Below are 57,671 nucleotides of genomic sequence, written 5' to 3'. Positions count from 1 at the left end.
CTGCTTCGTATACCACGTGGGCATCAAACAGTTTTTGATAAAGGGTTTTTGCCATTTTTGTGTCCTGTAGGGTGGGGAAATCCACCATTAATTAAACTGTGAATAGAAAGATTATTAGTAGGACGCCGAGCATGGCGTCTCTACTATCATTTCAAATATTGATTGTAGGGTATCAACTTTACGCTTAAATTGCATTTGCAATTAAGGTGCCCATTTCTGCGGTTGAAATCGGTTGGGTTTCGTCCGCCAAATCTGCGGTGCGATGCCCTTGTGCCAAGACTTTTTTCACTGCATGTTCAATGGCATTGGCGGCGTCATTTAAGTCAAAACTATGACGTAACATCATTGCCGCTGATAAAATTTGCGCAATAGGGTTGGCAATGCCTTTGCCTGCGATATCCGGCGCCGAGCCGCCGGCAGGTTCGTATAAACCAAATCCGTTTTCATTTAAACTGGCTGATGGCAGCATGCCCATCGAGCCTGTAATCATTGCGCATTCATCAGAAACAATGTCGCCAAAAATATTGGAACAAAGTAATACGTCAAAAAATTCCGGTTGTTTGATTAATTGCATAGTCGCGTTATCAATATAAATGTGATCCAATTTTACTTCCGGATAGTTTTTCGCCACATCCGTTACCACGTCGCGCCATAAAGTTGAGCTGATTAACACATTGGCTTTGTCTACGGAGGTAACGTGTTTATTGCGTTTCATTGCGGTTTCAAACGCTACTTTAGCAATACGTTCGATTTCATAACGATGATACACTTCTGTATCATAGGCTTTTTCGTTCGCCCCCTCGCCCTCACGCCCTTTCGGCTGACCGAAATAAATCCCGCCGGTTAATTCACGTACCGTCACCATATCAAAGCCTTTCGCCGCAATATCCGCACGCAACGGGCAAAATTTTTCCAAGCCTTGATACAAGGTCGCCGGACGCAAATTACAAAATAGCGCAAAATGTTTACGCAAGGGTAATAATGCGCCGCGTTCCGGTTGTTGATTTGGCGGCAAATGTTCCCATTTCGGACCGCCGACGGAACCAAATAAAATCGCGTCACTTTCCTCACAACCTTTGATTGTTTCTGCCGGCAGGGGAGTTCCGTGATTGTCAATGGCAATGCCGCCGACATCAAAAGTGCGGTAATTTAATTTAAAATTATATTTTTGTTGCACTGCGTCCAATACTTTGATGGCTTCCGCCATGATTTCCGGACCAATTCCGTCTCCGCTTAATATTGCTACGTTGTATGTTGTCATTTTGGGGTTTCCTATTTTATTTTAAAAATTTTGTAAAATCCGACCGCGCTTGTAGGAACATACGCAGTGGGTTTACCACATCATATACGGTTTATCACGGATACACGCGCTGTGTTCGTACTGATTAATGTTTTAAATCCTTAGTCAAATCAGCGACTTTATGCGCGCGATAAATTGCATTGATGGCGTGAATCAATGCACGTGCGGAGGATTCCACAATATCCGTCGCTAAGCCGACGCCATGGAAACGACGTCCGTTATGTTCTACAACAATGTCCACTTGCCCCAAGGCTTCCGCGCCCTCGCCTTTCGCGGTCAAGTTATAGCTTAACATTTTTAAGTCAATTTTCGTAATTTTTAAAATCGCATTAAACACCGCATCTACCGGTCCATTACCGCCGCTGGATACTTCGCTGTATTTTTCGCCATCCAATTCCACCTGTACAAAGGCGGAGGCCGGTAAATGGCTGATCATTTGTGAGGTGATCACATCTAATGTCAAGCGATCTTCGTCGCCTTGTTGCATATCGATAAAAGCAAGCGCTTCCAAATCGTAATCAAATACTTGTCCTTTTTTATCAGCAAGTTTTAAGAAAGCATCATATAATTTATCCAAATCATATTCGTTTTCCTGATACCCCATGGCGTCCATGTGGTTTTTCACTGCGGCACGACCGGAACGCGCGGTTAAATTTAATTTTTCTTTCTTTAAGCCAATAGTTTCCGGCGACATAATTTCGTAGGTATTTTTATTTTTCACCATCCCATCTTGGTGGATACCGGAAGAATGAGCAAAGGCATTGGAACCGACAATGGCTTTGTTCGGCTGAATCGGCATATTACAAAGTTGGCTGACCATTTGGCTGACGCGGTGAATTTCCTGCGTGCTAATGCGCGTGTCCAATCCGTTAAACATATCCTGACGGGTTTTTATCGCCATGACCGCTTCTTCCAACGCGGTATTTCCCGCACGCTCGCCGATTCCGTTGATGGTACATTCAATTTGGCGCGCGCCCATTTGCACCGCGGTCAAAGAGTTTGCAGTTGCCATGCCTAAATCGTTGTGGCAATGTACGGAAATCACTGCTTTATCCACATTCGGTACGCGATTCATCACGTTATGAATAATCTCGCCAAATTGCATTGGTAACGTATAACCTACCGTATCGGGAATATTGATCGTTGTCGCGCCAGCGTTAATCGCCGCTTCCACGATCCGACAAATATTATCGATACCGGTACGTCCCGCATCTTCACAAGAAAATTCCACATCATCCGTATAACGACGCGCACGCTTGACCGCGTTAATTGCCATTTCCACCACATCATCAAAGGTGCGACGTAATTTGGCTTCTACGTGCAACGCGGAGGTGGCGATAAAGGTATGAATACGAAAGGCTTCTGCCACTTTCAAGGCTTCCGCTGCCACATCAATATCCTTATCCACCGCTCGGGATAAGGCACAAACACGACTGTTTTTGATATGTTGCGCAATGGTTCTGACCGACTCAAAATCGCCCGCAGAAGATACCGGAAAACCGACTTCCATGACATCCACACCCAAACGCTCCAAGGCTAAGGCGATTTGCAATTTCTCTTTCACGGTTAAACTGGCTTTTAACGCTTGTTCGCCATCACGTAATGTCGTATCAAAAATAATTACATTATTTGTCATTTTGTCGTCCTTTTTTGCTCTGTTGCACACCAAGTGCGGTCATTTTTTCAAAAATTTTGCTATAAAAAAAACCCGCCTCTACGTGCGGGTCTAACATTCTGGTTTTCACATTTACTGTTTTTTATCCATAACCTAGCCGCACAAAGTATGTGTGAGCAGGAGGTTGAGAGATAAAACAACGGAAGTAAACATAAAAATAAATCCTCTGATTGAAACCTAATCAATCTTACCCGATAAAAATCTTCTGTCAAATTATTTTTTAGCATTTTATCGCTATCAACAGCAATCCTCAGCAATCCGATAAGCATAAAAAACTAAATTTTTTAAAATATAAAAAATCAAATGCTAACATCATTTTACTTTTCCCCGTTTTTTATCTAGTATTTCCGTCTTTCAACTCATATAAAAATGTTGCTTTTTCAGACCGCCCTTTGGCTGATAGCAATTTGCCTTTTTGATAACTTTTTGTTATGGTAAAAAAGATAGTGCGTCTATTTCGTCATCAAATTTGATATTTAAAGACGTATCATCAACCCCAAATACTCATTAAAAACCTTATTTTTTTTTTTTTTTTAAAAATTCTCACTTAGTTTTCTGGCAAAAAACTCTACCGCGCTTTAGTGTGCTGATAATTTGCTATGACTTATAGGAGAATTTGCGGATGAATTTATCGTCGATAATTCATAAAAACTCATCATTTAATCCCCTTGTTATCGGAACCACTTTATTATTGGTTGTGTTATTAGTCCTTGCGACACTTGTTTTTCCAAACTTCACGCAACAAATGCTCGATTGGGCAAAAGCCGCGATTTTTTCGCATTTTAGCTGGTTCTATATTTTATCTTTTTCTATTTTTTTGTTTTTTCTTATCGCCCTATCGGTCAGCAGCCTCGGCAATATTAAATTAGGCAGTAATGAAGAAGAACCGGAATTTGCCTTTCATTCTTGGCTTGCCATGCTGTTTGCCGCTGGCATGGGGGTGGGATTAATGTTTTTCGGCGTCGCCGAACCGCTCACCCATTATTTTTCCTCAATTACCACCGGAAATTTTGAACATAAACAACAAGAAGCCATGTTGCACACTTTTTTCCATTGGGGCGTGCATGCTTGGGCGGTTTATGCGGTGATCGCCCTTGCGCTTGCTTATTTCGGTTTCCGTTACAAGCTCCCGCTTGCCTTGCGTTCTTGTTTCTATCCGTTACTTAAAGATCGCATTAATGGCAAATGGGGGGATTTAATTGATATTATGGCGCTCATTGCGACCCTGTTCGGGATTATCACCACCCTCGGCTTTGGGGCATCACAAATCGGCGCTGGGTTGACGCAATTAGGTTGGATCAATGAAAACAGTTTCGGCTTGCAAGTTGGCGTGACTGTTGTGGTCATGAGTTTAGCGGTTTTCTCTGCGATTTCCGGCGTCGGCAAAGGGGTGAAAATCCTAAGTGAGCTTAACTTGAGCTTAGCTTTTTTATTGATGATTTTTGTGCTGGTTTGCGGACCGACTCTCTATTTACTTAGCACCTTTAGCGACAATCTTGGTACTTATTTAAGCAACCTTATCGGCTTAAGTTTCAAAACCTATGCGTATGAATCCGATAATACCTCATGGTTTACCAACTGGACGGTATTATATTGGGCGTGGTGGTGTTCTTGGGCGCCCTTTGTGGGCTTGTTTATCGCCCGAATTTCACGTGGTCGCACCATTCGCGAATTTATTTTCGGTGTATTAGCAGTGCCGAGTTTATTTTGTGTCATCTGGTTTACTGTATTTGGCAATAGCGCCATTTGGGTTGATCTCAATGTTGCTGGCGGCAGCTTGCATGAACTGGTTTCTGCGCCGGAAAAATTGCTGTTCCACTTTTTGCATTATCTACCGCTGCCTACTGTCACCGGTATGGTTGCGTTGATCATTATCGCCTTGTTTTTCATTACCTCGGCAGATTCCGGCATTTATGTTCTCAACAATATCGCCTCGCGCGATAAAAGCCTCGTATCACCACGCTGGCAAGCGATCATGTGGGGTGTGTTGATGTCGCTTGTTGCTATCGTTTTATTAAAATCCGGCGGTTTAGGCACCTTGCAAACCATGACACTTATCGTCGCGTTGCCTTTTGCCATGCTTATGTTGGTGATGTGCGTCAGTTTATGGAAGGGATTAAAAAACGACAAACGTTATTTTGATGCCAAATTGACGCCGAGCAGCGTGTTCTGGAATGGGGAGCAATGGAAAGCGCGCTTGGAGCAAATGCTGAACCAAACGCAAGAGCAAGATATTCAACAATTCTTACGCAAAGTGGCATTGCCGGCAATGCGCGAATTACGTCGCGAATTAACAGATGTGCATAATCTTAACGTTGAAATTATCTCCCATATTCATGATCAGGATCCGTCGCTGGAATTTATCATCAAAAAAGAATCCTTGCGCGATTTTATGTACGGGATCAAATCCGTGAAGCGGGAAATTTCCGAACAATTGATTGAAGACGATCATTTGCCGCATATTCAGCATGACACCACCTATCAACCGTTAAATTATTTCTTTGATGGGCGTACTGGTTATGATGTGCAATATATGACCAAAAACGAATTGATTACGGATATTTTGAAACATTATGAACGTTATCTTTCTTTGTTGGAAGATGTTGGACAAGAGTTGATGGCGCATGAACAAACAGAATTAGCGGAATAATCTACTCCAATTCATACCATAAAGTGCGGTCATTTTTTCTGATATTTTAAAAATCATGCCAAAATCGACCGCACTTTTGTTTTCTCTATTATGTTCACTATCCGGCACGCGCCGGATTTCTCTCCTGCCTTAAATTAAACGCGTAGTTTTTAATCAATTCTATTGTCTGATTTTTTGTTTTAAATCAAAAGATCATAGCAGTTACGCCTAAAGAGGTAGGGATTTTCGTCCTTTCATTACTACGTCTCTGTTTAATCCTATGATAGAATGCGTTTTTCAAAATGGGAAAAATAATTTGTGATGTCAACGCTAAACCAATTACAACTCATCCGAGTGGCTTGCCAACGCGGAGATAAACGTCTTTTTGACCATCTCTCGTTCACGTGGCAATCCGGCGATTTTGTGCAAATTGAAGGACATAACGGGATTGGAAAAACCAGTTTATTGCGCATTCTGGTCGGGCTGGCACGCCAAGCGGAGGGCGAAGTGCGTTGGAATGGCGTCAATATCCATAAAAATCGCGAGGAATACCACGCCGATTTGCTCTACTTAGGGCATCACGCCGGTATCAAACCCGAGCTAACCGCCTGGGAAAATCTCAAGTTTTATCAACAAATCAGCCAAAGCCGGCAAGGTGATGAGATTTTATGGGATGTGTTGCAGAAAGTGGGATTATTGGGGCAAGAAGATATTGCGGCTGCTCAACTTTCCGCCGGGCAACAAAAACGCATTGCCTTAGCCAGATTATGGCTTTCGCGCGCGCCATTGTGGATTTTGGATGAGCCTTTTACTGCCATTGATAAAAATGGCGTGCAAATTTTGACCGCACTTTTTGAACAACAGGTGAAAAATAACGGTATCGTGATTTTAACCAGTCACCAAGAAGTGCCGAGTGCGTGCCTACAAAAAGTGCGGTTAGAAAATTACCGGTTTCGGGATAGTGAATAATGGTATTTATTGAGATTATTAAGCGGGAACTAAAAATTGCCTTTCGCAAAAAAGCGGAAATTTTCAATCCGCTTTGGTTCTTTTTGATCGTGCTTACCCTTTTCCCATTGGTTATCGGTCCCGATCCGAAATTACTGGCGAAAATTGCGCCGGGCATTGCTTGGGTGGCAGCGTTACTGTCCGCATTATTATCCTTTGAGCGTTTATTTCGGGATGATTTTATCGACGGTTCCTTGGAACAATTGATGCTCAGCGCGCAACCCTTGGTGGTCGTCTGTTTAGCAAAGGTCTTAGCCCATTGGCTATTAACCGGACTGCCCTTGATTTTATTATCCCCTATCGCTGCTTTATTACTCGCTTTAGAGATTAAAATTTGGTGGGCATTGGTATTTACCCTGTTATTAGGTACACCGATTTTAAGTTGCATTGGCGCAATAGGCGTGGCGTTAACCGTTGGATTACGCAAGGGCGGCGTATTATTAAGTTTGCTTATCGTGCCTTTGTTTATTCCGGTATTAATTTTTGCCGCGGCGGTATTGGATGCGGCAGCCTTGAATTTATCTTATAACGGGCAATTAGCCATTTTAGGCGCAATGTTAGTTGCCGCGATAACGCTTACGCCCTTTGCAGTGGCTGCCGCATTGCGGGTAAGTTTGGATCAGTAAAAAATAAAAAGGAAAGAGCATGTGGAAGTGGTTACATCCTTACGCTAAATCAGAAACGCAATATCGTTTATGCGGAAAATTTATTCCGTTTTTTATGGTATTAACCTTGTTATTGTTAGGCGTCGGCGTGGTTTGGGGCTTGGCTTACGCGCCGGCGGATTATCAACAAGGCAACAGTTTCCGTATTATGTACATACATGTGCCGACGGCGATTTGGTCTATGAGTATTTATGTGTCCATGGCAATCGCCGGTATTATCGGGCTGGTGTGGCAAATCCGCCAAGCGCATTTATCCATTCTTGCTATGGCGCCTATTGGTATGGTGTTTACGTTCCTTGCATTGGTCACCGGTGCCGTTTGGGGAAAACCAATGTGGGGAACTTGGTGGGTTTGGGATGCGCGTTTGACCTCATCTTTAATTTTATTTTTCCTCTATTTGGGCGTGATTGCGCTATATTCCGCTTTCCAAGATCGCGCTACCGGCATGAAAGCCGCCGCGATTTTGTCTATTGTCGGCGTGATCAATATTCCGATTATTCATTTCTCCGTGGAATGGTGGAATACATTGCATCAAGGCGCCAGCATTACCAAATTTGAAAAACCCTCCATTGCGACGCCAATGCTAATTCCGTTGATTTTATGCATTTTCGGCTTTATGGCGTTAACGATTTGGTTTACGTTAGTGCGCTATCGCGTGGAGTTATTGCGTGATGACAGCAAACGTCCTTGGGTAAAACATTTAGTCAAATAAAAGGGGCAACATTATGTATTTCCAAACTTGGAGTGATTTTTTTTATATGGGCGGTTACGGGTTTTACGTGTGGCTGTCCTACGGAATTTGTTTGATTGCTATTGTGTTATTGGGTTTGCAAAGTAAATTCGGTCGCCAAGCAATTTTTCGTGAAATTAAACGTGAACAGCAACGCCTTGCGCGTCAACAAGCGACAAAAACAGGTAACACATTATGAATCCAAGACGTAAATCCAGATTAACCCTTGTCTTATTTGTTTTATTGGGCGTCGCGGTTGCGTCCGCGCTCGTATTATATGCCCTACGCCAAAATATCGACTTGTTCTATACGCCATCCGAAGTGGTGTATGGCAAACATAATGATCCGGATAGCAAACCTGAAGTCGGACAACGGATCCGTATCGGCGGAATGGTGGTCACAGGTAGCGTACAACGCGATCCACAAAGTTTAAAAGTCAAATTTGCCTTAAATGATATCGGTCCTTCCGTTGATGTGGAATATGAGGGTATTTTGCCGGATTTATTCCGCGAAGGACAAGGAATTGTGGCGCAAGGTGTGTTAATTGCGCCAACGGTCTTGCAGGCGTCTGAAGTGTTGGCGAAACATGATGAGAATTATGTGCCGCCGGAATTGGATGCGCAAATGCAAAAAGCACATAAACCCATGGGAATTTCCGATCAAGATTTGAAAGGCGAAAGCGAACGCGATCGTCAACAACAAACATTACAACAAGGTAAACCGCAATGATTGCAGAATTAGGAAATTACACGTTAGCATTAAGCCTCGCTATTTCCATTTTATTAGGCATTATTCCGTTGTGGGCGTCGAGTAAGGGGCATCAGCAACTGATGGGGCTTGCTCGTCCGATGACTTACGGTTTATTTTTTAGTTTAACGGTTTCCTTTATTGCGCTGTTTTATTTATTTGCGATAAACGATTTCAGCGTACAATACGTAGTCAATAATTCCAACTCCAACCTTCCTTTGCAATATCGCCTATCGGCAGTCTGGGGATCTCACGAAGGCTCTTTGTTGCTATGGATTTGGTTATTAACCTTGTGGGGTGCCGCGGTCGCATTATTCAGTAAACAATTACCACAAGAAGCAGTAGCGCGTGTGCTTGGTATTATGGGATTGATCAGTATCGGCTTTCTGATTTTTATCCTATTTGCTTCCAATCCGTTTCATCGCACGTTCCCCGATTTTCCGGTAGACGGAAAAGAATTAAACCCGTTATTACAAGATGTCGGTCTAATTTTCCATCCACCATTATTGTACATGGGATACGTCGGTTTTTCTGTTGCCTTTGCCTTTTCCATTGCTTCACTCATGAGTGGCAAACTCGATACCGCATGGGCAAGATGGTCGAGACCTTGGACCCTTGCCGCTTGGGTCTTTTTAACCTTAGGTATCGTGCTTGGTTCTTGGTGGGCGTATTATGAATTAGGCTGGGGCGGCTGGTGGTTCTGGGATCCGGTGGAAAATGCTTCCTTGATGCCTTGGCTTGCCGGTACTGCATTAATCCACTCGCTTGCGGTCACAGAAAAGCGCGGTTCATTTAAAGCTTGGACAGTCTTGCTGGCAATTTTAGCCTTTTCACTTTGCCTGCTCGGTACCTTTTTAGTACGCTCAGGTATTTTAGTTTCCGTTCACGCCTTTGCCTCCGATCCGACCCGCGGATTATATATTTTAGCGTATTTAGTGGCGGTAATCGGCGGTTCTCTGACACTCTACGCCTACAAAGGCAATCAAATTCGCTCCCGAGATAATGCCGAACGTTACTCGCGCGAAACCTTGTTGCTCGCCAATAATGTGTTATTAATGACCGCACTTGCGGTAGTTTTATTAGGTACTCTACTCCCCTTGGTACACAAACAGTTAGGCTTAGGCACCATTTCTATCGGCGCCCCGTTTTTTGATCAAATGTTCCTAATTATCATGACACCATTTGCTTTCTTATTGGGCGTCGGACCTTTGGTGAAATGGCGTCGCGATCAATTTTCCGCCATCAGAACGCCGGTGGCGATTAGCGTTATTCTCATGGCAATCTGCGGTTTTGCATTACCTTATATATTACAAGATAGACTTACGGTAAGCGCCGTTTTGGGAACCATGATGACGGTAATTATCCTATTGCTTAGTTTATATGAAATACACCAACGAGCGACTCACCGCCATGGGTTTTATCGTGGCATAACCAAATTTTCCCGCTCGCACTGGGGAATGATTTTAGCTCATGTGGGTGTTGCCATGACCGTGTGGGGCATTGCTTTTAGCCAAAACTACAGTATCGAACGCGACGTACGCATGAACGTGGGCGACAGCGTAGAAATTGCCGGTTATCAATTTAAATTTAACGGTGTACATGAAAACCGAGGTCCAAACTATATCGGCGGAGCCGCTACCGTAGACATCACTCGCAATGGTAAAAGGGAAGCCACACTATTAGCAGAAAAACGTTTTTACACCGTCAGTCGCATGAGCATGACCGAAGCGGCGATTGATTGGGGCTTTAGCCGCGATCTTTATGTTGCCCTTGGCGAACAGTTGCAAGACGGCGCTTGGGCATTGCGCCTATATTACAAACCGTTTATTCGCTGGATTTGGTTTGGCGGCATCTTCATGGCACTCGGCGGATTACTCTGTATGTTTGACCGGCGTTACCGTTTTGCTAACCTGTTAAACGAATATCGCGGCAATCGAGCAAAATAGGAGCTGATAATGAATAAAAAACGGTATATTCCACTGATTGTTTTCCTTGTTTTAGCGGTGACGTTTTTGGTGCAATTACAACGAAATGCACAAGGTGACGATCCCAAAGCACTGGAAAGCGCCTTGATTGGCAAACCGGCGCCGGCAAAAACCTTGCACGATTTATTCAATGACCAAAGTTACGAGCAGGCGCAACTGTTTCAGCAAGGCAAACCAATTTTGTTAAACGTATGGGCGACCTGGTGTCCCACTTGTTACGCGGAACATCAGTATTTAAACAAACTCGCTAAACAAGGGGTGACTATTGTCGGTTTGGACTATAAAGACGACGGCGCCAAAGCGGTAAAATGGTTGAAAGATTTGGGAAATCCGTATCAAGTCGTGTTGAAAGATGAAAAAGGTGCCTTTGGATTAGATCTTGGGGTTTATGGCGCGCCGGAAACCTTTATTGTGGATGGCAAAGGCGTTATTCATTATCGTCATGCCGGCGATATCAATGAAAGTGTTTGGCGAAATAAATTACAGCCGATTTATAACAAATTGCTTGAGGAAAAATAATGAAAAAATTGACCGCACTTTTGCTATTGTGTTGGAGTTTTTCCGTTGCCGCGGCAATTGATGCCCTTGATTTCAGCTCTGCACAACAAGAAAAAGATTACCATACGCTAACGCAAGAATTGCGCTGCCCGCAGTGCCAAAATAATAATATCGCCGATTCCAACGCCTCTATTGCGGTGGATATGCGGGCAAAAGTGTTTGAATTGTTGCAAGAAGGCAAATCAAAACAAGATATAGTTAATTATATGATTGAGCGTTACGGTAATTTTGTCACCTATAATCCGCCGCTAACACCGGCAACCGTTTTATTGTGGGCATTGCCGGCATTGTTATTGATTTTGGGTTTCATCTTTCTTTGGCGACGCAAACCGCTTGCCGATAAATCCGCGTCATCCAATGCCGCAACGACAAATGAATTAGCGCCGGAACAGCAACAACGTTTAGCAAAATTATTACAAGATAAGGAATAAAGCATGAATTTCTGGCTCATTGCAATCGGGTTCACCTTACTGGCAACGCTTATTTGCTTCTCCCCGTTATTGTCCAAAAAACACAAAAATGAAAAACAAGCGCAATTAAAACGAGATAACTTAAACAAAGCCTTTTATTTTGACCGCCTCAAAGAATTGGAACAAGATGAGCAACAAGGCTTGCTGGAAAACAGCCGCCAATTAAAAACGGAATTACAACAAACCTTATTGGAAGATATTCCACAACAAGAAAGCGCACCGGTCCTCCATGGCAAATTCTATGGAAAAATTTGGTTTATTTCTGCCTTTATCAGCTTAATTATTTTAAGCACATTGGCATATATGAACGTCGGTTTTTGGCAGATGGAAGCTATGTTGGAAAAAAGTTATGAAAAACTACCGCACTTTTACGCACGTTTAAATGATGAAAAAAATCCATTATCCGACAGTGAATTACAACAATTTTTGACCGCGCTTCGTCTGGAAGCGCAAAAATCACCGAAAAAGGCGGAAAATTGGGGCAACCTTGCACGCGTTGCTATTGCTGTGGATAATATTGATTTGGCATTTGAAAGCTATAAAAAAGCTCATGAATTAGATCGTAATAGTACGGAATATGCCCTAGGTTATGCAAAAATTTTGATTTTTTCCGATAACCCGCTAGAACAACAAAGCGGTGAGCAAATTTTAAAAGTGATTTTAGCCAAAGATCATACCAATTTTGATGCGTTAAGTGCATTAGCATTTAGTTTTTTCCAAAAGGAAAATTATACAATGGCAATTTCTACTTGGTCATTTATGCAGAAGCTTTTACCGGCAGAGGATCCTCGTATCGCCTTGTTGGAAAAAAGTATCAATGCGGCAAGAAATGCCCAATTATTGCAATCTGAAGAAGAAAAAAAACCACCTATTTTCCAGAAAAATTAGGGTAATTGAATAAAAACGCTCATCTCCATTTCCATTTGGTTATTTTTGACTATTTTGCTATAGTATAAAAACAACACCTTGAAAGGCATTCTACAGTTGCGTCATTTATACCGAGAGAATGATATGGAATTGTTTATCAAAGGATTTCATCATGTTGCATTAATTGTCTCCGACTATGAACGATCCAAACATTTTTACACGGAAATTTTGGGTGCTAAAGTAATCCAAGAAACTTATCGTGCAGCAAAACAAAGCTATAAATTAGATCCGGCGTTTGCCATTAGAATTTTATGTATAATTTTACATGATCAAAATAGGTTAAATATCAACTATAGGAGGCAATATGAAAAAATTTGCTACTCTTGCCGGCGCGTTAGTGCCGGTAGCTTGTTCTAATTCTTCATCGCTGCCACAAATACCATTGGATATGCAGACGGTCGCACAATATCAAGCAGAAGTCGCACGCCCAAAACCGCTGACTGCCGCTCAAAAAGCCGCCGCAACACAAACCGCAGAAATGCCGCTTAATGCCAGTGACAATCGCGCTACAAGTCGGCAACAAAGCCAACCGAAAATTATCGTTTCTCCCAGCATTGGTTATTATCATGGTTTTGGTGGACGTCGCTATCTCGGCTACAGCGAGTTATACGGTTACCCTGAATATTGGTAATAATGTTTATAATGCACAATAAATGATCATCAATTTATATGAAATGAAAAAGACGGTAGATAAATCCACCGTCTTTTTATGTATTAAATACGATCAATAATGGCATTTAGCGTGCCGGACGGACGCATTGCTGAAGATGTTGTAGTGAAATCAGGTTGATAATATCCTTTGAGGTCTCGTGCTTTGCCTTGAGAAGCAATCAATTCTTCAATAATCTTGACTTCAGAATTTTGCATTGCTTCTGCAATCGGTCTAAATTTCGCCGCAAGTGCGCTATCTTTTGTTTGGCTTGCAAGTGCTTGCGCCCAATACAATGCCAAATAAAAATGTGAACCACGGTTATCAATGGTACCTAATTTTCGTCCGGGCGCCTTATTATTCTCTAAAAATTTGGCATTGGCTTCATCTAAAGCATTAGCTAATACCTGTGCTTTTGCATTGTCTTGGGTTTGTGCAATATGTTCAAGCGAGGCTTGTAATGCCAAAAACTCACCGAGAGAATCCCAACGTAAATAACCTTCGGCAATAAATTGCTCAATTAGTTTTGGCGCTGAACCTCCGGCACCGGTTTCAAATAAACCACCTCCATTCATTAACGGAACAATAGAAAGCATTTTAGCAGAGGTGCCTAATTCCAAAATTGGGAATAAGTCAGTGAGATAATCGCGCAAAACGTTACCGGTGGCAGAAATGGTATCTTTACCTTCGCGAATGCGTTGGATAGAACGCTTGCATGCTTCGACCGGAGAGAGAATTTGAATATCCAATCCGGTTAGATCAAACTCCGGCAAATATGTCTGCACTTTTTTGATAATTTCGCGGTCATGAGCACGATTTTCGTCCAACCAGAAAATCACTGGTGTGTGAGATAAACGAGAACGTGTCACCGCTAATTTGACCCAATCTTTAATTGGTGCATCTTTCGTTTGACACATACGGAAAATATCGCCGGCTTCAACCGTTTGGCTCATATACACATGACCGTTGCCATCCGTTACGCGAATTGCACCGTCCGCTTCCGCTTGGAAGGTTTTATCATGTGAACCATATTCTTCCGCTTTTTGTGCCATTAAACCTACATTCGGAACCGATCCCATGGTTCTCGGATCAAATGCTCCATTAATTTTGCAATCTTCGATCACCGCGGTATAAACCCCAGCATAGCAACGATCCGGAATCAATGCTAAAGTATCTTGTTGTTTTCCATCTTTGTTCCACATTTGACCGGAGGTACGGATCATTGCCGGCATGGACGCATCCACAATCACATCAGATGGAACGTGTAAATTCGTGATTCCTTTATCGGAATTCACCATTGCAATATCCGGACCGTTTTCAATTGCCGCCTGAATATCGGCTTTAATTTGCGCCTCTTGCGGATCGCCTGCAATTTTGGCATATAGTTCGCCTAATCCATTATTTGGATTAACGCCTAATTGAGCAAAAAGTGCGGTGTATTTTTGGAAAACTTCTTCAAAATAAACCGATACAATTGCGCCAAAAATAATTGGATCGGACACTTTCATCATGGTGGCTTTCAAGTGTGCCGAAAATAGCACGCCTGCGTCTTTAGCTTCAGCTTTTGCTTGTTTTACAAAGGCTTTCAGCGCGGCTAAACTCATTACGGAAGAGTCGATTACTTCGCCAGCTTTTAATGGTGCTGGCGCTTTTAATTCTTTCACGGTTCCGTCTTTTGCCACGAATTCAATATTAAATTGTGACGCACTTGGCACGGTCACCGCTAATTCAGTACCATAAAAATCGCCGGCATCCATGTGCGCTACTTTAGTTTTAGAATCTTTCGACCAAGCCCCCATGGAATGCGGATTTTTCTTCGCATAATTTTTCACTGCTTTCGGTGCACGTCTATCCGAATTGCCTTCACGCAATACCGGATTTACCGCCGATCCCAACACTTTCGCATAAGCCGCTTTTATCGCTTTTTCTTCATCTGTTTTTGGATCGGCCGGATAATTCGGCACTGCAAAGCCATGCGCTTGTAGTTCAGCGATAGCCGCATTTAATTGTGGAATAGAGGCGGAAATATTAGGTAATTTGATAATATTGGCTTCCGGTTTTTGCGCCAATTCGCCTAATTCGGCTAACGCATCTGCGGTTTTTTGTTCGTCTTTGAGATATTGCGATAAATTTGCCAAAATACGACCGGCTAATGAAATATCTTTGGTTTCTACTTCAATATCAGCAGCTGAAGTAAAGGCTTGAACAATGGGAAGGAAAGAGTATGTCGCCAACATCGGCGCTTCGTCGGTAAGAGTATAGATAATTTTAGCTGTTGACATCAGCGTGACCTCCTGTATAAAAGGTTAAAAAGTCAATTAATCGCACATGAAATAACAGAAAACATTTCAGAATGTGTCTTGGTTATTCTACACCGCTAAACCAATTCAACTCAAGTAAATAAATTGTTAAATTTTTGTCTAATTTTTATAAATAACAATGGATACCTTATAAGAAAGCATATTATTTATTCTTCTTTGCTAAGAATAAACAGACAAATGCGACACACTCACGGGCATTTTCAGTATCGGTCAGACACAGAAAGGAAGTGCCTATTCATTTGTTTTAGGTCGTGACGCACTTGGTTGTCTACGAATCATTGTAAAGAAAAATCTGCTATTGGATCCGGCTGAAATCGTAACAAAATCGACCGCACTTATGAGATTAAAGTGCGGTGATATTCAGCTCAAATTGGAAGCGCTAATAAGGCGTTGCGTATAAGCATTTTTAGGTTGAGTAAATACCTGCTCGGTTGTACCCGTTTCGACAATCTCACCTTTACTCATCACAATAACATTATCGCTTAATGCTTGTACTACCGATAAGTCATGACTAATAAAAATGTAGCTCAGCCCATATTTGCCCTGCAATTTATTTAACAATTCGATGATGGTAATTTGTGTTGAACGATCGAGTGCAGAAGTCGGTTCGTCCAGCAGAACAAATTTCGGTTCAAGAATAATCGCACGGGCAATAGCAATGCGTTGTCGCTGTCCGCCTGAAAACTCATGAGGGTAACGATTCATCATAGAAGGTGAGAAATTCACCTCTTCCAATATATTCATGACTTTTTGTTGTCGTTCTTGTTTACTCATGTACGGGCAATGTACGGTAAGACCTTCCGCAATAATCTCCCCAATCGTTAAACGTGGAGACAGCGAATTAAAAGGATCTTGAAAAACAATCTGCATGTCTTTTTTCAATGCTTGAGCTTTTTCTTTCGATAAAGTGGCGATATTTTTTCCGTTAAATTGTAATATCCCCTGATAATCAAGAATTTGCATAATAGCACGTCCCAACGTTGATTTACCTGAACCGGACTCACCAACAATACCGAGGGTTTCACCGACTTTTAACTCAAAAGAAATATCTTTAACAGCATGGAAAACATTTTTCGGTTTACCGAACAATGTGCGTTTTAGTACATAATCAATATGAATGTTTTGTCCATTGATGAGGACAGGTGCATTTTCAGCCAACGGATGTTTTAAATCCGTAGGGATAGGTGTCAATAATTCTTGTGTATAGGGATGATGAGGTTGGTTAAACACTTGTTCTGTATTACCTCGCTCCACAATTTCACCGTTTTGCATGACACAAACGTAATTGCTGTAACGACGAACCAAACGCAGATCGTGTGAGATCAAAATGATCGCCATTCCTATATCTCGTTGTAATTCAAGCATTAAATCAAGAATTTCCGCTTGCGTTGTGACATCAAGTGCGGTCGTTGGTTCGTCCGCCATTAATAAATCCGGTTTATTAATAATTGCCATCGCAATCATGATACGTTGTAATTGACCGCCTGAAAATTCGTGTGGATAACATGCCATTTTCTTTTCCGCTTCGGGAATTTTCACTTTTTTCAGCATATCCAATGCGTGCTTATAAGCCTCCGCTTTACTCATTTTCGGATGGTGAATAGCCATCGCTTCCGCCACTTGCTCACCTATCGGTAGATAAGGATTGAGTGAAGTCATGGGTTCTTGAAAAATCATCGCTACGCGATCACCGCGAATGAGGCGCAACTCTTTTTCGGATAAAGATAGTATCTCTTTGTTTTCAAAAAAGATTCAAATAAAATCAGCGAGGGTACTTCCAAGGAAGCATAAACAAGGACAATGCCCAGAACATTAGGAATAATGTGTTTCCAAATAATTTGACGACGGGAGACACCGCAAACCATTGCGGCTTCAACAAATTCTTTATTTTTTAAGCTAAGTGTTTGTCCTCGTACAATTCGAGCAAGGTTCAACCAAGCAATCATACCGATAGCTACAAAAATCAAGAAAATATTCTTACCAAAAAACGTGACCAACAGTATCACGAAAAACATAAAAGGAAAAGAACTGAGAATTTCTAATGCACGCATCATGATCATATCCACTTTTCCTTCCACATAACCTGAGACAGCACCATAAACAGTTCCGATAAGTACGGCAATAAAAGCGCCCACAATGCCGACCATCAGCGAAATTCGTCCTCCTATAGCAATACGAACCAGCAAATCACGTCCGGAGCTATCCGTCCCCAAATAATGCCCGGACGCAAAATCAGGAGTAGTACTCATCATATTCCAATCGGTATCATCATAGCTAAAAGGAATGAACATTGGTATAAAAGTGATAAACAGCAACATGCAAAAAATGACGATTAAGCTGGCGACTGCAGCTTTATTACGAAAGAAACGACGGCGGGCATTTTGCCACAAACTGCGTCCCTTAATGAGGGAGTCACAAGCATTTTGCATGATATTTTCTGTCGATTTTGAGCGACTTTGACGATTAGAGCACATGAGATCTCCTTATGAATAGCGAATTTTCGGATCAATGATCGCATATAAAATATCAACTAATGTATTAAAGAAGATGGTAAGCGTCCCCACTAATATAGTGAGGCTAAGTACCAAGGAATAATCTCGATTTAAAGCACCATTGACAAATAATTGCCCTAATCCCGGTAAACCGAATACACTTTCAATGACCATAGAATCGGTAATAATACATACAAATGCCGGAGCTAAGTAACTGATCACTGGAAGAAGTGCCGGACGCAAAGCATGTTTGAAAATAATTTTTTTCAATGGCAATCCTTTTGCTTTCGCTGTACGAATAAAATTGGAATGCAATACTTCAATCATGGAACCTCGTGTAATCCGAGCGATACCGGCAACGTAACCGATAGTAAGAGAAAGAACGGGTAAAACCATATAATAAAGTTGACCGTCGTTCCAACCGCCGGCAGGTAACCACTTTAACCAAATGGCAAAAAATAACACTAAAAGCGGTGCAAAAACAAAGCTGGGCATGATCACTCCCGTCATCGCAAACCCCATCACAATATAATCCCAGCGACTGTTTTGTTTGAGAGCGGCAAATGTGCCTGCAACTAAGCCGATAATGACTGAGAAAATAAATGCGACAATACCCAATTTCAGTGACATGGGAAAAGCGGAAGCGATTAAGTTATTTACGCTTTGATCTTTGTATTTAAAAGAAGGTCCGAAATCACCTTGCGAGAGATTTTTCAAGTAAAGCAAATATTGCTTAAAGAGCGGTTCATTTAAGTGATATTTTGCTTCAATATTCGCAATGACTTCCGGCGGATAAGTTCGTTCGGAAGTAAAAGGACTACCAGGAGCCAATCGCATCAGAAAGAATGAAAATGTAATTAAAATAAACAATGTTGGAAGTGCTTCCATTATTCGTTTTACAATAAATTTCAACATCAAGAACTCCAAACTGATTAAATGAGAAAAAGTAAATGTTATTTAAAAATAAATCGTCAAATTCCCCTAACCTAATGTTGTCAATTAGGGAAATTTGACGGGATAAATAAGTTTAATGTTTAATAATATAAAGATTTCTCAATAAAATAATATCTTGAGGATCTTTACCTTCATAGCCCTTAACATAAGGTTTCACCAAACGCGGGTTAACATAGTTATATATCGGTATGATAGGAGCATCTGCTGCCAAAATCGCTTCGGCTTTAGCATAAGCTTTCATACGATCTGTCGCCTCGGAGAATTGATAAGACTCATTCACCGCTTGGTCGTAGACCGAGCTTTTGTAAAACGCTAAATTATTGCTTGAGTTGGAGAGAAAATAATTGATAAACGTTGTAGCCTGATTGTAGTCAGCCGACCAACCGGCACGTGCAATATCAAATTGTTTGTTGTGACGAGTTTCAATATACGTTTTCCATTCTTGATTTTCCAGTTTAACATCAACTAAACCACCCGTATTATTTTTCCAAATTGATGCCGCGGCAATAGCAACTTTTTTATGATTTTCATTGGTGTTATATAAAATGGTAAATTTCAATGGATTCGATTTACTGAAACCAGCTTCTTTCAATAATTGAACGGCTTGCTGATTACGTTCTTTCATTGATAATTTAGTATATTCAGGTCGCTGAATTGCACCACCTTCCGCAATATAGGTCGGTGTAAACACGTATGTAGGCATTTGCCCCTGTCCTAATACCTTATCTGTAATGATATTACGATCCAACGCCAAATTCAGTGCTTTACATACCCGTAAATCATTAAATGGTGCTTTCGTATTATTGATCTCATAGAAATAAGTACCCAATGTACGTGAAGTAAACACTTGATCCGGCATTTCAGCTTTTAATTTTGGGAACTGCTCCGGTGGCAAGGCATGATCTGTTATCTCCACTTCTCCCGCACGATAACGTTGCACATCCGTACTTGGATTTTGAATCGCTAAGAATGTTGCTTTATCAATCACGGTTTCTTTATCATTCCAATAAAGCGGATTGCGGACAAATTCAATTTTTTCATTGATGACATGTTTCGTCAATTTATAAGCACCGTTGCCCACGTGATTTTCTACTTTGACCCAATCATCACCGAATTTCTCCACGATATGTTTAGGCAAAGGCAAGACTGATTGATGTGTAGTCATACTCGGCAAATAAGGAATGGGATGACTTAAGGTCAGCACAAATGTATAATCATCCGGCGCTTTGACGCCAAGTGCTTCTGTCTTTTGCTTGTCATCAATAATATCTTGTGCATTTTCAATTTGCATATATGTCAGGTATGATGCATAAGGAGAAGCCGTTGCAGGATCCACTAAACGTTGCCATGCAAAAACAAAATCATGTGACGTGACAGGCTTACCGTCAGACCACTTGGCATCATGACGCAAGTGAAATGTCCATTGTTTAAAATCCGGCGTACTTTCCCAAGAAAGCGCAACACCCGGTTGTGAGTTTCCGTCAGAATCTACTGTGATAAGCCCTTCCAGAATTTGTAAAATAACCTGTGCTTCAGGCACTCCCTCGGTTTTATGCGGATCAAAACTTTGCGATTCGGCACCGTTATTGACGACAATCTCCTATTTTTTAGCTAACACGACCCCGACGGGAACATTAGCTGCCAAGGCAGGCAAAGAAAAACCCAATGCCATCATTGTAGCAACAAGCATACGAATAAATAGTGTTTGCATCATCAAGCTCCATTCCATAGTAATAGTCACCTTTTCGTTAATACCAGAAAAAATAACCTTTGTAAATAAGGTTATCTACTAAGTAAGACCATATTGTACTGTGCTGTTCGACTGACATAAATGCGACGCTTTCCTTTGTTGTTTGTGGAAAAACAACGTCAAACCGTAAACGAATGAAATACAAGAAGAAAAGTTCTCGCATGAGATATAAAGCAATTTTCTCATAAAGAGAATCAAACGATTGTAGAATGGTACTTCAAAAACAAATTCAAAAACAAAATGAAGAGTTTGGCTGTAATTGTAATAATAATCCTTACAAAGAGAGTGAAATCCCACTGTTTAGTGATGAAAAAGCAAATTGGTTTTGAGGAAATAAATACAATGTTAGTTATTTCTATGTTTAAAATGTTACCAAAATTTTGTTAACACTTTATTTATCTTTAAATTTTATTATGCCAATGTAGCCAATAGTTTACCTCCATTGCAGCACCAATTCGCCGACTTTTCCGACGTGAATTTTGCACGCCCCTTTGCTTGGTTTTAAATTCATCTTTAAAAACAACGCCCTAAAAGCTCAACTTGAACCTTTAGGGCGTGAACTCAAAAGCGCGGTCATCTTTTGGCGGATTTTACGCCGCTATTTTACTCGACTTCCCGCTTTGGCTCCTTGATCAACATCCAGCAAGAACAGATCCGTACCGCCTGTACCTGCCGATAAAATCATGCCCTCGGAGACGCCGAACTTCATTTTGCGCGGCGCTAAGTTGGCGACCAAAATTACAAAACGCCCTTCCAATGCTTCAGGGTTGCTGTATGCCGATTTAATACCGGAGAATACTTGGCGTGTTTCTGATCCCGCATCCAAGGTAAATTTCAGCAATTTGTTACTTTCCGGTACCGCTTCGCATTGCAACACTTTCGCTACCCGTAAATCCAATTTAGCAAAATCATCAATGGTGATGGTCGGTTCAAAGGGTTCAATTTCAACAGAAACGTCCGATTTTTCCACCGCGCTTTTTTCCTCTGCCACTTTTTTCGTGGCTCCCGTCATTTGCGCATTTTCCACTTTAGAAGCCTCAATCATGGTTTCAATTTGTTTCATATCAACACGACTAAACAACGCTTTAAATGGCGCAATTTGATGACCTAATAATGGTGTAGCTAAATTTGCCCAAGTTAATTCCGCTTGCAAAAACGCTTCTGCTCGTTCGGCAAGTTTTGGCAATACCGGTTTTAAATAACCCATCAATACTCGGAAAAGCTGAATACCCATGGAACAAACTTGCTGTAATTCCGCCTCAAGCCCTTCTTCTTTTGCCATCACCCAAGGCGCTTTATCATCCACATATTTATTTGCACGATCCGTTAATGCCATAATTTCACGAATGGCTTTGCTATATTCGCGATTTTCATAAAATGTCGCGATTTGCTCCGATTGTGCAATAAATTCGGCAAATAATGCCTTATCTTCTAATTTATCCGCCAGTTTCCCGGCAAAGCGTTTTTGGATAAATCCGGCATTCCGCGAGGCAAGATTGACTAATTTATTGACCAAATCCGTATTAACCCGTTGCACAAAATCTTCCAGATTTAAATCTAAATCATCAATGCGATTACTTAATTTTGCAGCATAATAATAACGTAAACATTCCGGATCCAAATGTTTTAAATAGGTCGCGGCTTGGATAAAAGTACCGCGCGATTTAGACATTTTCTCTCCATTCACGGTCACATAGCCATGCACAAAAATATTAGTCGGTTTACGTAATTGCGCGCCCTCTAACATTGCCGGCCAAAATAAACTGTGGAAATACATAATATCTTTGCCGATAAAGTGATAAAGTTCTGCACCACTGTCTTTTTGCCAAAAATCATCAAAATTAATACCGCCCTTTTTACTGCATAAATTTTTAAATGACGCCATATATCCAATTGGCGCATCCAGCCATACGTAAAAATATTTACCGGCAGCATTCGGAATTTCAAAACCGAAATAAGGCGCATCACGCGAGATATCCCATTGTTGCAACCCGGCTTCAAACCATTCTTGCATTTTATTTGCCACTTCTTGTTGTAAACTGCCGGAACGTATCCAGTCTTTCAACATACTTTCAAAACTTGGCAAGTCAAAGAAAAAATGCTCGCTTTCTTTTACTACCGGCGTCGCGCCTGATATTGCCGAACGCGGGTTGCTCAATTCAGTCGGACTATAAGTGGCTGAACATACTTCGCAGTTATCGCCATATTGATCTTCCGTTTTACATTTCGGACAAGTTCCTTTTACAAAACGATCGGGCAAAAACATTTGTTTTTCCGGATCAAAAAGTTGTGAAATGGTGTGACTTTTAATCAATCCGTTATTTTTTAATTGATGATAAATAGCTTCGGATAACTCGCGATTTTCTTCGCTGTGCGTTGAATGGTAGTTGTCGAAACTAATATTAAAACCGGCGAAATCCGCCATATGTTGTTGTTGTACATCTGCAATTAATTGTTCCGGCGTCATTCCCATTTGATCGGCTTTTAACATGATTGGCGTGCCATGCGCATCATCAGCGCAAACAAAATGAATTTCATGCCCGCGCATACGTTGAAAACGCACCCAAATATCCGCTTGAATATGTTCTAACATATGCCCTAAATGAATTGGACCGTTGGCATAAGGCAATGCGCAAGTGACCAAAATTTGACGATTATCCGACATTGATTTTTTACCTTTAAAAATAAAACAAAAATTGTAACTCATCTTACCTTATTGGCGGTATTTTTTCCAGTTCCACCCTATTTATCAATTTTTAACTTAACAGAATAAAATTGGCATGGTTAAATATAGCAATCCATTTTCTACTCTCATCAAAAGGATGTATTTATGCCAATTGTCTTTTCCGAAAATTTGACAGAAAATCAGAAAAATCAATTACAACAAGCGTTTCAACAATTTCAACATCCCAGTTTACAAAAAGATTTAATAGCATTAAATACGCTCAAAAAAATTGAAAAAGGTGGCGATATTTTACGTATCGAAATCACCCTGCCTTTCGCTTGGAATTGTGCTTTTGAACAATTAAAGACCGCACTTTCCGCACAATTGCAGGCGATAAGCGAATGCCAACAAATAAAATGGCAACTTAATTATCAAATCGCCACCCTAAAACGTGCTAATAATCACCCTGCGGTAAAAGGGGTAAAAAATATTATTGCGGTCACCTCCGGTAAAGGTGGCGTAGGAAAATCGACCGTATCAGTCAATTTAGCGTTAGCCTTACAAGCGCAAGGTGCCAACGTTGGTATTTTGGATGCCGATATTTACGGACCATCCATTCCACATATGTTAGGCGTTGCCAATCAACGTCCAACCTCTCCGGATAACCGGCATATCAACCCGATTAAAGTCCATAATTTATCGGCAAACTCAATTGGTTTTTTGATGGAAGCTGATAGTGCAACCATTTGGCGCGGACCAATGGCAAGCAGTGCATTAAGCCAACTATTGCAAGAAACCTTATGGCAAGATCTGGATTATTTAGTGATCGATATGCCCCCGGGGACCGGCGATATTCAATTGACCTTGTCACAACAAATTCCGGTCACCGGTGCGGTTGTTGTAACTACACCGCAGGATATCGCACTTATTGACGCAATCAAGGGGGTATCTATGTTCCAACGCGTTTCAGTTCCGGTGTTGGGAATTATTGAAAATATGTCCATGCATATTTGTAGCCAATGCGGTCATCACGAAGCGATTTTTGGAACCGGTGGTGCAGCGAAAATGGCGAAGAGATATCATGTACAGGTGTTAGGACAATTACCATTACACATTCGTTTGCGCGAGGATTTGGATAAAGGAATACCAACAGTTATCGCCGATCCGAATAATGAAATCAGCCAAGCCTTTTTACAGTTAGCGGAAAAAGTAGCAAGCGAGCTGTACTGGCAAGGCTCCGTCATTCCAAGTGAAATTATGTTTAAAGAAGTGAACTAAATCAATTTTACGTGGCTTTAGCATTCAAAGAGCGGTCATTTTGCTCTGCTGCAAAAAGTTAAACCGTTATTCAAAGGACTGATTTCGATATTGTATTGAACGCAGTCCTAACGCAAAAAAGCATTCAGATTATTTGGGTGTAGAGTAAAATACTTTCTCATACGACATCAATACTGCGCATCATTGGTTAACGTCTCCGAAAAAACCCAATCAAAGATTTTTTTGCTTCTTGAACCCGCCATTATTCGCTCAAGTTCTGCAACACAGCGTCGATAATGGGGCATTTTTCTATGTTCTTCCAGCGCCTGTTCATCAACATAAACTTCATAGGCATAAAAACGAGTTTTAATGTCAGGATCTCGTAATACATCAAAGCGTAAATTACCTTTTTCTTGTCTTGTTCCAAGATAATTATGTTTAAACACGTCAAGAAACTCTTGCTCTTTGCCTTCTTTGATATTAATTTCTACCAACATTGCAAACATAATGAACTCCTTAAATTTCAGGGCAAATATAATATTTGCCCATAAGTTAAGCTTTAATGATTTTTTTCGTCTAAATAAAGTTGATACGCTTTCTCTGCCGTTTCACCACCATGTACAACAGCATGAACTGCTTTGAGCATCGCAATTGGTGAATCAGATTGAAAAATATTACGCCCCATATCCACCCCTAATGCACCTTGATCGATTGCTTTGTAACACATATCTAATGCATTAAATTCCGGTAATTTTTTACCCCCGGCAATAATGATAGGGACAGGGCAACCTGCAGTGACTCGCTCAAAACCTTTATCCACATAATAAGTTTTAATAATATGAGCTCCCATTTCTGCAGCAATACGAGTGGCTAAAGAAAAATAACGCTGATCGCGCGCCATATCTTTCCCTACTCCGGTTACAGCCATCGTTGGCATACCATAACGAGTACCTTGATCAACTAATTGAATAATATTCTTAATTGATTGATGCTCATATTCTGAACCAATATAGACCTGTGCCGCCATTGCTGAAACATTTAAACGCAAAGCATCTTCTATAGAAACCGCAACAGCTTCGTTAGAGAGTTCAGTCAGAGTTGAATTTGCTCCTGAAGCTCGTAATACTACTGACTTACGTGTTTCTGGCGGTACGATACTACGTAAAATACCGCGCGTACACATCAGTATAAGCAAACAATGGTACAATATGTAAATCGATGCGCTCCAACCCTGTTGTTGGACCTTGGAAATAACCGTGATCAAAAGCAAGCATAATAGTTTTGCCTGTTTTCGGATTAAAAATATTTGCTAAACGAGACTGCATCCCCAAATCTAAAGCACCAGCCCCTTTTAAATAAAACGCTCGATTAGTTTGGGATTGAGCTAAACCAAAATCTTTACCATCTTTAATATCATCTAAATCAGCCATTTTTTGCCCCTTGTTTTAAACTAAAAATCATAGTTATCGATATTATCTTTGGTGAACACTACACGTTCCGGTAATAAAACAATACCATTACCTTTTGCCTCATAGTGATAGCCTTGTATGCTATTCGGAGAAACTTCCACTGTACCGATATGAGGAACATCAATTTTAGCTCCCACATTTAATGCCTTGCCTTTCAGCAATTCATTGGCTACTGCCACAGATATCTGACCTTGTTTAACCACATCCCATAAACCAAATTGTTTTACTGTGCCACGTTTTACATACGGTCGCATTACATTCGGTGTACTAAAACCAACAATGGCAACTGAACGTACTTTAAGATTTTCTGCCGCTTGAGCCGCTGCAGGCAATGCATTGGCATCCGGTGCAATAATGGCATCTAAATCAGGATAAGCTTTTAAAATTCCTTCAGCAGTTTGTAAGGATTTAATTGCATCGTTATAACCAAATTGGGTTGTAACAATTTTCCATTCCGGATGTTCTTTCATAATTTTTGCTTTTGCTGCATTCACCCATTGATTTTGATCGGTAACTGTTGGACTAGAATAGAAAAAGGCAACTTTCGCTTGTGGCTTGTCTAATTGGCTTGCCGCCATATCCACTAACATTGAGCCTAATTGCTCCGGTGTACCTTGGTTAATATAATGACTACGACATTCAGGTTTTACATCAGAGTCCCAAGTCAATACTTTAACGCCGCGTTTCATTGCACGTTGTAATGTTGAACATAATCCCTCTGGCGAAACTGCAGAAACAATAATCGCATTGTAACCTTGATTAACAAAGTTATTAATTAGCTGAACTTGATTTGAAACGCCGGGTTCTGTTGGTCCATCATAAGTGACCGAAATACCAAGCGTTTTCCCCATATCTATTGCACCTTGACCACCACTCGTAAAGAAACCGACGCCAACGAGTTTAGGAATAAAGGCGATACGCTCTACTGCGAGAACTGATGTGATAGCAGATAAACCCAGTACCGTTGCAAGTACGGTCAATTTTAATTGAAATTTCATTGTCAATTCTCCTATTTAAGGGATAGTTGATGATGTACTACTTCGCTAAAATTGTTGGTTTTTCCACCGCACTTTTATCTATTTGACCAAAGTACGATAATGTAAACGTAGAGATTTTCCAATTAACACAATGATTAGTAATGCACCCGATAATGCACTGGATATTTCGTTTGAAATACCAGCCATTTGTAAGCCTTGTTGCAAATAACCAATTAATAATGCAGCAATCGCTGTACCGATTATTGAGCCTGAACCACCGTAAATATTGGCACCGCCTAAAACTACTGCAGTTAATACTGGCATCAATAAAGAGCTACCCAAATCTGAACGTGCAGAACCAAAGTAAGAAACGAGTAGAATTGCTACAAAAGCCGCAATAAAGCCAGTCGCAGAATAAATAATAAAAAGTGTACGATGAACCGGTACTGCACTATAGCGAGATGTACGCTCACATTGTCCAATTAAGAACATACTACGACCTACACATGTTCTGTGCATAAATGCCCAGAAAAATATAGTGATAATTAAAAAATAAATAATTGGTGTGGGAATATTAAATAAAGTCCGGTTGGAAAATTCTAATAAGCTATCCGGAAATCCACTAATCCCCTCATAGCCTGTTGCTCCTGCGAAACCAGATAATAATAATGCGCCCCCAAATAGATACATTGTTCCTAATGTAATTATCAATGGATTTACTTTTGTATAGATAATCAAACTCGCATTGATTAATCCACAAAATATCCCTATAACAAAAGTAAATGGAATGGCGAAAGTTAAAGATAGATCAGATTTCAACAATACTCCCAATAAGATTGCACAAAGTCCAACTGTTGAACCAAAGGAAATATCCATTCCACCACTAACAATAACTACCGTTAAAGGCAATGCAAGCATTCCAATATAAATAAAATCACTCGTACTATAAAGTAAAACATTAAGATCCAGCATTCGAGGATTAATTAAACCAAAACCTAAAATCTCAAGAATCACTAAGATGAATAAAGTGGCTTCCCAACCATATTTTTTTATATTTAACATGGCGCAACCTCCCTATTCATTTTCTTTTAAAAAACGTGCGTAACGTTGTAATTTCAAGTTATTTGCAATCATAACTCGAATACGTCCATCAAAGACTAATACTGCAAGCAATACGATACCGGCCACAAAGTTATTCCAATAAGCGGGTACTTTCAATAAAACCAAAATCGTATCAATTTGAATAAGAAAATAAGCTCCTAAAACGGCACCAATTAAATTACCAGCACCACCCAAAAAACTAATGCCACCTAATACACAAGCGGCAATAGCTTTCATTTCTAATCCGCTCCCCGTTGAATTGGGTACAAAACCGATTTGTGATGTAAAAACTATTCCTGCTATCGCTGCCATTAATCCGTTTATTGCAAAAGCAGAAACTCTAACAATATCAATGTGTACACCAAGCTGTAATGCCCCCTGTAAATTATCCCCAACCGCATAAAAATCACGACCTGATTTTCGTTTTGTTAGGAAAAAATACATGGCAATAATTAAAGCGATAACCAAGCAACCCATTGGGGATAAACTAAATAACAAAGGCTCAGATAATGTTTTCAGATCTTGTGGTAAACCTTCAATCCATTTCCCACCAGTAATAAGCAACATAATTCCTTTATATAATCCTAAGGTTCCCAATGTTGCAACGATTGCCGGAATACGTAGAAGAGTCACTAATATTCCTATAAACCCACACATCAGTGTAATTAAAAAAGCGGAAACGAGACCAAAACCTGAGTTTAATGAACTTCCCGCAATAACAGCACACAGTCCCATTATGGAACCAACGGAAACATCAATATTACGAGTTAGAATAACAAAGGTTGCTCCAATTGTTAGTAAAATAACGATTTGTGCAGAGCTGAAAATCATCAATAAGGTTTCAAAGAAAAAACCGCCGCCACTTATCCCCAATAATAAAAAGAGAAAGCCTATTGCGACTAAAATGGTTAATTCTCGATTATCTTGTATGAACTTCCACATTTTATATCTCCTTACTCATCACCAAAGACCCATTGCATAATATTATTAGCGGTAATCCGGTCGCCACTTAATGAATAGTCAATATGTCCATCATGCATCACCAATACCCGATCTGACATTTGTTCAATTTCTTCTAAATCCGATGAAATAAATAACACCGCCACATTTTGTTGTGCAATACGACTAATTAATTGATAAATATCCGCTCTAGCGCCAACATCAACGCCACGAGTTGGCTCATCAACAATTAATAATGCCGGATCCGCTTCTAAACATTTTGCAATCAAAATTTTTTGCTGGTTCCCGCCAGATAGTGTTCGAACTGCTTGTTGTTCATCAGAAAAGTTAATGCCCATCGCTCTATGGTAACGTTCTAACATCGCACTTTCTTTACTTGTATCAATCCAAAATCCCATTTTGTTATAAGTTAATCCACAAACATTCCACGTTAAAGGTGCATCTAAATAAAGCCCCGAAGCTTGACGATCTTCAGGTAAATAAACAATTCCCTTATCTAAACGTTGTTGAACAGATAAATTACTAACCTCTTGATTATTAAATATAATTTCACCACATTTTTTATTACGCAAACCATAAAGCGTTTCTGCCAACTCTGTCCTTCCCACTCCAACTACCTCAGCGAGTCCCAGAATTTCGCCAGGAAATATCTCAAAAGTAATATTTTTAAATCCTTCACCGGTTAAATTTTTGACGTATAAAATTGGTTGTTCTTTTGTTTTTATCCGATGATAACCTGGTAATTCGAGCCATAATTTTTGACTTTCAGTTAATTGCACATTTTTTGATTTGGGTGTAATTGCTGTAATAATGTCATCTTTATTCAATGATGCTGTTTGTCCGGTTAAGGTAATGATGCCATCTCGTATAACACTTATACGATGTGCAATTTGCCAAACTTCCGGCAACTTATGTGAAATAAAAACAATTCCAACGCCTTTTTCTAACAAAGAATGAATTTTCTTAAATAAACTCGCCGTTTCTACCGGTGTTAATGAAGCAGTTGGTTCATCAAGAATTAAGATAGATGAATTACGCATTAAGCCACGCATAATTTCGACTAATTGTTGATCTGCCACATCAAGCGAACCCGCCAACATGTCTAAATTCAAATGGCTATTTAATTCTTTTAAAAGTGCGGTAAGTTTTTCTTCTGTTTTGTCGTGTTGTGTTAAACCAAATAAAATATTTTCTTTCACATTTAAATTAGGAAAGAGTGCTAGTAGGAATAAATGATGAATGATAAAAGATTTGATTACACAGAAATACCTCAGCCTATAAGTGAAGAAGAGTTATTGGCTAGAATTGCTTGGTTCTATTACCACGTCTTACTCAGGGTGAAATTGGTGATAAATTGGGTTTACCTCGTTTAAAAATTTCTCGTTTATTAGAAAAGGGGCGTCAACAAGGCATCATTAAGGTCCAAATTAATTCACGTTTTACGGGTTGTCTTGAATTAGAACAAGCTCTGCAACAACGCTTTAATCTAAGACATATTCGTATATTACCAGAACTAGAGCAACATGAAATCAATGAGCGATTGGGTATCGGTTCCGCACAAATGCTAATGTCTTTACTTCAACCTAACCAATTATTGGCTATAGGCTTTGGCGAAACGATTATGCAAACAATTAAATATAGTAATGATTTTATTACACATAATGGCATTAGATTAATTACGTTATCGGGTGGCGTTGGACCATATATGAAAGGAATCGGTCAATTAGATGGATCTTGTTCTATCAGCATGATCCCCGCTCCGTTACGTGCATCTTCTATTGAAGCAGCTAAACTTTTCAAGAAAGAAGCCTGCGTGCGAGATATCATGCTTGCTGCTTGTAGTGCTGATGTCGCTATTGTAGGTATTGGCGCAACTCGTCAATGTGGACAGGCGACGCTATTACGAACAGGATATATTACGGAATAAAAACAACAAACCCTTCGTTCACAGGGTGCGGTTGGCGACATTTTAGGCTACTTTATGCAGAAAGATGGTCGCTTACAACCTGATATGCCATTACATGAAGAATTGATTAGCGTGTCACTGGATAAACTAACAAAGATCCCAAATGTTATTGGCATTGCCGGCGGCGAAAATAAAGTAGAGGCAATTCTCAGTGCTTTACAAGGTAAATACATTAATTCATGAGTTACGGAAGAAAAGACTGCTCGAATGATGCTGGCCCAATTGGTTTAATGGTGTAAGGTGGAATGATTGTGGCTATTTTCTTCCTATCAAGATAAGGAGGAGACGATGAGTGATCCAAACAAATATCTTATGGCATTAGATGCCGGAACCGGTAGTGTAAGAGCGGTTGTTTTTGATGTAGCAGGCAATCAAATTACTTCTGCACCAAGAGAATGGATGCATTTAGCCGATCCAAATATTCCCGGCTCAATGGAGTTTGATCTAACAAATAATTGGCAACTTACCTGTGAGTGTATTCAGAGAGCTTTACAAGAGGCAAAGATTTTACCACAACAAATAGCGGCTATTTCTACTTGTTCAATGCGTGAAGGAATAGTGCTATATAATGAAAATAAGCACCCTATTTGGGCTTGTGGTAATGTCGATGCGCGAGCAACAACAGAAGTAAATGAACTCAAAGCGCTAAATAACTATACCTTTGAACAGCAACTTTACAATAGTTCCGGGCAAACTTTAGCATTAAGTGCGCTACCACGTTTACGTTGGTTAGCACATCATCGCCCCGATATTTATCAACAAACTAAAACCATTACCATGATCAGCGATTGGCTAGGTTTCATGCTAAGTGGGGAATTAGCGGTTGAACCGTCTAATGCAGGAACAACAGGGATATTAAATCTCAAAACGCGTCAATGGTCGCCAGAATTCCTCGATATGGCAGGTCTGAAATCAACTATTCTTGCGCCTGTTAAAGAAACAGGTTCAATTTTAGGATATGTTACAAAACAAGCCGCCCAACAATCAGGATTAAGTGCGGGTACTCTCGTCATTGTAGGCGGTGGCGATGTGCAATTAGGTTGTATTGGTTTAGGGATTACAGAACCATCACAAGCAGCCATAATTGGTGGAACCTTTTGGCAACAGGTTGTGAATTTACCTGAACCAATAACTGATCCGGAAATGAATGTACGTGTAAATCCTCATGTAATTTCACCATTAGTCCAAGCCGAATCTATTAGCTTTTTTACCGGATTAACAATGCGATGGTTCCGAGAGGCATTTTGCGAAGAAGAAAAACGCCTTGCAGAAAAACTGGGGACTGATGCCTATACTTTATTAGAACAGATGGCTGAACGTGTTCCCGTCGGTGCCAATAATGTTATTCCCATCTTTTCCGATGCAATGCATTTTAAATCTTGGTATCATGCTTCCCCTTCATTTATAAATCTTTCTATTGATCCGGAAAAATGCAATAAACCCGTATTATTCCGAGCCTTAGAAGAAAATGCCGCAATTGTATCTTCTTGCAATTTAGAGCAAGTAGAAAAATTCTCAGGCGTTAAACTCAAAAGTATTGTATTTGCAGGTGGTGGTTCTAAAGGGAAACTTTGGAGCCAAATTTTAGCTGATGTAACAGGTTTAACGGTTAACATTCCTGTAGTCAAGGAAGCGACGGCTCTAGGCTGTGCAATTGCAGCAGGTGTAGGGATCAGTATTTACCCATCTTTATCCGAAGCCGGTAAGAAATTAGTGAAATTTGAACGCCAACATAAACCCAATATCGAATGCCATCAACACTATAAACAACATAAAATAAAATGGGCAAATATCTACGCCAAGCAGCTACAACTCGTAGATAGCGGTTTAACCACATCACTATAGAAAGCGCCCGGAGTGTAATAGCAGTTTACTCAAATTAGGCTTAAAGACAGCCCCCTATCTGACAGTCACGTTTAAAATAACAGTGGCTGTCAGATTAATTTGAGCTTAAATTCTTTTCCGACAAAATCCATTTTCCATCAAGCAATGTTACTATCGACGTGCTTTTGCAGCACATTTTTCCTTGATAAGTTTGGTGATAGTTATAGTATAACAGCCATTTATCCAAATCAGCCGCCAATGTCGCTGATAAAATCAGTTTTTTATGATATTGCAATAAGTTAAAAAGATTAAAAGGAAATAAATTTGAAAAATACTTAACCAAGAGAAGATAACTTATAAAAATACGACTGAACTTACTTCGTAAAAAGATCATCATTTTCCTTAAAATTTCACTCTTTCGGTAAATTAATTAAACAAGATGCAATATAAAGTTATTATTGTTCATTTCATTTTGAGCTTCAGGTGATAAGTTATTATCCGTAATAATATCTGTTAATTCATTTAAAGGTACGACACAAAAAAGCGAACATTGCCCATATTTACTGCTATCTGCTACCATGATTTTACGTTTAGCATTCTTTAATAACGCTCTCTTAAGATAGGCTTTTTCTTCCGTTGGTGCTGTTATACCATTCTCCATACTCCATGAATTGCAACTGACAAAAGCAAAATCAGGATAAATATTACTCAATAAATTAACGCCATACGAACCGATACACGACTGACTACTATTATCTACTCTCCCACCGGTTATTATTACCTCAATCTGTTTATATTCAGACAGTAATAACGCAATATGTAAATCCGTCGTAATAACCCTTAATGGCATATGTGCCAGTTTTTTGGCAAGGCATAGTGTCGTTGTTCCGGCATCCAATACGATTGAGCTACCCGGCATAATCAAACTGCTCACATATTCTGCAATACGCTCTTTTTCGATAATGTGTTTTAACATTTTTTCATTAGTTGAGGGTTGAAACGGAATAAAATCCTTTAGCCCGACACCGCCATGAGTGCGGATAATCACACCATCTTTATCCAATTTGATTAAATCACGACGGATAGTTGCAGGGGAGGCAGCAGTAACCCGAACCAACTATTCAACGGTTGCTACATTATGATTTTTTAGAAAAAGTAAAATAGCTTCTCGGCGTTGTTGTGACATAATTATCTTCAAACAGGGAAAATAAGGTTATTATAGCCTGATTTTTATCCCTGTTATAAAAAAATTAAACCCTATTGATAGCTGCCGATAGGGTTTAGTATTTATTTCTTAAAAAAACACTACATTTCCATCATTTCATTTAACAAATTTAGATCGCCAAAACCACCTGATTTTGTCATCACTTTCATTCCTGAATATGCTCCGTCATCAACGATACAAAATGGAACACCTGGTACTATAGCATATAATATCCGCATCTCGGTTATTCCCAGTTTACCCAATAATGCTGCTGCACCATCACCGCCAAATAAAATCAAGCTATCAAATTTTTAATTATCTAACGCATATTGACCTAAATCTGCCAAATAATCTGCAATTTTTTTGGTAATATCATAAAGATTATTTCCCTCATTTATTATCTTAGCCGGATTAGCACGGATAATGACATTTTCTTTACTTGTATGAATTAAAGCCTTAAGTTGCTGTTTTAATGCTGATTCAGAAATTCGACGGTTAATAAGCTGTGATGGAGACGGATTGAATACAATCGCTTTTCCTCCCAAAGTAGAAATATATTGCTCAACCTGATTTTGACTGGTTTCATGGATCGATGTTACTACAATTAAAGTGCGCTTCAATTTTACTTTAGCTGTTTTTTGTGCTTTGGTAATAATTTTAATTTTTCAGCAAGTCCTGCTGACCCGACCGGAATAATTTTATTCCCCAATTGATGGATAACCATAGCAATCCTGCTAAGATCAGAATGACTTTCCGCTTCTATCACAATTTGTTTTGCCTCAACAGCATAAATTTTTTCTACTAATTCCTCTACGGAAAGGCAAGGCAAAACAATGGCTTCAGGTAATAGATCCGTTATTAACGGGGACGTTACCGGGCAAATAGCGTCTTTTCCGGAAGCGGTGTGATTAACAGGAACGTCATTTACATATAGACAACCATTTTTAATTACCCGCCCATATCGGGATACGCGGGACAAATTATTGCTTTAGCATTAGGATAGCGGGTTGTCCATGCAGTTAATGCCCCTTTAATTTGATGCTGTACGGATCCTCGCATTGTTGAATCAATTTTTAAATAAATCTGCTGAATTCCTTTTTTAATACTCATTACCTCTGCTACGCTATTCAACAAAACCGCCTTGATGCTTTAAAACCCAAGCTGCCAGTAATGGCGCTAAAATAGCGGAGACTAATACTGCGACAGCAATTTGTGCTGTTGCAGTTTGAACAAATGGGGCGAGACTTGGATCAGCTTGTGCAACAATTTCCGGCGTAATGATCGCATTACCGGCTGTTGTGCCCGCCGCAAAACCTATTCCGGATTGGTGTCCTCTATTCAATAGGAATTTATATCCGATAAAAGTAAGGAAGCCGGTAAAAACTGAAGATAAAATACCTAACACAAGCCCTGTCATACCGCCGGTTACAATTGCCTGTAAATTAATACCGATTCCCAACGCAAAAGCAAAGAACGGGATAACAATTGCGCCTGTCGGCTTCATTAAACTTGTCCACTTTGGATCTAAGTTACCTACCATCATGCCGATCAACAAAGGAATAACCGCAGCCAACATCAAAGATAACGGTATATCCGCCAAACCAGACACCCCTAAAAATAATAAAACAAAGAAAGGTCCATCATTTACTGCAGATGCAACATAAGCACCTTGATCACGATAATCACCGTATTTCCCGGTAAAAGCCAACCAAATTCCTCCATTTGAATTTGCAACAACAGTTAATATCGCCAATAACGATACCCCCATCACACCTGCATTTCCAATAAATTGCCCTAATATGATTACTAATGCCGCGGGTATAATTGTTTTACATAATAAAATAACTCCAGTATAGATTAATACCGGACCTGAGCTACGTAATGTAATTTGCATTCCTGTTGAAAAAATCAACAACGCGATCAGCGGTGTTGCCGATGATTTAAAGAGTGCTGTAGTAAACGAACCAATCCCAAGAAACTCAGGAAAAAAAGTACCAATAATTGAACCTAAAATTAGCGGAATAACCATTGCTCCGCCAGGAATTTTACTCATCCCGTCATACAAAGGAATAATCGTTTTCTCAATATGTTTCCATTGATTAGTAGCCATGCGCTTCTCCTTATTTTGCATATTTTACATTCGCCATTTTGGCAGCTAAATAAAGCGATGCAGTCATACTACGACTGTCTGCAATTCCCTTTCCGGCAATAGGAAATGCAGTACCGTGATCTACTGAAGTGCGAATAAACGGTAAACCTACCGTGACATTTACACCGGAATCAAAACCTAATAACTTAATCGGAATATGCCCTTGATAATGGTACATCACTACGACAATATCGAATTCATTCAAATTAACCGCTTTCCCCCGCGTGCGGATTAAGCCCCGCAACAGCAATACGAGGATGAGTAAAATTAAGCATTTTACTGTATTCTTTTGCCTGCCTAATGACTGTCAATACCCGCTCTTTTTTAATCAAATCACAAGCCTGATGCATTGAAACATGTGTTGTCACGTGAATAACGTTTAACGTTTCAGAAATTAACATCATAGAAAAATCTTCAGTTTGGCTAAGGTAAGCAAGAATTGCTGTATGCCCCGGAAAATTTTTGCCTCCGGCATGCAATGCTTCTTTATTGAGTGGCACCGTCACAATGGCATGAATTTTATTTTTTAGTGCTAATTTGACCGCACTTTCAATATACTCATATGCTGCTTTCCCCGCTCGACCATCTACTTGTGCAAACGGTAGATCCACGGGAAGGGGTTATCTAAATCAATAACATCAATATACCCAAATTCACTTCGTAAATTATCCACCTCAGCGACAGTTCGTATTTGTAAATCGGATTTCACAATTTCCAATGCCCGCTGTATTATCTTTTTATCACCAACTATAATCGGATTTGCCAAATCATAAATCCGTGGTTCTCCCAACACCTTAACAATCACTTCCGCACCAATCCCGGCAGCATCTCCCATTGTTATACCCAACACATGTTTCATCTTCCCCTCCTTAATTAATCACTGACTAAATTTCATCAACTCCGACATATTTCAATAACACACTTTGCTTTAACCACCCTTCAATTGATTTATTTCAATCAAAAATATAAAAAACAAAGCCGGTTAAAAACCTATAATGTTACCTATATTAAAATAACAGAAATAGATAGAATAAAGCACCTTATCCTATTTTAGCCTATTTTATCCGATATTTCTTATCTTATGCTGACACTAAGTGTAACTGAGATCACTAAAAGATACTGTGATCAAAATCACACTCATTAATCCAAAATGATCAAAATGATTTTTATCAATCAAATATATTTGAAATTAAAAAAGGAATTATTTACAAGAGAAAATGTTGATTATTATGCGGATAATTAATCTATTAATTGGTTTAATCTTAATAAAAAAATTAAATCAAGCGAATAGATACCGCCCTTCAAGCGGTATTTGAAACTATTTAAAGTATGATCTTTGATAGAAGAAATAAAAAGCTTATCTACTTAATCACAAGAAGTGCCAGTAGCCCAGAAATCCACCGCAGCATTAACGACCGGTTTGATAATGCATTTACGGATCTCAAAATCACCAAACGCTTCATTTTTTGACCGCCCTTTTAAACATAAACCAACCGGTGCATCCAATTCCTGTCCTGAATAATCTGCTCAAGGGTGATATTTTCCTTATACAGACGCGGAATATGCAATCCCGTACGATCGCTACCGATATACAAATTATAACGCCCGACCGCTTTACCAACTAAACCGATTTCCACCAGCATGGCGCGTCCGCAACCGTTCGGACAACCGGTAATTCGCATAATAATACATACTTCGCCAAGCTGATGTTTCGCCATGACGTTACCCAATTCACTAATAAAATCCGGCAACACCCGTTCCGCTTCAACCATTGCCAACGGACAAGTTGGAACACCATGCAAGACATTGAATTTTCACGTTGCTTCGTCACATCTCGTGCATTAAACCATATTGTTTCGCTAATTTCTCAAGGGCTGTAGTAGATGAACTCTAATTTTTTAGTTTGCGCGACGCAAATCCTTACTGTAAATTATGCCGGTCGGATTGTTGGTGTCAATGCCAAGTAAATCGGGGTTGACGGAAATCGGAGTACGATATTGGAAAATCGGCAACACAACGTTATCGTTTTGCAATAATTGCACAATTTGGTTATAAATGGCTCCGCGTTCTTGAGTAGAGATTTTTTCCGTGCTTTCCTCTAATAATCGATCTACTTCCGAATTAGCATAGCCGCTTTTATTATCGGGGCTTTTAGAATGAAAATTAATCAAAAATGCTGACAAATCATTGTAATCCGCACACCAGCCGGAACGGATAATTTGAAAATCACCTCCGGCTCGTTTTTCTAATAAAGTTTGCCAAGAAACCGGATCGGCGTGAATGCGGATCATATCCGATTGTGACCAAGCTTGAATGAGACGTTGGGCAATTTGCGGGTGAAAACGGTCTTGATCAAAGGTTAACGTTAATTGCAACGGGAATTTATCGTTAATCCCCTCTGCTTGCAATAAATTTTCTACTAAAATCGGCTCCCAGTTGCCCTCTTGCTCCGATTGCATGGATTGTGGCAAAAAGCTGACGGAAGCCTTCATACGTTGCCCATCCTGCGGCACCAAATTTCGCACAGAAAGCATGGCTCGCAACGCCTTGCGTACCTCATTTTTTGCCAACATTGGATCCGCAAAATTAAATTCATAAAAATAACTACATAATTTCGGTAAAAACATCGTTTCCGGTGTGATATTTTGTACGTTTTCAATTAAATCAAGGTTATTTTCACTTTCACCCGAGGTGACTTTGCGATAATTAACTTGCTCAAAATAGACATTTGCATTACCCCAATAATAAGGGTTACGTGTCAAAATAACAGTATCGCCTTGTTGTTCGGTAAATTGATAGGCGCCATTGCCAATAATTTTTTTCGGATCAGAAGCCGGATGACTCGGCAGCAATACGGAATGCGCCAGCATCGCCGGTAAATATGGCGTTTTTTTATCCAGCATAATGCGCAAAATGCGCTCATCCAGTGCTTCAATGCCTAATTTTTCCACCGGCATTTTGCCCATCATCACCTCATTAGCATTTTTTAAATTTAAAAATGCCAAGTAGGTTTTCAACGGGCTTTGCGAGGTGGCTAACTCGCGCCAGCTACGCACAAAATCCGCCGCAGTTAAAGGATCGCCATTGGACCATTTAGCATCTTCACGCAAAATAAACACCCAATTTTTATTATCGCCGGTTTCCCAATGCTCCGCTACGCCAAGAAAAAGCTTGCCTTGCGGATCATAGATAACCAAACCTTCAAATATATCGTGCAACAAGGCTTGTTGTTGATCATTTTCTAAATGATGAGGATCAAATTGAAAATTGCTGTATATTCCGCGGGTTAATACGCCGGGTTGCGGTAGAATTTCCGTCATCTCCGGTGCTATCGGCGTTTCTTTTTGCGCAACGGTTGCGGGCGGTGGCGTTGGATTATCGCAAGACAACAACAAAACGTAGCCCAAAATGACCGCACTTTTTCTTATTGCACGAGAAAACCCATTTAGTTTAAACATATCATCAACTCATTCAATAACCGGCTTGGCATTATAAAAAACAGCCGAAACGAATAGCAACTTATTCCGGAATCGTTTTAATCCAAAAGAAAAAAGAGAAATATTTAATTAATAACACCACTAAAATAATACTGCGTCCGATAAGACTAGGGGTGAAATAAAAACCGATCCCTAACATCAAGGTGGAACACGATAAAATCCAGATTTTCGATTTTTTACTTAACGCGCGCTGTTGGTGAAAAGATTTTAAATGCTTGTGATACAACGCGGTCTGAATAAACCATTGATGTAATCGCTCGGAGCCTTTGCTGAAACAAACCAATGTCAGTAACAAAAAAGGTACGCCGGGAATGCCCGGCATAACAGTTCCAATCACGCCAATAACCAGAAAAATACCGCCTAATAAAAGATAAATCGCTTTCATCCTATTCCTCAAAATGCAATCTCTTTGCCGATTATGCAGATTTTTTTACCTTTTGCAACTTGATTTTTACCTTACTACCCCCATGTTATTAGCATTAAATTCATTGAAAATAATAAGGAATTTTTATGACTAATCCATTACTTGCAGCCCATGATCTGCCTCGTTTTTCTGAAATTCAGCCGGAACATATTCAACCGGCAATTGAACAATTACTTCAACAAAGTCGCGAAACTGTCGAACAGTTGGTGAAACAACCACAACTTAGCTGGGAAAATTTTATTCAGCCACTCAATGAAATCGACGATCGTTTACACCGCGCTTGGTCACCGGTCAGCCATCTAAATTCGGTCAAAAATTCTCCACAACTGCGTGAAGCCTACCAAGCCTGCTTACCGCTACTTTCCGAATACAGCACGTGGATCGGGCAACATGAAGGGTTGTACAACGCTTATACACAGTTAAAAAACAGCGCAGAATTTGCAAATTACAGCGTGGCACAAAAAACTGCGATCGACCATGCACTACGCGATTTTAAATTATCCGGTATTTCCTTGCCGCCAGAAAAACAACATCGTTATGGCGAAATTGTCTCTCGTTTATCTGAACTTAATTCGCAATTTAGCAATAATGTACTGGATGCCTCCATGGGTTGGGACAAAATCATTGAAGATGAAAGCCTATTACAAGGCTTGCCGGAAAGTGCCTTACAAGCGGCAAAACAGTCCGCCGAAAGCAAAGGATTAAGTGGCTATCGTTTTACGCTGGAATTCCCAAGTTATTTGCCGGTGATGACCTATTGTGAAAACCGCGAATTGCGCGAAGAAATGTACCGCGCTTTTGCAACTCGCGCCTCCGACCAAGGTCCCAACGCAGGGAAATGGGACAATTCGGCAATCATGGAAGAAATTTTGCAATTGCGCGTTGAATTGGCAAAATTGTTAGATTTCAATACCTATACTGAACTTTCACTTGCGACTAAAATGGCGGAAAATCCGCAACAAGTATTAGATTTTCTTGAAAATTTAGCGCTACGCTCCAAAGCGCAAGGTGAACAAGAATTAGCTGAATTACGCGAATTTTGCAAAACGCAGTTTAATTTGACCGCACTTGAACCTTGGGACATTACGTTTTATAGCGAAAAACAAAAACAACACTTATATGCCATTAATGATGAAGAGCTTCGCCCTTATTTCCCTGAAGATCGCGTCCTTTCCGGTTTATTTGAGCTAATTAAACGCTTATTTAACATTCGCGTCAGTGAACGTTTTGATGTGGATACGTGGCACAAAGACGTGCGTTTCTTTGATTTAATTGATCAAAATGACCAAGTGCGCGGCAGTTTCTATTTGGATTTATACGCCCGAGAACATAAACGTGGCGGCGCATGGATGGACGACTTTATCGGGCGCCAACGCCATGCCAACGGAAGCGTACAAAAACCGGTGGCGTATTTAACCTGTAACTTTAATGCACCGGTAGGCGATAAACCCGCACTCTTTACTCATGATGAAGTTACCACGTTATTCCATGAATTCGGACACGGAATTCATCATATGCTGACGCAAATTGACGTCGCTGATGTTGCCGGGATTAACGGTGTACCTTGGGATGCGGTGGAATTGCCAAGTCAATTTTTGGAAAATTGGTGTTGGGAAGAGGAGGCGTTAGCCTTTATTTCCGGTCATTACCAAACCGGAGAACCGCTGCCAAAAGCAAAATTAACGCAATTATTAAAAGCCAAAAATTTCCAAGCGGCAATGTTTGTGTTGCGTCAACTAGAATTTGGGTTGTTTGACTTCCGCTTACATCACCATTACCAAAGCGGAAAAACCAATCAAATTTTAGATACACTCAACGCAGTGAAATCGCAAGTGGCGGTCATCAAAGGCGCCGATTGGGCAAGAACACCACATAGCTTTAGCCATATTTTCGCCGGCGGCTATGCCGCAGGATATTACAGCTATTTGTGGGCAGAAGTGTTGTCTGCGGATGCTTATTCTCGTTTTGAAGAAGAAGGTATTTTTAACCCAACCACCGGACAATCTTTCCTTAACGAAATTTTATCCCGTGGCGGTTCGGAAGAACCAATGGTGCTATTTGAACGCTTCCGCGGACGCAAACCAACCTTAGATGCCCTATTGCGACACAAAGGCATCACGCAATAAAAAGGCATATAGAAAGAGACTACCAGTCATTATGTAGATATCAATAATGATGCTCTTGAAAATGTTAATGCGCAAGAAATTGAGGGGAAATTTGCGATTGGATTCGGTTACAGTGTAGGTGTTACTTGTAACCTTACACTACAAGGCTTTAAGTCTATTTTTCCTACATACCAATAAACCTCGTAAAAATAAACCGCACTTTGGAAATCAAATCTCAAAAGTGCGGTCTTTTTTATGTAGTTTTTATATGCTCAGTTTAACGTAACCAACCAAATTGATCAGCGATAAATAATAACGTAAAGCCGGTTAAATAAATTAATCCGATAATGGATAACCAAAGTAGCCCGCCTTTAACCCGATGTTCGCCTTTTAACACCAAAGATAAATTTAACCAAGCAAATACCGGCGTGGAAACAAAAGAGGCAATCATGGCAAATTTAAGCATTGGTCCGACAGCATTATTAAAATAAAACACCACAGCAAGACCGGAAATGGCAGCCAGTAAAATCGCAAGATTTAAGGTACGCGGGCTGCTTTCTTGTTTTTTTAATAATAAACGTAGGCTTTCAACGTTGGTACGGGAATAGCCGTCAAGAACCGTTAACGTGGTACCGAACATACACATAAATGCAATAAACGCAATTAATCCGCGTGCCCAATCCCCGATCGTGGAAGCGTACATATTGATTAACTGGGCAATGTATTTGCCTCCGACCATTTCCACCGGTTCGCCGGAACCAAATTGTACTAAGGCGCCCAATGCTAAGAAAATAACCGCTAAAATTGCAGTACCAATAAAGCCAACATTAAAATCAAAAATTCCGTCTCGGTATGAGACTTTAGTTAAACGACGTTTTGCCACCACCCACATGGAGTTAATCGCAGAAATTTCAATCGGTGCCGGCATCCAGCCCATTAACGCCACGATAAAAGCAAGTGCGCTTAATTCCCAAGGTGACGGGCTAATATAATCTGCCGCGGCGACCCCTTGAACCCCATTACGAATTAAGGCAATGACGACAGCGACAACGGTAGTAACCGTTAAGGCGATCATGATCAATTTGGATAATCCGTCTAAAATACGGTATTTCCCTAATAATAAAATCAATGCACTACCGCCGATAACGATCAAACTTAAGGTTGGAACCGGTACTGGAAACGGCAGCACAAATGTTAAAATTGCCGCGCATAACAAACCGACTGCTGCGGTATTGATGATGGTAGCAAATACATTTAACAAGAAGAAAATCCAAAGATAAATACGCCCTTTTTGTAAATAACCTTCGAGCAACGTATTGCCACTATCCAATGTATATTGCGCGCCGAAGCGGAAAAAAGGATATTTAAATAAATTGGCAAGGATGATAATAATCGCCAATTGCCAGCCATAAATCGCGCCGGCTTGGGTGGATGCGATAATATGCGAGCCGCCAACCGCCGCCGACGCCATCAAAATACCGGGACCTAATGCCTCCAACTTAGATGACCAAGTTGACTCTTCCTGTTTATTTGTTTCACTCATATAAAGTTATCCGTTAGAAAAATGTCATTGTAATATTGAAAATTTCGCTACGATACCACAGTAATAAATAAACAAAAAGCAATATTTTTTCTCAAAATTTAATAACAATCAGTTAAATAATCTAAAATTAAATATAAAAATAGAATATTAATCCAATTCAGTTCACAAAAACCTGGAAATATTACTTTGCTAATCACATATAACAGAATGACATAAATTTTTATGATTTCATAAAATAAAGGGATAGCTAAGCGTAAACTTAGAGAAAGAGAATACTATCGTTAAAAAATGAAATGGCTGGGGTACTAGGATTCGAACCTAGGGATGCCGAGATCAAAACCCGGTGCCTTACCGCTTGGCGATACCCCAACTGATAATTTCTTAGAATGAATACAAGAAGATATAATTTGATAGTATGGCTGGGGTACTAGGATTCGAACCTAGGGATGCCGAGATCAAAACCCGGTGCCTTACCGCTTGGCGATACCCCAACAACTATATTGATTTGCAAACCAAATGGTGCGGGACGAGGGACTTGAACCCACACACCTCGCGGCGCCGGAACCTAAATCCGGTGCGTCTACCAATTTCGCCAGTCCCGCAAATATGGTGGCTATGACGGGATTCGAACCTGTGACCCCAACATTATGAGTGTTGTGCTCTAACCAACTGAGCTACATAGCCATATTTGCATTTACCATATCGGCTTTGCGGGGCTAATTATGCTGATATCTGCCCGCCTCGTCAACTCTTTTTTGCAGAAATTTTAAATTTATCAATTGTTCGCATAGAGATTATACAAATTGACCAAAAAAGTAACCGCACTTTTTATTCATTCAGCAAACGTTGCAACAAACTTCCATCCAATAAAGCACGTTTAATCAGAGCAAATGCCCCAATAACATCGGTATTTTCCAATTCCGACGCCACCAAAGGCGTATTTTTCACAAACGCCGGCAGCGCATGATTTTCCAAGGTTTTACGGATAGCGGTAAATAAAATGTCTTTGGCTTGCGTAATCTCGCCGGAAATCACAATTTTTTCCGGATTGAACATATTTACGCTCATCGCCAGCACCCGCCCGATTTGCACGCCCACATATTCGATTAATTTAATTGCCGCTTCATCATGCTTATGGCTTGCCTTGCAAATATCTTCAATATCATGCGCTTCTAAAGAAAGCCATTTGCTACGATAACCTTCTTGCAATAAATTCAACATCTTATCTTCAATTGCCGAATTACTGACCACCGTTTCCAAACATCCAATATTGCCACACAAACAACGCTTACCCAACGGATCGACTTGAATATGCCCAATTTCACCTGCGTTATTTTTATAGCCGAGAAAGACTTCGTGGTTAATCACAATTCCCGCCCCCACACCACGATGGATGCGCAACACCAAAGAATCGTAGCAATCTTTCGTTACCCCGAAATAATGCTCCGCCAACGCCAGACTGCGCACGTCATGTCCAATAAACACTGGCAGCTGCAATCTTTCACACAATACGGCAGCCAAATCCCAAGGTTGTCCCAAGGTAAAATGTGGCAAATATTCAATATTATTAGTTTTTACATCCACAAACCCCGGCACCGTGATACCAATAGCAATAAATTCTGAGCTACAATGCCGGTTTTTTTCCATAAACTGACACAAATGTTGGCATAAAAATTGTTCAACATCATCCAATTGCCGGCTTTCCGGTAACTCTAATTGTTCTTTTTTCAATAAATTAGTGGAAAGATCCATAAGTGCCAAGGTTACCTGCTCGCGCCCTAAATGCACCAAAATCGCACGAAATGCTTTACGCTCCGCCACAATTGACGTCGCTCGACGCCCACCAGTGGAGTCTTGCTGTTCTACTTCTTTAATCAAGCCACGTGCCAAAAATTGTCGCGTAATTTTGGTAATACTTGCCGGTGCCAACTGACAGGCTTCTGAAATTTGAATGCGAGAAATTGGTCCGGCTTGATCAATTAATTTATACACTACAGCACTATTCATCTGCTTAACCAAATCAACATTGGCAATTTGATGATTGTCTTTCATCTTTATTCCTTATGAGTATTCGTAGGGGTAATTACTTGAAATAGCATAATCATTACAAATAATGTGTATTTTAAAATGAATTTATAGGAAATCCTAGTTTCAAAATGACTCGTTCCCCTTTTCCATTAAACATTGGATAAATGAAACATTCTCATATTACGTATGAAATACGTATTTCTCATTTATTGATATACAAAATATTTTCATAGCTGCTTTTCTTCAATTATGTTAGTTAACAACTGATTAACATTTATTCAGTTCTGATATCTTATTTACGATAAACCTTGCTATAAATAAAATAAAATTATTATTATTTAATATCTTGATTGAGATGAGCGTTGTATGAAATTTATTTATTCTTTTTTTATTTGTTTGATTGTTCTAATTTCGTCTGCAAGAGCGGAAGAACGGATTATTAGCATTGGGGGAGATGTAACTGAAATTATTTATGCTCTTGGTATGGGAGAACTATTAGTTGGTCGAGACAATACCAGCTTATTTCCTGAACGTGTAAAAGATGTGCCCGATATAGGCTATATGCGTCAGCTTAATATCGAAGGTATTCTTGCATTGAAGCCAACTCAAGTGATTAGCAGTGAAGTAGCGCAACCGGCTGTCGTGTTTGATCAATTAAAAGCTGCCGGTATAAATGTTAATACTGTTTCTTTTGGCTATACTGTCGAGAGTGTGGTAAAAAAAATTAACCAAATCGGTGGAAATCTGAACAAGATAACTCAAGCTAGTATATTAGCGAATAAATTTATGAATGAAATAAAGGCTATTCCACGCTCACCACTCAATGTACGGGTACTATTTATCCTTAATCAAGCCGGGACTAATCAGATTGTGGCAGGAAAAAATACTGTTGCAGACGAAGCGATAAAATTGATCGGTGCTAAAAATGCGATAGAAAATAGTGTTCGATTTATTCCGCTCTCACAAGAAGGGTTAATTGCCGTCAATCCGGATATTATCGTAATGACACATATGGGGATTAAACACTTAGGTACAATAGATAAAGTATGGTCATTAGCAGGTATAGGACAGACAAATGCCGGTCGGCATAAACGTCTTCTAGTTGTAGATGATTTATCTTTAATGTCTTTTGGATTGACAACACCGTCAGTTTTGCTTCAACTTCGCCGAGCAGCAGAAAATGTGCAAATTGATGAATAATCGTCTTTATTGGCATATCGGATTAATATTATTATTGCTTGTAACTATATTTACCGCTTCAAATATAGGTGCATTATCGCTTACTTGGCAAGATCTTTGGCATAATCAATCTGATATCCAGTGGCAAATTTGGTTACATATTCGACTGCCACGCATTTTGCTTGCGGTAATAGTTGGATTAGCTTTGGCTTTATCCGGTGCATTATTTCAAGGATTATTTCATAATCCTATGGCAGATCCGGCATTGATCGGAGTAAACAGCGGCGCCTCTTTGGCAGTTGGCTTAGCTATCATCATGCCAAGTTTCTTACCGCTTGAAATGGCACTGTACAGCACAATGCTCGCCGCCTTTGTCGGTAGTCTTATTGTATCAAGTATAATTTATCTCATTAGCCACCGTTCTCATGTATCAATTAATAAATTGTTATTAGCCGGGATTGCTGTCAATGCGCTTTGTTTTGCCTTAGTTGGAATCTTAACATATGTGAGTAATGATCAACAATTACGTCAATTCAGTCTATGGACAATGGGCAGTTTGGGGCAGGTTCAATGGAAACCGCTAATTCTCGCATCCTTACTCATTTTGCCCGGCTCAATCTATGCGCTAACTCTGGCAAAAAAACTTAATTTACTACAATTAGGTGATGAAGAAGCGCATTATCTCGGCATCAACGTGGTAAGACTCAAAAAACAATTGATCCTTATTGGCGCATTATTAGTAGGCGTTGCTGTTGCGGTGAGCGGTGCTATTGGATTTATCGGTTTAGTCATTCCCCATTTAGTCCGTTTTAAATTTGGTGCTGATCATCGTTGGGTACTTCCTGCCTCAGCTTTATGCGGTGCTATTTTATTACTATTGGCTGATACATTAGCCCGTACACTTATTGCTCCGGCAGAATTACCTGTCGGCATGTTGACCGGTTTGATTGGTGCACCTTATTTTCTTTGGCTTGTAATTCGCTATAGAGAGGTCAGTTTATGATTAGCGCAACGCCGCTATTTACTGCACAACAAATTCATTTCCAAAGGGCGCAACATCTTCTTTTGGATAGTATTTCGCTTAATTTACCACAGGGGAAACTTACTGTACTCATTGGTCCTAATGGCGCTGGAAAATCTACCTTATTACAGATCCTATCCGGCTATCTAGCCCCAACATCCGGAGAATGCTACTTTAATCAACGTTTATTGCCTCATTATTCTCCTTTAGAGCTGGCACAACAGCGTTCAGTGATGCGCCAACACAACCAACTAAACTTTTCTTTTTCCGTCGAAGAAATTATTACTATGGGTGGTTATCAGAGACGCAAACAAGAAGTTGCACAATGGCTCGATCACATCATTGAACTGACCGATTGCCAATTTTTACGCCATAAAGCTTACTACCAATTATCCAGTGGTGAACGACAACGTACTCAACTAGCCCGTGCTTTGCTACAGATTTGGTCAGAAAAAGGGATGTATGGCAAACTTCTTTTTCTAGATGAACCCACATCAGCCTTTGACCTGTATCATCAGCAACAATGTCTACGTCTCATGAAGCGCCTTTGTGAACAGCAAGGATTAACCGTTTTTTGCATTTTGCATGATCTTAATTTGACCTCGCTTTATGCCGATCAAGTTATTCTGTTAGCCGCACAGCGAATTCAAGCACAGGGGTCACCACACCAAGTGTTGACTGAAAAAATTATTCGGCGTTGGTATCAAGCAGAAATTGAAATCTTACCGCACTATGCAACACATGTTCCGCAAATTCAATTTTGTTATTAACATTTAAATATAAGGACAAATGATGACCTCATTACATCAACAAGTTGCTGATTATTTGGCTCAAAACCCCTCTGTGATGACAATACAAATAGCAGATCAATTAAGGCAACCGGAAGGGCATATTTTAGCAGCCTTACCAAATCAATATGTAAGATTATTTCCTGCTCAACGCGCACAAGAAATTCTCACTCAAATCAGTCAATGGGGGAACTTTACGACCATTATTGAAAAGGAAGGCTCTATTTTTGAAATTAAAGATCGATTTCCTGACGGTAGGATAGGACATGGTTATTATCACCTTAATCTGCAAGGAAAAAAAGGAACACTACATGGTCATCTAAAATTAGATAATCTTGCGCAAATTGCTTTTGTCAGCTTGCCGCTTCGCGGCAAAGAAAGTTACAACATTGCATTCATTGCACACAGCGGTCAAGTCATGTTTAAAGTGTATCTGGGGCGGGATACGCAGCATCGGTTATTTCCGGAACAAGTCGAAAAATTCAAATCATTTCAATAACATATTCAAAAAGGAGTAATTTATATGTCAAATAGCATTAACCCAACTGATCGTCAAGCAGTATTACAAAACCGCCTTGGACCTGAAATTCAAGAGCTCAAACAACATATCAAAACCATTTCACTCGCTACGGTTGATCATCAAGGTAACCCGAATGTGAGTTATGCGCCTTTTGTGATTACTAATGGTGAATATCAAGTGTTAATTTCAACAATTGCACAACATGCTCGGAATTTACTTGAGATCCCGAGAGTATCAATGATGTTGATTGAAGATGAAAGTCAAAGTCGGGAAATTTTCGCCCGCCGTCGTTTAACATTTAATGCCACTGCTCGCCTTATTGAGCGCCAATCCTTAGAATGGGAAAACGCTATTCACGCACTTACAAAACGTCATGGTGAACTTGTATCACGCCTAACACAACTTAATGATTTTCATCTTTTTAGTTTTAAGCCTGAACAAGGACTATTCGTAAAAGGATTTGGGCAGGCATTTCAAGTCAGCACAGATGACTTAGTGAATGTCGTACATTTGGATCAAGGTCATCAACCTATAACAAATTAACGTTTTGATTGACAGGATATTAGCATAATGAAAAAAAGAATAAAGTTAACCCCTCTTGCAATTTTTGTTACTACCGTTTGTGCAGTAACACCTGCGATTGGTGAAGATAATAGTAATACGCTTGATCCAATTGAAATAACCGTACAAACAAATAATAATGTAACAATTGCCAAAGATCAGATTGCGCAACAACAACCTCGTAATTTAAAAGCATTATTAAAAGATCAGCTTGATGTTCAAGTCAATGAATTACAACGTTCCCGCGCCGGTAATGACAGTATCAATATACGTGGCTTACAAGGAAATCGTGTTGCTACTACACTTGACGGTATTCCTTTACCCGAAACACAAGAAAACAAACTCTTTGTTTCCCTTGGCATTAATTTCGGCGGGCTTAATACTGTTGAACCCGGTGCATTACGATCAGCTAAAATCAACTATACCGGCTCTTATCGATCATTGTCCGGTGGCGTAGATTTAACCACGCTCGATCCAAGTGATCTTATTCGTTCAGGCAATGTAGGAGGATTTGTTGCCACCGGTTACGATAGTGAGGATAACTCTATCTATGGTATCATAGCTGGCGCAGTAAAAAAGGGACGCAATCAAGGCTTATTGCTTGTTTCCGGACGCAAAGGCAATGAAACCGATAATCACGGAACCGTAGGTGGAGATGGATCGGATCGCACTAAACCGGATCCGGCAAATTATAAAAACCAATATATTTTGGTGAAAAACGGTTATCAATTTGATGATCATAATGACATACTCCTCAGCCTTGAACATTATTACGGTAGAAAAACAACTGATTTACGCTCCTCTAACGGTGCACGAATTGACCGTGCAACGGGAACACAAATAGATGGAACCAGCCAAGATAAAAATCGTCGGACACGCCTCTCTTTGCTCCATGAATACCAAAATCATCAAGGTTGGATAAATCATGCCAAGACACTGGCGTACATTCAAAACAGTAAAGTTGGAAATTTTCGATCTCGTTTGTCCGATCGGGCGGAGCGTGTAGAATCCGCTAATACCCGGCAAAAACTTTACGGGATTAATAGCGATTTGACGACTTTTGTAAATACAGCCATTCCGCAAACATTACGTTATGGTCTCGCTTTTCAATATACTGATTTTACCTCCCAATTCGACTGTCCGACTTGTTCGAGTAATGAAACCATCTCCCCTATGGCTAACAGTAAACAAATTAAAGCGTATGTATACCTTGAAGATGAATTTGCGCTAGGCAATTTTGTCATAAAACCTCATCTAGGAATGCTATATTATCATCATGATCCTTCTACTGCAGGTTATAAACAGATCGCCGAAGAATACGCACCGGTAAAAAATCAAAATAAAACCGCATTATTACCTAAATTAAGTTTAAATTGGAAAATTAATGCGCTTTTTGAACCTTATTTCCAATATTCCCGAGGAATACAACCCCCCCTCTGCTCAGCAGTTTAGTTCCTCCTTCGGCAATTCAGGTGTGATTCGTGTCGGATCTCGGCAGATTTCTTATGCCTATGCAGTTATTGGAAATCCGAATTTGAAACCTGAAACTGCACATAATTTCAATCTCGGGATAAAAGGACACCATAAGCAATTTCAATACGATATTGCAGCTTACTACAATAAATATAAACACTTTATTGATTGGAAATCCCGTTCTACACCACGCTATAACCCATTAGTTCAATACCAAAACTTGGACAGTGCTAAAATTTACGGTGTTACCGCAAATGCTAAATGGAAATTTATTGACCCCTTCTATATTTCAGGTGGCATTGCTTATACCCGAGGCAACGCCAAAAATAATGCTGAAAAAACACCGATTAATACTGTTCAACCGCTCAAACTTCAAGCAGGGTTAGGTTATGAAGGAGAACGATTTGGTGGAAATATTTCTTTAACTCATATTCGTGCCAAAGCAGACAAGGATATTGAAGGTACTATTTATAATCCAACATACTCAGTTAATTTAGTTGATATCGGAGCTTACTGGCGCCCATTAGAAAATTTGCTGCTCACTGCCAATATAACGAATTTATTTAATCGTAAATATTGGAACTGGGCGGATATTTCCTATTTTGCTGTACAATCTTCATCTTCCGCCGCGGATCGCACACTTGCCTTAAATCATGCAAATGCTGATGCTTATAGTGCACCGGGACGCAATTTTAACATAGGAGTACGTTACGAATTTTAATCAGTCTTGTCTTAATACTCTTAACTCTTGAGTTAAGAGTATTAACTTTTACTTATCAAACCGCTAATCTGAAAACTCCTTCACTACCACGAGTAACACAATCCATTGGCAAAAATATCGCAAAAATGACCGCACTTTTTCTCTTTTTTGTGTAGCAGATCGCAAAAATTTATCTCTTCTCTGGATGAAAAAATACCCTTTTTTTAAGCTATCTTTTATGTTGAAGGAGAGAAAAAAATGGTTAAAAAAATATTTCATAGTTTATGGTTATTTATTTATACGTCATTTATGACACTGCCAAGCCTCGCTACTTCTTCTAATTTAATGTTATTGGAAACTTATCATAATCAAGATTTACAAGGTTGGGTCATGAGTGAAAAACTTGATGGTATTCGCGGTTATTGGGACGGAACGCAATTATTTAGCCGACAAAACCAAATCTTAACACCGCCTCATTATTTTATTCGCGATTTTCCACCCTTTGCCATTGACGGAGAATTGTTTTCGCAACGCAATCAATTTGAACACATTTCCTCTGTGGTGCGCTCACAAAAAGACAAAGGCTGGGAAAAAGTAAAACTTTATGTGTTTGACGTACCGAATGCTAATGGCAATTTATTTGAACGCTTGGCAATTCTGGAGCAATATCTCGCTCAACATCCCACGCCCTATATTCAGATTATTCCGCAAATTCCTATCGAAAGTAAGCAGCAAGTCATGGATTATTTGGCACAAGTGGAAAGCCAAAAAGGTGAAGGATTGGTATTGCGCAATCCGCAAGCCGCTTACGAACCACATCGCAGCTCGCAAATTCTCAAATTAAAGACCGCACTTGATGAAGAATGTACCGTCATTGCTCATCATCCCGGTCAAGGGAAATTTCAACATATGCTGGGATCATTGACCTGCGAAAATCAACGAGGAACCTTTAAAATCGGCTCCGGTTTCAATTTACAAGAACGCCAAAACCCACCGCCGATCGGCACGGTAATCACCTATAAATATCGTGGTTTGACGCAAAAAGGCTTGCCGCGTTTTGCCACCTATTGGCGCCAACGTACCGACTTGGCGACAAAATAGCCTTCATAAAAAAGCACGAACCAATAAAAGCCCGTGCTATGATAAAAGGTGCAAAAGTGCGGTCGAAATTAAGACAGAATTTTGTCTAATTCCGCACTTACTTGTTCTACTTTTTGCGTACCATCTAGGCGGAAATATTGCGTATTGCCCGCTTTAGCTTCCGCTTGATAGTAATCGACTAATGGTTTAGTCGTGTTGTGATACACTTTTAAGCGATCCAATACGGTTTCCGGTTTATCGTCCGCGCGGATAATCAAATCTTCGCCGGTCACATCATCTTTACCTTCCACTTTCGGCGGATTGTAAACGATATGGTAAGAACGTCCAGAGGCTTGGTGAACACGGCGACCGCTCATACGTTCAACGATCACTTCATCCGGCACATCAAATTCCAAAACGTAATCAATGCTCACGCCCACCGTTTTCAACGCATCCGCTTGCGGAATGGTGCGCGGAAAACCGTCTAATAAAAAACCTTTGGTGCAATCCGGTTGCGCCACACGCTCTTGCACCAATGAAATAATTAAATCATCCGGCACCAATTGTCCGGCATCCATTAAGATTTTCGCTTGTTTGCCCAATTCCGTACCCGCTTTAATCGCCGCGCGTAACATATCTCCGGTTGAAATTTGCGGGATATTAAATTTATTCATAATAAATTGCGCTTGTGTGCCTTTTCCTGCGCCAGGCGCACCTAATAGAATAATTTTCATACAGACCTCTCAAATAGAAATAAACTTTAATAAAATACCTTGCTTGCAGCAGAAACTCAAGTATTACCAATGATTTATTTTTCGCGCCAAGGTGCTACCCAAAACAGACATAACATTCCGGGAACCGCCAGCCAAAAACAAAACCAAAAATAATCATAATACCCCAAATATTGAATTAACGCGCCGGATTGTGTATTTAAAGTGGCTCGTGGAAGAGCAGATAAGCTGGTAAATAACGCCAATTGGGTGGCGGTATAAAGTGGATTGGTTTCACGTGCCATAAACGCCACAAAAGCCGATGTTCCCAGCCCAATACCAATATATTCCGCTGCTACAACAAGGGTTAAGGCAAACAAGGCAAAGGTATCCACTTGTTCAAAGGGACCTAATTTGGCAAACCAAGCGAAACCAAGGATGGTGATAATTTGTACAAAACCAAACAACCATAATGCTCGATTAATCCCAATTTTCAACATGATCACCCCACCAATAATACCGGCAATAATCATTGGCCATAACGAGGCATTTTTCACCACAACACCAATTTGCGTCATGCTAAATCCCATGTCCAAATAGAAAGGAGAAATCAATGCAGTCGCCATGCTATCACCCAATTTGTATAGGAAAATAAAAGATAAAATGCCCAAAGCAGAAAGCACGCCTTTACGCCCGAAAAATTCTTTGAACGGTTCTACAACATTTTCTTTTAATGTACGTTGTTGTTTTAATTCAATTTGTGGCTCATGACTTAAAAATAATGTCATGAAAATCCCCGGCAACATAAAAAGCGCGGTCACAATAAAAGTGATTTTCCAATCCACATAATCGACCAAAATTAAGGATAAGGATCCCGGTATTAGCCCCGCAACCCGATACGCATTCACATGAATTGAATTGCCCAAACCAAGTTCGTTATCCGGCAAAATTTCGCGCCGATAAGCATCCAGCACAATATCCTGACTGGCAGAAAAAAAAGACACCAAAGTTGCCATCGCGGCAATCAGCAGTAAGCCGAATTGGCTATGAGGGTTAAGGAAAGCAAAGGAAGCTAAGGAAGCGATTAACAATACTTGAAAAATCAACATCCAACCGCGTCGACGCCCTAAAAATGGCGGTACAAAACGATCCAGCAGTGGTGCCCACAGAAATTTCCATGAAAAAGGTAAGGTCACCACAGTAAAATATCCCAGCGTTTCCAAATCGACTTTTTCCGAGCGCATCCAAAGCGGTAATAATGAAATAATGATGTAAAAAGGTAACCCTGAGCTAAAGCCTGTAAAAATACAAATCAGCATATTACGGCTGAAAATTTGGCTGAATAGGCGAAAAAATGTCGTCGTCATAATAAAAGTGCGGTTAATTTTTTTGATGATTTTTTAGTTATTTGAGAAAAGGCGATATACTCGCCTTTTCCAATAGATTGATGCTATCACTATTCGTCCAGATAACCTTGCGGATTATTTTTTTGCCAATTCCAAGTATCTTTCATCATGTCTTCTAATCCGCGCTCGGCAACCCATCCCAATTCTTGTTTTGCCAAACTCGGATCGGAATAACAAGTCGCAATATCCCCCGGACGACGCGCAACCAATTGATACGGAATGTGAATATTGTTTACTTTTTCAAAGGCTTTTACCATATCCAACACGGAATAGCCGCTGCCGGTTCCAAGGTTATAAATATGCAAACCGGCGTTATCTTGGTGACGATTTAGCGCTTTTAAATGCCCGATAGCCAAATCTACGACGTGAATATAATCGCGAACACCGGTACCGTCATGAGTATCGTAATCGCTACCAAAAACCGAAAGTTGTGCTAATTTACCAATTGCCACTTGGCTGATATAAGGCAAGAGATTATTTGGAATGCCGCTCGGATCCTCACCGATCAATCCGCTTTTATGGGCACCCACCGGATTAAAATAGCGTAAAATAGTCACACTGAATTGTGGTTCGGCTTTAGCAATATCGGTTAAAATTTGTTCTACCATAAATTTGGAGGTGCCATACGGGTTGGTGGTGCCACCAACTTTACAATTTTCAGTAATCGGTACAATTTCCGGATCGCCATATACGGTAGCAGAAGAACTGAAAACAAAATTCCATACGCCGGCTTTTTTCATTTCTTGCATTAAGATCAAAGAACCGGTCACGTTGTTCATATAATATTCCGCCGGTTTACGCACGCTTTCGCCTACCGCTTTTAGTCCTGCAAAATGGATCACTGATTTAATTTGATTTTCCGCAAAGATTTTTGACAATAACACCGAATCTAAAATATCGCCTTGATAAAACTTCACTGATTTACCCGTAATTTCACTTACGCGTTGCAAGGATTTTGACGAGGAATTACATAAGTTATCTAAAACGACGACTTCTTCCCCCACATTTAATAATTCAACAACGGTATGTGAACCGATATATCCAGCGCCGCCTGTAACCAAAATAGCCATATATACTCCCCCCTATTACCCTAAAAGAACCAAGCATAAGTATAGAACATTTTACTGAATAAAGAAAAAACTATCTGAAAAAATCCAAGGAAAAAACAAGTTGAACTTTTTCGGTATTCTGTGGTCTTAGCGAAAGAAAGTAGCAATACTTGTACTATATAATAAGGAGTTTAAAAATGGCAAATACGATGAAATTCATGGGGATGCTTGTTTTAGCAATCACATTAAGTGCTTGTTCCGGAATGAATAAAACACAAAAAAATACTGCAATTGGTGCCGCGATTGGCGGTGTTGCAGGCAATATGATCGGTAACTCAACCGGTGCAACCTTAGGGGGAGCAGCGTTAGGCGGACTTATCGGCAGTCAAATTAAATAACTTATCTCAGTCTATACTCATTAAAAAAGATCTGCTTTGCAGATCTTTTTTATTGCACAAAATCCTTAGGCAAACGTTTACTATTGAATATTTTTCGGTACAATAGCCACATTTTCTCTCATAAAATCAAAAGGTCTTATTGTTATGTCTCTAGAATCCCATTTTGAACTCAGCAAACGCGGGTCAAACCTTCGCCAAGAAATCATTGCCGGATTAACCACTTTTTTAGCTATGGTTTATTCCGTCATTGTGGTGCCTAATATGCTCAGTGCTGCCGGTTTTTCAGCCGAAAGCGTATTTATCGCCACCTGTTTAGTCGCCGGTTTTGGCTCAATTTTAATCGGTTTATGGGCAAACACCCCAATGGCAATCGGTTGTGCGATTTCCTTAACTGCCTTTACTGCATTTAGCTTAGTGTTAGGTCAACAAGTCAGTATTCCCGTCGCGCTCGGTGCAGTCTTTTTTATGGGGGTGGTATTTACCTTAATCTCCGCAACCGGCGTACGCTCCTGGATTTTGCGGAACCTGCCTGCAAGTATTGCTCAAGGCGCGGGGATCGGTATTGGTTTATTTTTATTATTAATCGCCGCCAATGGTGTAGGTATTGTGGTTGGAAATGATGCCGGTTTACCGGTAAAATTAGGCGATTTCACCTCCTTTTCTGTATTAATGTCCCTTATCGGTCTTGCCTTGATCATCGGCTTGGAAAAAATGCAAATTAAAGGTGGCATTTTGTGGGTTATCATTGCCATTACGA

At 40.2% G+C, this 57,671-nt stretch carries 46 protein-coding genes, 4 tRNA genes and 10 pseudogenes (2 of these 60 cut by a window edge); 27 read left to right on the top strand and 33 right to left on the bottom strand.

Annotated features, from left to right (window positions below; translation table 11 throughout):
- The 3 genes from leuC to leuA form a co-directional block, all read right to left on the bottom strand.
- Positions 1-55: the beginning of a 3-isopropylmalate dehydratase large subunit gene (gene leuC / locus CFY87_RS07560; protein ID WP_094946596.1), read on the bottom strand. Its footprint begins 1,355 nt before the window's first position; the window shows 55 of its 1,410 coding nt (coding positions 1-55); its start codon is at positions 53-55; the stop codon falls past the left edge of the window.
- 129 nt (positions 56-184) lie between these two features.
- On the bottom strand, positions 185-1,261 hold the full coding sequence (gene leuB / locus CFY87_RS07555; protein WP_094946595.1) for a 3-isopropylmalate dehydrogenase: 1,077 nt from the start codon (positions 1,259-1,261) through the stop codon (positions 185-187).
- A gap of 124 nt (positions 1,262-1,385) precedes the next feature.
- Entirely contained in the window at positions 1,386-2,936 is a 1,551-nt protein-coding gene (gene leuA, locus CFY87_RS07550) for a 2-isopropylmalate synthase (protein WP_094946594.1), read from the bottom strand.
- A 661-nt stretch (positions 2,937-3,597) separates the two neighbouring features.
- Here leuA and CFY87_RS07545 point away from each other — a divergent pair.
- From CFY87_RS07545 to CFY87_RS07490, 12 genes and pseudogenes are all read left to right on the top strand, one after another.
- Entirely contained in the window at positions 3,598-5,625 is a 2,028-nt protein-coding gene (locus CFY87_RS07545) for a BCCT family transporter (protein WP_094946593.1), read from the top strand.
- Between the two features lie 300 nt (positions 5,626-5,925).
- Complete coding sequence (gene ccmA / locus CFY87_RS07540; RefSeq protein WP_094946592.1) at positions 5,926-6,573, top strand: cytochrome c biogenesis heme-transporting ATPase CcmA; 648 nt, start codon at positions 5,926-5,928, stop codon at positions 6,571-6,573.
- Entirely contained in the window at positions 6,573-7,238 is a 666-nt protein-coding gene (gene ccmB / locus CFY87_RS07535; protein WP_094946591.1) for a heme exporter protein CcmB, read from the top strand. Before ccmA ends, ccmB begins: the two co-directional genes overlap by 1 nt.
- A 19-nt stretch (positions 7,239-7,257) precedes the next feature.
- Complete coding sequence (locus CFY87_RS07530) at positions 7,258-7,989, top strand: heme ABC transporter permease (RefSeq protein WP_094946590.1); 732 nt, start codon at positions 7,258-7,260, stop codon at positions 7,987-7,989.
- Between the two features lie 13 nt (positions 7,990-8,002).
- On the top strand, positions 8,003-8,206 hold the full coding sequence (gene ccmD, locus CFY87_RS07525) for a heme exporter protein CcmD (RefSeq protein ID WP_094946589.1): 204 nt from the start codon (positions 8,003-8,005) through the stop codon (positions 8,204-8,206).
- Complete coding sequence (gene ccmE, locus CFY87_RS07520) at positions 8,203-8,736, top strand: cytochrome c maturation protein CcmE (protein ID WP_094946588.1); 534 nt, start codon at positions 8,203-8,205, stop codon at positions 8,734-8,736. Before ccmD ends, ccmE begins: the two co-directional genes overlap by 4 nt.
- Entirely contained in the window at positions 8,733-10,700 is a 1,968-nt protein-coding gene (locus CFY87_RS07515) for a heme lyase CcmF/NrfE family subunit (RefSeq protein WP_094946587.1), read from the top strand. Before ccmE ends, CFY87_RS07515 begins: the two co-directional genes overlap by 4 nt.
- 9 nt (positions 10,701-10,709) lie before the next feature.
- On the top strand, positions 10,710-11,258 hold the full coding sequence (locus tag CFY87_RS07510; RefSeq protein WP_094946586.1) for a DsbE family thiol:disulfide interchange protein: 549 nt from the start codon (positions 10,710-10,712) through the stop codon (positions 11,256-11,258).
- Positions 11,258-11,728: a cytochrome c-type biogenesis protein gene (locus tag CFY87_RS07505; RefSeq protein ID WP_094946585.1), complete on the top strand. Its 471-nt coding sequence runs from the start codon at positions 11,258-11,260 to the stop codon at positions 11,726-11,728. Before CFY87_RS07510 ends, CFY87_RS07505 begins: the two co-directional genes overlap by 1 nt.
- A gap of 3 nt (positions 11,729-11,731) precedes the next feature.
- Positions 11,732-12,655 carry a c-type cytochrome biogenesis protein CcmI gene (gene ccmI, locus CFY87_RS07500; RefSeq protein ID WP_094946584.1) on the top strand — a complete coding sequence of 308 codons (924 nt, stop codon included), beginning with the start codon at positions 11,732-11,734 and terminating at the stop codon, positions 12,653-12,655.
- 123 nt (positions 12,656-12,778) lie between these two features.
- Positions 12,779-12,934: pseudogene (locus CFY87_RS12310) on the top strand (VOC family protein); the annotation flags it as partial.
- A gap of 64 nt (positions 12,935-12,998) precedes the next feature.
- The gene (locus CFY87_RS07490; protein ID WP_094946582.1) at positions 12,999-13,325 is read left to right on the top strand and encodes a hypothetical protein; all 327 of its coding nucleotides are present in this window, start codon (positions 12,999-13,001) and stop codon (positions 13,323-13,325) included.
- A gap of 83 nt (positions 13,326-13,408) precedes the next feature.
- On the opposite strand, the gene CFY87_RS07485 is transcribed toward CFY87_RS07490, so the two are convergent.
- Positions 13,409-15,625: an NADP-dependent isocitrate dehydrogenase gene (locus CFY87_RS07485; protein WP_201793246.1), complete on the bottom strand. Its 2,217-nt coding sequence runs from the start codon at positions 15,623-15,625 to the stop codon at positions 13,409-13,411.
- Positions 15,626-15,848: 223 nt separating this feature from the next.
- On the opposite strand from CFY87_RS07485, the pseudogene CFY87_RS11555 reads away from it, so the two are divergent.
- Positions 15,849-16,064, top strand: a pseudogene (locus CFY87_RS11555) (hypothetical protein); the annotation flags it as partial.
- Here the strand turns inward: CFY87_RS11555 and CFY87_RS07480 are convergent.
- From CFY87_RS07480 to metG, 5 genes and pseudogenes are all read right to left on the bottom strand, one after another.
- Entirely contained in the window at positions 16,025-17,371 is a 1,347-nt protein-coding gene (locus CFY87_RS07480) for an ABC transporter ATP-binding protein (RefSeq protein WP_236757388.1), read from the bottom strand. The pseudogene CFY87_RS11555 and the gene CFY87_RS07480 sit on opposite strands and share 40 nt — an antisense overlap.
- Positions 17,372-17,406: 35 nt before the next feature.
- A pseudogene (locus tag CFY87_RS07475) lies at positions 17,407-18,093 on the bottom strand (ABC transporter permease subunit); the annotation flags it as partial.
- 54 nt (positions 18,094-18,147) lie between these two features.
- Positions 18,148-19,071 (bottom strand): oligopeptide ABC transporter permease OppB, encoded by a 924-nt coding sequence (gene oppB / locus CFY87_RS07470; protein WP_094946579.1) that lies wholly within the window; start codon positions 19,069-19,071, stop codon positions 18,148-18,150.
- Positions 19,072-19,183: 112 nt separating this feature from the next.
- Positions 19,184-20,800: pseudogene (locus tag CFY87_RS07465) on the bottom strand (ABC transporter substrate-binding protein).
- 658 nt (positions 20,801-21,458) lie between these two features.
- Entirely contained in the window at positions 21,459-23,525 is a 2,067-nt protein-coding gene (gene metG / locus CFY87_RS07460; protein ID WP_094946611.1) for a methionine--tRNA ligase, read from the bottom strand.
- A gap of 165 nt (positions 23,526-23,690) precedes the next feature.
- Between metG and apbC the strand changes: the two genes are divergently transcribed.
- Positions 23,691-24,803, top strand: coding sequence for an iron-sulfur cluster carrier protein ApbC (gene apbC, locus CFY87_RS07455; RefSeq protein ID WP_094946578.1), 1,113 nt, complete (start codon positions 23,691-23,693; stop codon positions 24,801-24,803).
- A 167-nt stretch (positions 24,804-24,970) separates the two neighbouring features.
- Here apbC and lsrG read toward each other — a convergent pair whose 3' ends face one another.
- The 6 genes and pseudogenes from lsrG to lsrA all read right to left on the bottom strand — a co-directional run.
- Positions 24,971-25,288 carry a (4S)-4-hydroxy-5-phosphonooxypentane-2,3-dione isomerase gene (lsrG, locus tag CFY87_RS07450; RefSeq protein WP_094946577.1) on the bottom strand — a complete coding sequence of 106 codons (318 nt, stop codon included), beginning with the start codon at positions 25,286-25,288 and terminating at the stop codon, positions 24,971-24,973.
- Between the two features lie 53 nt (positions 25,289-25,341).
- Positions 25,342-26,212 (bottom strand): annotated as a pseudogene (lsrF, locus tag CFY87_RS07445) (3-hydroxy-5-phosphonooxypentane-2,4-dione thiolase).
- Positions 26,213-26,232: 20 nt separating this feature from the next.
- On the bottom strand, positions 26,233-27,249 hold the full coding sequence (lsrB, locus tag CFY87_RS07440) for an autoinducer 2 ABC transporter substrate-binding protein LsrB (protein ID WP_094946576.1): 1,017 nt from the start codon (positions 27,247-27,249) through the stop codon (positions 26,233-26,235).
- 78 nt (positions 27,250-27,327) lie between these two features.
- On the bottom strand, positions 27,328-28,290 hold the full coding sequence (gene lsrD / locus CFY87_RS07435) for an autoinducer 2 ABC transporter permease LsrD (RefSeq protein WP_094946575.1): 963 nt from the start codon (positions 28,288-28,290) through the stop codon (positions 27,328-27,330).
- 12 nt (positions 28,291-28,302) lie between these two features.
- A complete protein-coding gene (gene lsrC / locus CFY87_RS07430) occupies positions 28,303-29,271 on the bottom strand; it encodes an autoinducer 2 ABC transporter permease LsrC (RefSeq protein ID WP_094946574.1) in 969 nt (322 codons plus the stop codon).
- An 11-nt stretch (positions 29,272-29,282) separates the two neighbouring features.
- Positions 29,283-30,506: pseudogene (gene lsrA, locus CFY87_RS07425) on the bottom strand (autoinducer 2 ABC transporter ATP-binding protein LsrA); the annotation flags it as partial.
- Positions 30,507-30,524: 18 nt separating this feature from the next.
- On the opposite strand from lsrA, the pseudogene lsrR reads away from it, so the two are divergent.
- Both lsrR and lsrK read left to right on the top strand, forming a co-directional pair.
- Positions 30,525-31,438, top strand: a pseudogene (gene lsrR, locus CFY87_RS07420) (transcriptional regulator LsrR).
- A gap of 129 nt (positions 31,439-31,567) precedes the next feature.
- Positions 31,568-33,100: an autoinducer-2 kinase gene (gene lsrK / locus CFY87_RS07415; protein WP_419670255.1), complete on the top strand. Its 1,533-nt coding sequence runs from the start codon at positions 31,568-31,570 to the stop codon at positions 33,098-33,100.
- Positions 33,101-33,509: 409 nt separating this feature from the next.
- Here lsrK and CFY87_RS07405 read toward each other — a convergent pair whose 3' ends face one another.
- The 9 genes and pseudogenes from CFY87_RS07405 to CFY87_RS07375 form a co-directional block, all read right to left on the bottom strand.
- Complete coding sequence (locus CFY87_RS07405; protein WP_236757387.1) at positions 33,510-34,196, bottom strand: DeoR/GlpR family DNA-binding transcription regulator; 687 nt, start codon at positions 34,194-34,196, stop codon at positions 33,510-33,512.
- 188 nt (positions 34,197-34,384) lie between these two features.
- Entirely contained in the window at positions 34,385-34,582 is a 198-nt protein-coding gene (locus CFY87_RS12300; protein WP_236757386.1) for a nucleotide-binding domain containing protein, read from the bottom strand.
- A gap of 12 nt (positions 34,583-34,594) precedes the next feature.
- Positions 34,595-34,903, bottom strand: a complete 309-nt coding sequence (locus CFY87_RS12295) for a hypothetical protein (RefSeq protein ID WP_236757385.1) — start codon at positions 34,901-34,903, stop codon at positions 34,595-34,597.
- Between the two features lie 2 nt (positions 34,904-34,905).
- Positions 34,906-35,393, bottom strand: a pseudogene (locus tag CFY87_RS12290) (four-carbon acid sugar kinase family protein).
- A 13-nt stretch (positions 35,394-35,406) separates the two neighbouring features.
- Entirely contained in the window at positions 35,407-36,336 is a 930-nt protein-coding gene (locus tag CFY87_RS07395; protein ID WP_094946610.1) for a 2-keto-3-deoxygluconate permease, read from the bottom strand.
- A 67-nt stretch (positions 36,337-36,403) separates the two neighbouring features.
- Positions 36,404-37,291 (bottom strand): annotated as a pseudogene (locus tag CFY87_RS12585) (PdxA family dehydrogenase).
- 506 nt (positions 37,292-37,797) lie between these two features.
- Positions 37,798-38,304: pseudogene (locus CFY87_RS12285) on the bottom strand (sulfite reductase subunit beta); the annotation flags it as partial.
- Between the two features lie 26 nt (positions 38,305-38,330).
- Positions 38,331-39,890 carry a peptide ABC transporter substrate-binding protein gene (locus tag CFY87_RS07380; protein ID WP_094946571.1) on the bottom strand — a complete coding sequence of 520 codons (1,560 nt, stop codon included), beginning with the start codon at positions 39,888-39,890 and terminating at the stop codon, positions 38,331-38,333.
- A gap of 61 nt (positions 39,891-39,951) precedes the next feature.
- A complete protein-coding gene (locus tag CFY87_RS07375) occupies positions 39,952-40,314 on the bottom strand; it encodes a YbaN family protein (RefSeq protein ID WP_094946570.1) in 363 nt (120 codons plus the stop codon).
- Positions 40,315-40,439: 125 nt separating this feature from the next.
- On the opposite strand from CFY87_RS07375, the gene prlC reads away from it, so the two are divergent.
- A complete protein-coding gene (gene prlC, locus CFY87_RS07370) occupies positions 40,440-42,479 on the top strand; it encodes an oligopeptidase A (protein ID WP_094946569.1) in 2,040 nt (679 codons plus the stop codon).
- Positions 42,480-42,735: 256 nt separating this feature from the next.
- On the opposite strand, the gene CFY87_RS07365 is transcribed toward prlC, so the two are convergent.
- The 6 genes from CFY87_RS07365 to CFY87_RS07340 all read right to left on the bottom strand — a co-directional run bounded on the left by CFY87_RS07365 (position 42,736) and on the right by CFY87_RS07340 (position 46,053).
- Positions 42,736-44,001, bottom strand: coding sequence for an NRAMP family divalent metal transporter (locus tag CFY87_RS07365; protein WP_094946568.1), 1,266 nt, complete (start codon positions 43,999-44,001; stop codon positions 42,736-42,738).
- A gap of 294 nt (positions 44,002-44,295) precedes the next feature.
- Positions 44,296-44,370 (bottom strand) — tRNA-Gln (locus tag CFY87_RS07360).
- A gap of 47 nt (positions 44,371-44,417) precedes the next feature.
- Positions 44,418-44,492 (bottom strand) — tRNA-Gln (locus tag CFY87_RS07355).
- 26 nt (positions 44,493-44,518) lie between these two features.
- Positions 44,519-44,603, bottom strand: a tRNA-Leu gene (locus tag CFY87_RS07350).
- 5 nt (positions 44,604-44,608) lie between these two features.
- A tRNA-Met gene (locus tag CFY87_RS07345) sits at positions 44,609-44,685 on the bottom strand.
- A gap of 144 nt (positions 44,686-44,829) precedes the next feature.
- Positions 44,830-46,053, bottom strand: coding sequence for an ROK family transcriptional regulator (locus tag CFY87_RS07340; RefSeq protein ID WP_094946567.1), 1,224 nt, complete (start codon positions 46,051-46,053; stop codon positions 44,830-44,832).
- Between the two features lie 342 nt (positions 46,054-46,395).
- Here CFY87_RS07340 and CFY87_RS07335 point away from each other — a divergent pair, with 342 nt between their 5' ends.
- The 8 genes from CFY87_RS07335 to CFY87_RS07300 all read left to right on the top strand — a co-directional run bounded on the left by CFY87_RS07335 (position 46,396) and on the right by CFY87_RS07300 (position 53,372).
- The gene (locus CFY87_RS07335) at positions 46,396-47,229 is read left to right on the top strand and encodes a heme/hemin ABC transporter substrate-binding protein (RefSeq protein WP_094946566.1); all 834 of its coding nucleotides are present in this window, start codon (positions 46,396-46,398) and stop codon (positions 47,227-47,229) included.
- A complete protein-coding gene (locus CFY87_RS07330) occupies positions 47,222-48,211 on the top strand; it encodes a FecCD family ABC transporter permease (protein ID WP_094946609.1) in 990 nt (329 codons plus the stop codon). The genes CFY87_RS07335 and CFY87_RS07330 overlap by 8 nt, the downstream gene beginning before the upstream one ends.
- Complete coding sequence (locus CFY87_RS07325) at positions 48,208-48,999, top strand: heme ABC transporter ATP-binding protein (RefSeq protein ID WP_094946565.1); 792 nt, start codon at positions 48,208-48,210, stop codon at positions 48,997-48,999. The genes CFY87_RS07330 and CFY87_RS07325 overlap by 4 nt, the downstream gene beginning before the upstream one ends.
- 22 nt (positions 49,000-49,021) lie before the next feature.
- Positions 49,022-49,516, top strand: coding sequence for a heme utilization cystosolic carrier protein HutX (gene hutX / locus CFY87_RS07320; RefSeq protein ID WP_094946564.1), 495 nt, complete (start codon positions 49,022-49,024; stop codon positions 49,514-49,516).
- Positions 49,517-49,540: 24 nt separating this feature from the next.
- Positions 49,541-50,080, top strand: a complete 540-nt coding sequence (hutZ, locus tag CFY87_RS07315; protein WP_172539972.1) for a heme utilization protein HutZ — start codon at positions 49,541-49,543, stop codon at positions 50,078-50,080.
- Positions 50,081-50,107: 27 nt separating this feature from the next.
- Positions 50,108-51,550 carry a TonB-dependent receptor domain-containing protein gene (locus CFY87_RS07310; RefSeq protein ID WP_094946563.1) on the top strand — a complete coding sequence of 481 codons (1,443 nt, stop codon included), beginning with the start codon at positions 50,108-50,110 and terminating at the stop codon, positions 51,548-51,550.
- Positions 51,483-52,292, top strand: a complete 810-nt coding sequence (locus tag CFY87_RS07305; RefSeq protein WP_094946562.1) for a TonB-dependent receptor domain-containing protein — start codon at positions 51,483-51,485, stop codon at positions 52,290-52,292. The genes CFY87_RS07310 and CFY87_RS07305 overlap by 68 nt, the downstream gene beginning before the upstream one ends.
- Positions 52,293-52,529: 237 nt before the next feature.
- Positions 52,530-53,372, top strand: a complete 843-nt coding sequence (locus CFY87_RS07300; protein ID WP_094946561.1) for a DNA ligase — start codon at positions 52,530-52,532, stop codon at positions 53,370-53,372.
- 68 nt (positions 53,373-53,440) lie between these two features.
- Here the strand turns inward: CFY87_RS07300 and adk are convergent, their stop codons facing one another.
- From adk to galE, 3 genes are all read right to left on the bottom strand, one after another.
- A complete protein-coding gene (adk, locus tag CFY87_RS07295) occupies positions 53,441-54,085 on the bottom strand; it encodes an adenylate kinase (protein WP_094946560.1) in 645 nt (214 codons plus the stop codon).
- Between the two features lie 74 nt (positions 54,086-54,159).
- Positions 54,160-55,428, bottom strand: a complete 1,269-nt coding sequence (locus CFY87_RS07290; RefSeq protein WP_094946559.1) for an AmpG family muropeptide MFS transporter — start codon at positions 55,426-55,428, stop codon at positions 54,160-54,162.
- Positions 55,429-55,517: 89 nt separating this feature from the next.
- Complete coding sequence (gene galE / locus CFY87_RS07285; RefSeq protein ID WP_094946558.1) at positions 55,518-56,537, bottom strand: UDP-glucose 4-epimerase GalE; 1,020 nt, start codon at positions 56,535-56,537, stop codon at positions 55,518-55,520.
- 203 nt (positions 56,538-56,740) lie between these two features.
- On the opposite strand from galE, the gene CFY87_RS07280 reads away from it, so the two are divergent.
- A complete protein-coding gene (locus tag CFY87_RS07280; RefSeq protein WP_419670254.1) occupies positions 56,741-56,914 on the top strand; it encodes a glycine zipper 2TM domain-containing protein in 174 nt (57 codons plus the stop codon).
- Positions 56,915-57,058: 144 nt separating this feature from the next.
- On the top strand, positions 57,059-57,671 hold the 5' end (the start) of the coding sequence (locus tag CFY87_RS07275) for an NCS2 family permease (RefSeq protein WP_094946556.1). Its footprint extends 701 nt past the window's final position; only the first 613 of its 1,314 coding nucleotides appear in the window; its start codon is at positions 57,059-57,061; its stop codon lies off the right edge, out of view.

This window comes from Actinobacillus seminis, from assembly GCF_002263215.1.
Taxonomy (GTDB): domain Bacteria; phylum Pseudomonadota; class Gammaproteobacteria; order Enterobacterales; family Pasteurellaceae; genus Actinobacillus_B; species Actinobacillus_B seminis.
This window is presented reverse-complemented; position numbering and strand designations above follow the sequence as displayed.

Excerpts from the sequence above, each read along its gene's own strand:
- leuB (WP_094946595.1), bottom strand. The coding sequence starts at position 1,261 with ATGACAACATACAACGTAGCAATATTAAGCGGAGACGGAATTGGTCCG.
- leuA (WP_094946594.1), bottom strand. The coding sequence starts at position 2,936 with ATGACAAATAATGTAATTATTTTTGATACGACATTACGTGATGGCGAA.
- CFY87_RS07545 (WP_094946593.1), top strand. The coding sequence starts at position 3,598 with ATGAATTTATCGTCGATAATTCATAAAAACTCATCATTTAATCCCCTT.
- ccmA (WP_094946592.1), top strand. The coding sequence starts at position 5,926 with ATGTCAACGCTAAACCAATTACAACTCATCCGAGTGGCTTGCCAACGC.
- ccmB (WP_094946591.1), top strand. The coding sequence starts at position 6,573 with ATGGTATTTATTGAGATTATTAAGCGGGAACTAAAAATTGCCTTTCGC.
- CFY87_RS07530 (WP_094946590.1), top strand. The coding sequence starts at position 7,258 with ATGTGGAAGTGGTTACATCCTTACGCTAAATCAGAAACGCAATATCGT.
- ccmD (WP_094946589.1), top strand. The coding sequence starts at position 8,003 with ATGTATTTCCAAACTTGGAGTGATTTTTTTTATATGGGCGGTTACGGG.
- ccmE (WP_094946588.1), top strand. The coding sequence starts at position 8,203 with ATGAATCCAAGACGTAAATCCAGATTAACCCTTGTCTTATTTGTTTTA.
- CFY87_RS07515 (WP_094946587.1), top strand. The coding sequence starts at position 8,733 with ATGATTGCAGAATTAGGAAATTACACGTTAGCATTAAGCCTCGCTATT.
- CFY87_RS07510 (WP_094946586.1), top strand. The coding sequence starts at position 10,710 with ATGAATAAAAAACGGTATATTCCACTGATTGTTTTCCTTGTTTTAGCG.
- CFY87_RS07505 (WP_094946585.1), top strand. The coding sequence starts at position 11,258 with ATGAAAAAATTGACCGCACTTTTGCTATTGTGTTGGAGTTTTTCCGTT.
- ccmI (WP_094946584.1), top strand. The coding sequence starts at position 11,732 with ATGAATTTCTGGCTCATTGCAATCGGGTTCACCTTACTGGCAACGCTT.
- CFY87_RS07490 (WP_094946582.1), top strand. The coding sequence starts at position 12,999 with ATGAAAAAATTTGCTACTCTTGCCGGCGCGTTAGTGCCGGTAGCTTGT.
- CFY87_RS07485 (WP_201793246.1), bottom strand. The coding sequence starts at position 15,625 with ATGTCAACAGCTAAAATTATCTATACTCTTACCGACGAAGCGCCGATG.
- oppB (WP_094946579.1), bottom strand. The coding sequence starts at position 19,071 with ATGTTGAAATTTATTGTAAAACGAATAATGGAAGCACTTCCAACATTG.
- metG (WP_094946611.1), bottom strand. The coding sequence starts at position 23,525 with ATGTCGGATAATCGTCAAATTTTGGTCACTTGCGCATTGCCTTATGCC.
- apbC (WP_094946578.1), top strand. The coding sequence starts at position 23,691 with ATGCCAATTGTCTTTTCCGAAAATTTGACAGAAAATCAGAAAAATCAA.
- lsrG (WP_094946577.1), bottom strand. The coding sequence starts at position 25,288 with ATGTTTGCAATGTTGGTAGAAATTAATATCAAAGAAGGCAAAGAGCAA.
- lsrB (WP_094946576.1), bottom strand. The coding sequence starts at position 27,249 with ATGAAATTTCAATTAAAATTGACCGTACTTGCAACGGTACTGGGTTTA.
- lsrD (WP_094946575.1), bottom strand. The coding sequence starts at position 28,290 with ATGTTAAATATAAAAAAATATGGTTGGGAAGCCACTTTATTCATCTTA.
- lsrC (WP_094946574.1), bottom strand. The coding sequence starts at position 29,271 with ATGTGGAAGTTCATACAAGATAATCGAGAATTAACCATTTTAGTCGCA.
- lsrK (WP_419670255.1), top strand. The coding sequence starts at position 31,568 with ATGGCATTAGATGCCGGAACCGGTAGTGTAAGAGCGGTTGTTTTTGAT.
- CFY87_RS07395 (WP_094946610.1), bottom strand. The coding sequence starts at position 36,336 with ATGAGTAAAATTCCTGGCGGAGCAATGGTTATTCCGCTAATTTTAGGT.
- CFY87_RS07380 (WP_094946571.1), bottom strand. The coding sequence starts at position 39,890 with ATGTTTAAACTAAATGGGTTTTCTCGTGCAATAAGAAAAAGTGCGGTC.
- CFY87_RS07375 (WP_094946570.1), bottom strand. The coding sequence starts at position 40,314 with ATGAAAGCGATTTATCTTTTATTAGGCGGTATTTTTCTGGTTATTGGC.
- prlC (WP_094946569.1), top strand. The coding sequence starts at position 40,440 with ATGACTAATCCATTACTTGCAGCCCATGATCTGCCTCGTTTTTCTGAA.
- CFY87_RS07365 (WP_094946568.1), bottom strand. The coding sequence starts at position 44,001 with ATGAGTGAAACAAATAAACAGGAAGAGTCAACTTGGTCATCTAAGTTG.
- CFY87_RS07340 (WP_094946567.1), bottom strand. The coding sequence starts at position 46,053 with ATGAAAGACAATCATCAAATTGCCAATGTTGATTTGGTTAAGCAGATG.
- CFY87_RS07335 (WP_094946566.1), top strand. The coding sequence starts at position 46,396 with ATGAAATTTATTTATTCTTTTTTTATTTGTTTGATTGTTCTAATTTCG.
- CFY87_RS07330 (WP_094946609.1), top strand. The coding sequence starts at position 47,222 with ATGAATAATCGTCTTTATTGGCATATCGGATTAATATTATTATTGCTT.
- CFY87_RS07325 (WP_094946565.1), top strand. The coding sequence starts at position 48,208 with ATGATTAGCGCAACGCCGCTATTTACTGCACAACAAATTCATTTCCAA.
- hutX (WP_094946564.1), top strand. The coding sequence starts at position 49,022 with ATGACCTCATTACATCAACAAGTTGCTGATTATTTGGCTCAAAACCCC.
- hutZ (WP_172539972.1), top strand. The coding sequence starts at position 49,541 with ATGTCAAATAGCATTAACCCAACTGATCGTCAAGCAGTATTACAAAAC.
- CFY87_RS07310 (WP_094946563.1), top strand. The coding sequence starts at position 50,108 with ATGAAAAAAAGAATAAAGTTAACCCCTCTTGCAATTTTTGTTACTACC.
- CFY87_RS07305 (WP_094946562.1), top strand. The coding sequence starts at position 51,483 with ATGCGCTTTTTGAACCTTATTTCCAATATTCCCGAGGAATACAACCCC.
- CFY87_RS07300 (WP_094946561.1), top strand. The coding sequence starts at position 52,530 with ATGGTTAAAAAAATATTTCATAGTTTATGGTTATTTATTTATACGTCA.
- adk (WP_094946560.1), bottom strand. The coding sequence starts at position 54,085 with ATGAAAATTATTCTATTAGGTGCGCCTGGCGCAGGAAAAGGCACACAA.
- CFY87_RS07290 (WP_094946559.1), bottom strand. The coding sequence starts at position 55,428 with ATGACGACGACATTTTTTCGCCTATTCAGCCAAATTTTCAGCCGTAAT.
- galE (WP_094946558.1), bottom strand. The coding sequence starts at position 56,537 with ATGGCTATTTTGGTTACAGGCGGCGCTGGATATATCGGTTCACATACC.
- CFY87_RS07280 (WP_419670254.1), top strand. The coding sequence starts at position 56,741 with ATGCTTGTTTTAGCAATCACATTAAGTGCTTGTTCCGGAATGAATAAA.